Genomic DNA, 55952 nt, shown 5'->3' with positions numbered 1-55952 from the left:
CTTCGCCTGGTCCTCGGTGAGGTTGGCCAGCGGCGTCCACTCGTCGGCGTTGTGCCGGTCGATGATGGTCGCGAAGCGCGAGGCGAACGTGCCACGGCGCGAGTCCTGGCCGGCGAGCCGGACCGGGCGACCTTCCATCAGCAACGAGCCGAACGCGAGTAGCTCGCCGGTGCCCCAGTCGATGCCGCCCTCGGTGATCGAGGTCGCGCGGCGCTGCAGCTGCGGCATCACCTTGGGATGGACGGTGAAGCCCTCGGGTGGGGTGACGTAGGCGTCGGCGATCCGCTTGAGCACCTCGTCGGTGACGGCGGTGGTGGCCTCGCCGACCGGCTTCTCCGGGTAGTCCGGGACGGTGGTCCACGCCTCGGGCTGCTTGTCGGCGTCGCGGACCTCGGTGAAGACGCGCTCCAGCTTGGTCTGGTAGTCGCGCAGCACCTCCTCGGCCTCCTCGAGCGTGATGTCGCCACGGCCGATCAGGGACTCGGTGTAGAGCTTGCGCACCGAGCGCTTCTGCTCGATCAGGTCGTACATCAGCGGCTGGGTGAACGACGGGTCGTCGCCCTCGTTGTGGCCGCGACGGCGGTAGCAGACCAGGTCGATCACGACGTCCTTGTTGAACGCCTGGCGGTAGTCGAAGGCCAGCCGCGCCACGCGCACGCACGCCTCCGGGTCGTCGCCGTTCACGTGGAAGATCGGCGCCTGCACCATCCGCGCCACGTCGGTCGCGTACAGCGACGAGCGAGAGGAGCCGGGCGAGGTGGTGAAGCCGACCTGGTTGTTGATCACCACGTGGACGGTGCCGCCGGTGCGGTAGCCGCGCAGCTGGGAGAGGTTGAGGGTCTCCGCGACCACGCCCTGGCCGGCGAAGGCGGCGTCGCCGTGCACCAGCAGCGGAAGGACCGGGTACGCCGCGCCCTGGTCCAGCACGTCCTGCTTCGCCCGGGCGATGCCCTCCAGGACCGGGTCGACGGTCTCCAGGTGCGAGGGGTTCGCGGCGATCGAGACCTTGATGGTGTCGCCGCTGCCCGCCACGAACTCGCCCTCGGCGCCGAGGTGGTACTTGACGTCGCCGGAGCCCTGCACCGTGCGCGGGTCGATGTTGCCCTCGAACTCGCGGAAGATCTGGTTGTAGGACTTGCCCACGATGTTGGCCAGCATGTTGAGCCGGCCGCGGTGGGCCATCCCGATGGCGACCTCCTCGAGGCCGGCCTGGGCCGCCGCCTCGCAGATCTCGTCGACCACCGGGATGGTGGTCTCGCCGCCCTCGAGCGAGAAGCGCTTCTGGCCGACGAACTTGGTCTGCAGGAACGTCTCGAAGGCCTCGGCCTCGTTGAGCTTCTCCAGGATCCGCAGCTGTTCGTCGCGCGGGGTCTTGTCGAAGGGCCGCTCCACCCGCTCCTGGATCCAGCGGCGCTGCTCCGGGTCCTGGATGTGCATGTACTCGATGCCGGTGGTGCGCACGTAGGCGTCACGCAGCACGCCGAGGATGTCGCGCAGCTTCATGAACGGCCGGTCGGCGCCGCCGAACGAGCCGGTCGGGAACTCGCGCTCGAGGTCCCACAGGGTCAGGCCGTGCGACTCGATCTGCAGGTCGGGGTGACTGCGCTGCTTGTACTCCAGCGGATCGGTGTCGGCCATCATGTGGCCGCGCACCCGGAACGCGTGGATCAGCTCGAGGACCCGGGCCTGCTTGCTGATCTGGTCGTCGTGGCTGGTGGCCACGTCGCGGTTCCAGCGGATCGGCTCGTAGGGGATCCGCAGCGAGCGGAAGATGTCGTCGTAGAAGCCGTCCTTGCCGAGCAGCAGCTCGTGCATCAGCTTGAGGAACTCGCCCGAGCCGGCGCCCTGGATGACGCGGTGGTCGTACGTCGAGGTCAGCGTCATGACCTTGCTGACGCCGTTCTTGGCGATCGTCTCGGCGGAGGCGCCCTGCCATTCGGCGGGGTACTCCATCGCGCCGACGCCGATGATCGCGCCCTGGCCCTTCATCAGCCGCGGAACCGAGTGCACGGTGCCGATGCCGCCGGGGTTGGTGAGGCTGATCGAGGTGCCCTGGAAGTCCTCGACGGTGAGCTTGTTGTCGCGGGCCTTCTTGACCAGGTCCTCGTAGGCGGCCCAGAAGCTGGCGAAGTCCATCGACTCCGCGCCCTTGATGCTCGGCACCAGCAGCTGGCGGCTGCCGTCCGGCTTCGGGATGTCGATCGCCAGGCCGAGGTTGATGTGAGCCGGAGTGATGAGGTTCGGCTTGCCGTCGATCACGTCGTAGCCGACGTTCATGCTGGGCATCGCCTTGACCGCCTGCACCAGCGCGTAGCCGATCAGGTGGGTGAAGCTGACCTTGCCGCCGCGGGCGCGGGCGAGGTGGTTGTTGATGACGGTGCGGTTGTCCCACAGCAGCTTCACCGGGACCGCGCGCACGCTGGTCGCGGTCGGCACGGTCAGGGAGGCGTCCATGTTCGCGGCGGTGCGGGCCGGGGCGCCACGCAGCACCGTGTACGTCGGCTGGTCGTTCGCGGCCGGCGTCTCGGGCTTGGGGGACTCCTTCGGCACCGGGCTGGTGGTGCCCTTGGCCGGCTCGGCCGCCTTGCTGTCGCTTGGTCGCGGCTTGGCGACCGGGGTGACGCCGGTGGTCGGCGTCGAGGGAGCCGCGGACCCAGCGGACCCGGTGGACCCCGCGGGGATCGGCTCGGGCGCGACGCCCTTGCTCGCAGGGGCGGTGCCGTTGGTGCTGTTGGCGGTGGCAGTGGTCGTGGTGCCGCCCGTGGTGCCGTTGGCGGCGCTCGCCGCACTGTCGGTGCCATTCGGCGAGCCGTTGGTCTGGAAGAACTTCACCCACACCGGATCAACGCTGCTCGGGTCCTTGGCGTACTGGTCGTACATCTCCTCGACCAGCCACTCGTTGGCGCCGAACTCCGCGGGGACGTCGGCTGCGTTGGGGGATGTGTTGCCTGAGGACACGGCTTGGTTCGCCTCTTCCGGATGCGCACGCGTGTGGGACTTCTTCCGGGGTTCAAGGCTAGCCCTACGCCGAAGCAAATGCGTGGCCCAGGGGTGTCTTTCGGCCCGGGTGTTGCGGGAACCACACCCTTGCTCTCAAGGAGTGGGATTCCGGCCCTCACCTGGGGTGAGGAGCGAACGGCCGGCCCGGGGGCGGGGCCGGCCGTTCGGGTGAGTCAAGTGCCGCGGTCAGGCGACCGAGCGGTACTGCGGCTCGCGCACCTCGAGGGTGTGAACCACCCGCTCGGTGCTGATCTCGTGCAGGGCCAGAGCCGCACCGGCGATCACGGCCATCGCGATCGCGTCGGCGAAGGCCAGCCAGCCGGCCACGGCGCCGCCGAACACCAGCGCGGCGACGGCGGTCCAGGCAGCCACCAGGCCGAGTACGCCGAAGCCGGTCTCGGTGCGGTGGTCGGTGGCCAGCTTCAGCCCCGCGACGGCCGTGACCGCGACTGCGGCGCCGATGCCGAAGACGACCCACTCGAGGGCCGCGCCGGTGAAGATCCGGCTCCAGACGATGGCCACGATGCTGGCCACGAGCGCGAAGCCGTTGAGGATGAACTGCTTGCCCATGAGAACCTCCATGCTGCTCTCTGGCGCGCTCACCTTGGGCGCGTCAAGCGTTTCATCCCGGGTAACGGCGGAGGGTGTCTCCGTATGCCGGTCCGAGGCCGCGCCCTGATGTGATCTGCGCGACAGCTCACAGGTCGGGTAGACCGAGGTCCAGGTTGGGCTGCTGGATGCCGCCGTCGACCTCGAGCAGCTTGCCGGTGACGAACTTCCCGGCGGCCGAGGCGAGGTAGACCACCGCGGCCGCGACGTCCTCGGCATCGCCGATCCGACACAGCGGCGTCGCCCGCTCCATCGCGACCCGCGTCCCGGGGTCGTCGGCGATGTAGGCCAGGGCGCTGGTCATCACCGAGCCGACGTAGACACCGTTGACCCGGATCCGGGGCGCGAGGTCGGTGGCGGCCAACCGGGACCAGTGCGCCAGTGCCGCCTTGGCGGTGCCGTAGGCGAGGTAGCCGCGGGCGGCGGTGCGGCCGACCATCGAGCTGATGCTGGTCACCGACTTCTGTCCCTCGCCGCGCAGCAGGTGCGGCACCGCCGCCCGGGTGAGCGCGTGCGCGGTGGCGACGTTGAAGTGGAAGGCGTCCTCCAGGTAGGCGACGTCGGTGTCGAGGAACGCGTTCGGGATGGTGCCGCCGACGTTGTTGACCACCACGTCCAGGCGACCGAACTCCTCGACCGCCCGCGCGGGCAGGGTGGCGACGGCGTCCGTGTCGGCCAGGTCGGCGGGTACGACGAGGGCTTGTCGGCCGGCGCCGTGGATCCGCTCGGCGACCAGCTCCAGCTCGGCCCGGGTCCGCGCCGAGATCACCACGTCCGCACCCGCCTCGGCCAGCGCGACCGCCACCGCGGCGCCGATCCCGCGCCCGGCGCCGGTGACGATCGCGACGTGGTCGTCGAGCCGAAAGCGCTCGAGAATGCTCATCGCAGGCCTCGCCCCACGACCAGGGGCAGGTCGAGCGGCGAGACCAGGCCGGGCTCGGCGGCCACCACGGCCGGAACGGCGTTGACCAGTCGCTGGGCGGTGACGATCATCCCGGACACGTTGTGGTCGCCGTGCTCGCCGTGGTGGGCCAGCTCCAGCGTCATCGTCGGCTCGCCGGCGAGCTCGACCCGGTAGCACCCGCCGCCCTGGCGCGGTATGGGCCAGTCCGGGTCGCTGGCGGGGTCGGTTCGGGTGACGTGGTCGAGGGTGATGCGCGGCTCGCCGGCCACCGTGCCGACCACCTGGAAGCGGACCGCGCCCATCGTGCCGGCGGCGATGTCCACCGACGCCGTGCTCAGGTCGCGAGCGGCCGGGCGGCGCTCGACGTGCTCGACCAGCGGCTCGTCGAGCATGACGCCGAGTCCGGCCGCGAGCACCCGGACCACGGGGCCCCACGCCGTACTCAGGATGCCTGGCTCGAAGAGGAACGGGCGGTCCTCCATCGGTCTGCCGAAGCCGAAGATGTCGCGCATCACGACCGGCTGGTCGTAGGTGGCATAGTCGGCGATCTCGCTGACCCGCAGGTGGTCGATGCGCCGAGACAGCGAGGTGAGGGAGAGCGGGAGGAGGTCGTTGGCGAACCCGGGGTCGATGCCGTTGACGTGCAGACTCGCGCCGCCGGCGCGACCGGCCGCCACGATGTCGGCCACCATCTTCTCGGGCAGCGTGCCCCACGGATGGACGAGCACCACCGGGCCGCTGGAGACGACGTTGATCCCGGCGCGAAGCAGGCCGGTCAGATCCTCGATCGCCTCGATGACCCGGTCGTCGGTCATCGCGGCATGGACGACGCAGTCCGGCGCCAGTCCGATCACCGCGGCGCCGTCGGTGCTCGCCGCGACACCGAGCTCGCGACCCAGCCCGGCCAGCTCGCCGGCGTCGACGCCCTCCTTGGCCGGGGTGGAGGTCCATACGCCGACCAGCTCGAGATCGGGGTGGGCGTCCACGCCGGCGATCGCGTGGCGGCCGACGGTGCCGGTCGCCCACACCGCCACTCGCAGCGGGCGGGTCATCCGACCCATGTGTCGTCGACCGGCATCGCGAACGCCAGGATCTCGTCCTCGGAGTAGGCGCGGTCGGGATGCTCCGCGGCCAGGTGGGCCTGGACGGTGGCGACGAAGTCGTCGTCGTACGCCGTGATCCGGGTGCCGCAGGGGCACGACAGCTGGAGGGCCATGGCAGAATTATAGAACGTGTTCTAATTCATGTCAGGTGCCGGAACGCCTCCGCTTCGCGTCGCACCGGTCGATGGGTACCAGGCAGCTGTCTGTCGTCCCACCTCTCGGAGTTGCCCTTGCCGTCACCATCCGAACGCACGGGCGAGCTGCGGTCCTGGTGCTACCACCTCGCGATGCTCGCCATCGGGGTCGCCGTCGCCCTCATGGCGGTCGCCGAGGTGGTGACCCACGGCCCCACCGACTGGCAGTTCATCGTCGCCATCGTGGTCAGCGTGCCGCTGATCGCCGTCGTGGCGCGCTTCCCGATGGTGCTCGACAGCGGCTGGGGCGGCGTGGAGGTGGGCTTCGACTCGAGCATCCTGATGTTCCTGGTGTGCACCGAGGAACGCTACGAGGCGCTCGTCGTGTGGTCGGCCGGGGTCATCGCCACGCAGCTGACGCTCGACCGCCGGGCCTCGGCCCGGGTCTTCAACATCGGCGTCGGCATCCTCGCCGGCGGTCTGGCCACCGGCGTCTACGCCGTGACCGGGGGCCGACAGGTCGGCACGCCGCGGGAGCTGGTCGCGGTCGCGCTGGCGGCGGCGTCGTACTTCGTCCTCGACTACGTGCTCTCGGCGATCTCGGTGGTGATCTCCTCCGGGGCGGCCCTCAAGGGGCAGCTCCTGCAGCGCGGGACGCTGCTCGCCATCGCCTGCTTCGTGCCGCTGGACTCGCTGGGCTACCTCGGCGCGGTGGTGGTGCGCTCGACGCCGTGGTGGACGCTGACCCTCCTCGGGGTGCCGCTGATCACCCTGCTGATCGCCACCCGCGCGGTCACGCGCGGCGGCGAGAACGCGCGCCGGCTGACCGTGCTCCTGGGCGCCGCCGTCCGGGCGCAGACGCTGCTGGACCGGGAGGCGGTGGTCGAGGCGCTGGTCAGCGACGCGCGCGAGCTGCTGCGGTTGCGGTCCGTCACGATCCGCTCCGAGCCGCCGGCCGCCGGAGAGATCGCCGTCGAGGTGCAGCTGGGCGGCAACCGCACGTGGCTGGTGGCGCGCGCGATGAACCGGGCCCGCTCCACGATCGCCGCCGACGAGCAGGGCCTGCGGGCGCTTGCCGCGGTCGCCTCCGACGCGGTCGCCCGGCTCGAGCTCATCGAGGAGAAGGTGCACGTCGCCCGGCACGATCCGCTCACCGACCTGCCCAACCGCGCCATCCTGGTCGACCGGCTGGGGGAGGCGCTGACCCGGGCGCGGGCGGCGGGGTCGGAGCTCGCGCTGCTCTTCATCGACCTGGACGGCTTCAAGCCGGTCAACGACCGCTTCGGCCATGCCGTCGGCGACGCGGTCCTGGTGCAGCTGGCGACGCGGCTGCGCGCCTGTGTGGGGGAGCACGACACACTCGCCCGCCTCGGCGGCGACGAGTTCGCGATCCTGGTGGAGAGCGTCGACCGGGCGGCCGCGGCCGCGATGTGCGAGGAAGTGCTCGCGGCGATCGAGATGCCGGTCAGCGTTCGCGCCGGCCGGCTGCGGCTGAGCGCCAGTGTGGGCATCGCGTACGGCGGCCGTCCGACCGACACCGCCGCCGGACTGCTGCGCAACGCCGATCTGGCGATGTACGAGGCGAAGTCGAGAGGCAAGGGCCGGTGCGTCGAGTACGAGCCGGCCATCGGCCGCCAGCGACTGGACCGGCTCGAGCTGCTCGACGACCTGCGCCGAGCGGTGGCGGCCGACGAGATCGAGGTGGCGTACCAGCCCGTCGTCTCGGTCGCCACCGGCGAGATCGTCGGCGCGGAGGCGCTGGCCCGCTGGAGCCGGGGCGGTGCGCCGGTGTCGCCGGAGGTCTTCATCCGAGCCGCGGAGGAGGGCGGCCTGATCGTGCCGCTGGGTGCCCGGGTGTTCGCCACCGTCGCCGCCGACGCCCCGGCACTGCAGGAGGCCGCCGGGGGCGCCTTGTCGATCGCGGTGAACATCTCGGCCAACCAGCTGCTCGACCCCGGCTTCCTCGACACGGTGTCGCGCGCCGCCGAGGCGATGCCCGGCACGACGCTGATCCTGGAGATCACCGAGCGTCAGGGCGTGGACCTCAACACCGAGACGCTGGCGGTGATGCGCGAGATCGCCGACACCGGGGTGGTCTTCGCCATCGACGACTTCGGGGTCGGCTTCTCCTCGATCAGCTATCTGCACGACCTGCCGGCCGGCATCATCAAGGCCGACGCCGCGCTCTCCCGTGACATCGACACCGACGCGCGGGCCCGCGCCCTGTTGCGGTCGGTGGCGCTGATGGGCCGCACCCTCGGCTTCGAGGTGGTCATCGAGGGGATCGAGCGCGAGAGCCAGCTCGACGTCGTGCGTCAGGACGCGCCCGAGACGATGGCGCAGGGCTACCTGCTGCATCGGCCGATGCCGCGCGAGCGGCTGCTCGAGGTGCTGGCCGAGGCACGGGCGAGCGACTCCGCGGCGCGCTGATCCACTCGCGGCGCGCCGGTGGCGGTGACATCACAGCTCGCGCTCGTACACGTACATCAGCGGGCCGTCGGGGCCACCGGTGCGATGGCTGAAACCCATGCTCTCGTAGAGCCGGCGCGCCGCCAGGTCCGGCTCGTCGACCCCGATGTCCATGGTGTCGGCGCCGCGCGCGCGGGCCTCGTGCAACGCCGCCTGCATCAACGCTCTGCCGATCCCGCGCCCTCGCTGCCGCGGTACGACGTAGAGCTCGGCGAGATAGCACTCCAGGCCCGCGCTCCAGATCGCGGCGCGGAGACGGAGGACGGCGATCCCCACGGGGTCTCGCCCGGCGAGGAGGACGACGGTGTCGCCGGCCGCCACCAACCGACGGAGCCGACCCGCCAGGTCCTCCGGCGAGGGCGTCGGCTCGTCGAACTCGCGGTTGAAGTCGTGCAACAGGTGCGCGGCCGCCGCCAGGTCCCGGTCCGTGGTCGCAGCATGGACGAAGCCGGTCGCGCCCAAGCCCATGGGTGGACACTACCGCTGCCGTCGGGTTGAACGCGGTGACGGGCGTAGAGCGCCAACCCGTCGAACTCGCGCAGTTGCCCCGGACACCGAGTTCGATCATCCTCTTGTCGGCCGCTCGGGACCAGTCAGCGCTGCTCTGGCCTCGTGCCTGCCGCAGGGCATCGGGCCGCTGCTCGGCTCGGGGATCCCGGACGTGGTCCACTCCCGCCGGACCTACGAAGGTTGGTCCGGCTGTCGCCGATGTCCTGAGACATCACAGGGCGCCTCCGGCAGTGTCCTGGTTCAGGACATCGGAATGGGGTGTCTGGGGTCTTCGGCATAGCGTGTCGCAGGTCTTCGGAATGATCGGGCCGCTCAGGCTCGGGAGTGTCGAGACGTGGCCTTGTCATCACCGCTGTCCTGGCCGGTCAGTCCCAGTCCGAGGTCGCCCGCACCTACGGCGTCTCGCAGGGCTGGATCAGCCGGCTCATGGCCCGCTATCGGACAGAGGGCGAGGCCGCGTTCGAGCCGCGCTCACGCGCCCCCAAGACCAGTCCCGGGGCTACCCCGCCACAGACCGCCGAACTGGTCCTCAGGTTGCGCAAACAACTCCAGGAGGCGGGCCTGGACGCCGGCGCTGACACGATCGGCTGGCACCTGGCACGCCACCACAGGACCGAGGTTTCACGGGCCACGATCAACCGGATCCTGGTCCGTGCTGGCCTGATCACCGCAGACCCGTCCAAGCGGCCCAAGAGCTCCTACCTCCGGTTCGAGGCCGCCCAGCCCAACGAGTGTTGCGAGTGTTGGCAGTCCGACTTCACTCACTACCGGCTCACCCGCGTCGACGGAACACCTGGCGCCGACTGCGAGGTCGTCACCTGGCTCGACGACCACTCCCGCTACGCCCTCCACCTCAGCGCCCACATCCGGATCACCGGACCGATCGTGCTGGCCACCTTCCGTGAAGCCGCAGGTCACCACGGCCATCCCGCATCCGTACTCACCGACAACGGCATGGTCTACACCACCCGGTTCGCCGGTGGCAGGGCCAAGGAGCGCGGCCGCAACCACCTCGAGTACGAGTTGCGAGAGCTCAACCGAGAGCTCAACATCGTCCAGAAGAACGGCCAGCCCAACCACCCACAGACCCAAGGCAAGGTGGAGCGCTTCCAGCAGACGATGAAGAAATGGCTACGCAACCAACCCCGCCAGCCCGCCACGATCGTCGAGCTCGACGCCCTGCTGCAGACCTTCGCCAAGGAGTACAACCAGCACCGGCCACACCGATCCCTGCCGCTGCACGCCACCCCCGCGACCATCTACGCGACCATCTACGCGACCATCTACGCGACTCGGCCCAAGGCCACGCCCAGCACCTATGGCACCGACCGCACCGCTGAGAGCCACGACCGGGTCCGCCACGACAAGATCGACAAAGCCGGAAGCGTCACCCTGCGTGTGGCCGGGCAACTGCGCCACATCGGCGTCGGGCGAACCTACGCCCGAACCGACGTCATCCTGCTCGTCCACGACCTGCACGTCACCGTCGTCAACGCCGCCACCGGCGAGATCCTGCGCGACCTGATCATCGACCCACGCCGTGACTACCAGCCCACCGGCCGCCCACCCGGCCCAGCCCCAGCCCCGGCCCCAGCCCCAAAAAGAACTAGCCCGAACCTGCACATCGCAGGTCCGGGCTATTCCGATGTCCTGAGACATCACAGGGCGCCTCCGGCAGGATTCGAACCTGCGGCACCTGGTACCGGAAACCAGTGCTCTATCCCCTGAGCTACGGAGGCATGCGTCCAACAGGGCGCGAAGCGTGAGACTACCGGGCGATATCGGTGCGAGGGAAACCGGGCCCCGCCGATAGGCTGGAGCGGTGACCCCAGAACAGCTCTCCGCCGCGATCGTCGACGTACTGACGACGCTGACGGAGGAGGGTGCCCTCACCCTCCCCGACGGCGTCCCGACCAGCGTGACGGTGGAGCGACCCCGGCAGAAGGGGCACGGCGACTACGCCACCAACGTGGCGATGCAGCTGGCCAAGAAGGCCGGCACCAATCCGCGGGCGCTGGCCGAGCTGATCGCCGCGAGGCTGGCCGAGAACGCCGGCGTGGCCGGCGTCGAGGTCGCCGGGCCGGGCTTCCTCAACGTCACCGTCGACGCCGGGGCGCAGGGAGCCCTGGCGGCGCAGATCGTCGCGGCCGGTCCGTCGTACGGGCGCAGCGACGTGCTCGCCGGCAGCCGGATCAACGTCGAGTTCATCTCGGCCAACCCCACCGGGCCGCTGCACCTGGGCCACACCCGCTGGGCGGTGCTGGGCGACGCGATCGCGCGGGTGCTCGCCGCCGCCGGGGCCGACGTGGTCCGCGAGTTCTACATCAACGACCGCGGCGTGCAGATGAATCACTTCGCCGACTCGATCATCGCCGCGGCTACCGGACAGCCCACGCCCCAGGACGGGTACGCCGGCGCCTACATCGAGGACCTGGCCAAGGCCGTGGAGGCGGCCAGCCCGGGCATCTTCTCGCTGCCGGACGACGAGCGCCGGGCGGCGGTGCGGGCCAAGGGCTACGAGCTGCAGCTCAAGGAGCAGCAGGAGCAGCTCGAGCTGTTCAACACCCACTTCGACGTGTGGTTCTCCGAGCTGTCGCTGCACGACGGCGGGGAGGTGCCCGAGACGCTCAAGCGTCTCGAGTCGCTCGGTCACGTGTACGAGGACGGCGGCGCGCTGTGGATGCGCACCACCGACTTCGGCGACGACAAGGACCGGGTGCTGATCAAGTCCGACGGCGAGCTGACCTACTTCGCCTCCGACACCGCCTACTACCTCAACAAGCGCGCCCGCGGCTTCGACCGCTGCCTCTACCTGCTCGGCGCCGACCACCACGGCTACGTCGGCCGGCTCAAGGCGATGGCCGCCTGCGTGGGCGACGACCCCGCCCAGACCCTCGACGTACTCATCGGGCAGCTGGTCAAGATCCTGCGCGACGGTGCCGAGGTCAGGCTCTCCAAGCGCGCCGGCACGATCGTGACGCTGCACGAGCTGGCCGAGGAGATCGGGGTCGACGCGCTGCGCTACTCGCTGGCGCGCTATCCCGCAGACAGCCCGCTGACGCTCGACATCGCCGAGATCACCAAGGCGTCCAACGACAACCCGGTTTACTACGTGCAGTACGCCCATGCCCGGACCTGCGCCATGGTCCGCAACGCCACCGACCTCGGCATGGAGCTGCCCGACGGCGACGCGTTCGACCCGAGCCTGCTCTCCCACGAACGCGACGGCGAGCTGGTGCGGGCGCTCGCGGAGTTCCCGAGGGTGGTGGCCGCGGCCGCCGAGCTGCGCGAGCCGCACCGGATCGCGCGCTACCTGGAGGACACCGCCTCGGTGTTCAACAAGTGGTACGACACCAAGGAGTGCCGGATGCTGCCGCAGGGCGACGAGCCCGTCTCGGCCGCGAACCTGGCCCGCCTGGTCCTGGTGGTCGCGACCCAGACCGTCCTCCGCAACGGCCTGGGCCTGCTCGGCGTCAGCGCCCCGGAGCGGATGTGAACACCCCCACACGCCGCTCGCTGCGCTCGCGCCGCGCCGGGGGCCCCGAATGAGCGGCCGGGTCCCACCCGGTGACTTCGCGGGCTCCTCGCCGGTCTGGCTGCGCCAGCCGGAGGATGTCAACGCGCTCGTGCCCGCGCTGTGGTCGCGCACCGCATGCAAGGACGCCGACGGCGTGCTGCACGTCGGCGGGCTCTCGGTCGCCGACGTGGTCGCCAACGTCAACACGCCGGCCTACCTGCTGGACGAGGACGACTTCCGCAGCCGGGCCCGCGCCTTCCGCGACGCCTTCGACGGGTACGACGTCTACTACGCCGGCAAGGCGTTCCTCAGCACCGCCGTCGCCCGCTGGGTGGAGGAGGAGGGACTCTGTCTCGACGTGTGCTCCGACGGTGAGCTGAGCGTCGCGCTGCGGGCCGGGGTCGACCCGGGCCGGATCGGCTACCACGGCAACAACAAGACCGCGATGGAGCTGCGTCGCGCCGTGCACGCCGGCGTCGGCCGGATCATTGTCGACTCGTTCGTCGAGATCGAGCGGATCGCCGACGTGGCGGCCCAGCTCGGTGTCGTCCAGCCGGTGATGGTGCGGGTCACCGCCGGTGTGGAGGCGCACACCCACGAGTTCATCGCGACCGCACACGAGGACCAGAAGTTCGGGCTCTCGATCAGCACCGGCGACGCCTTCGAGGCGGCCCGGCAGGTGCTCGCCGCGCCGAGCCTGGAGCTGCGCGGCCTGCACAGCCACATCGGCAGCCAGATCTTCGACACCTCCGGCTGGGAGGTCGCGGCCCGGCGGGTGCTGGCGCTGCACGCCCGGATCGCGGCCGAGCTCGGGCACACCCTCCCCGAGCTCGACCTCGGCGGCGGCTTCGGCATCGCCTACACCACCCAGGACGATCCGGCCGAGCCGGCCGTCCTCGCCGAGCAGATCACCGCGATCGTCACCGCCGAGTGCGCGGCACTGGGCCTCGACGTCCCGCACCTGTCGATCGAGCCGGGACGTGCGATCGTCGGCCCGGCGATGTGCACGGTCTACACGGTCGGCACGGTCAAGCAGGTCGCCCTGGACGGCGGCGCCACCCGCACCTACGTCAGCGTCGACGGCGGCATGAGCGACAACATCCGCCCGGCCCTGTACGACGCCGACTACTCCTGCACGCTCGCCTCGCGGCACAGCGCCGCGGCCCCGGTGCTGGCCCGGGTGGTGGGCAAGCACTGTGAGTCCGGCGACATCGTGGTCAAGGACGAGTTCCTGCCCGGTGACGTCGGCCCCGGCGATCTTCTCGCCGTACCTGCCACGGGGGCCTATGGCCGCTCGATGGCCTCGAACTACAACCACGCGCTGCGGCCGCCGGTGGTGGCGGTCAGGGACGGGCAGTTCCGGGTCATCGTGCGGCGCGAGACGATCGACGACCTGCTCGCCACCGATCTGGGCTGAGACATGGGCTGACCTCGTCCGGGTACTTGCACGTCTCCGACCGAAGGAGGACCCGATGGGTTTCGACGACAAGCTGGAGAACAAGGCCGAGGAGCTCAAGGGCGAGGTCAAGGAGAAGTACGGCGACGCCACCGACGACGAGAGCATGCAGGCCGAGGGCAAGACCGACCAGGCCAAGGCCGATCTCAAGCAGGCCGGCGAGAAGGTGAAGGACGTCTTCGAGTGACGACGGAGCGCTGACTCCAAAGTGTCACCGTGACAGTTTGCGCCGTGGGTGACATTTCAGAGGTGTCACCCACGGCGCGAACTATCACCGTGACAGTTTGGATGGAGGCCGAGGGTGGGGGCCGTCCCACGGGCGCGCCTACGTTCCACCCCGACCCGGGTTCGCCGATACCCTGGTGCGGTGACCGAACCCCTCAAGGTGGCCGTGCTGGGCTGCGGCTCCGTCGGCTCGCAGGTGGTGCGACTGCTGCATGAGCAGTCCGCCGACCTCGCCGCGCGGGTGGGCGCACCCCTGGAGCTGATCGGCGTGGCGGTACGACGCCTGGACGCGCCCCGTGACGCGGACGTGTCGGCCGAGCTGCTCACCACCGACGCCGCGGGTCTGGTCGCCCGGGCGGACGTGGTGGTCGAGGTGATCGGTGGGATCGAGCCGGCCCGCGGCCTGATCCTGGCCGCGCTGGAGAACGGCGCCAGCGTGGTGACCGCGAACAAGGCGCTGCTCGCCGAGGACGGCGCCACCCTGTTCGAGGCCGCCGAGAAGGCCGGCCGCGATCTCTACTACGAGGCCGCCGTCGCCGGCGCCATCCCGATCCTGCGGCCGCTGCGCGAGTCGCTGGCGGGGGACCGCGTCACCAAGGTGATGGGCATCGTCAACGGCACCACCAACTACATCCTCGACAAGATGGACACCTACGGCACCGGATTCGCCGAGGCGTTGGCCGAGGCCCAGGAGCTCGGGTACGCCGAGGCTGATCCGACCGCCGACGTCGAGGGCTTCGACGCCGCCGCCAAGGCCGCCATCCTGGCCAGCCTGGCCTTCCACACCCGGGTCAGCGCCAGCGACGTCCACCGTGAGGGCATCGCCGACGTCACCGCCGCCGACGTGGCCTCCGCCAGGCAGATGGGCTGCGTGGTGAAGCTGCTGGCGATCACCGAGCTGAGGGACGACGCGGTCAGTGCCCGGGTGCACCCGGTGATGATCCCGCGCAGCCATCCGCTGGCCAGCGTGCGCGACGCCTACAACGCGGTCTTCGTGGAGTCCGAGGCGGCCGGCCAGCTGATGTTCTACGGCCGCGGCGCCGGGGGCTCCCCGACGGCGAGCGCCGTGCTGGGCGACCTGGTCACGGTGGCCCGCAACCGGCTCGCCGAGACCAGGGGCGCCGGCGCGTCGACGTACGCCGCACGGGTGATCCTGCCGATGGGCGAGGTCGTGACCCGCTACCACGTGGCGATCGACGTCGACGACCGTGCCGGCGTGCTGGCCGCCGTGGCGCAGGCGTTCGCCGAGCACGGCGTGTCGATCCAGACGGTCCGCCAGGAGGGCCGGGGCGCCGACGCCCAGCTCGTCGTGGTCTCGCACACCGCCACCGACGCGCAGCTGAGCGCGACGGTGGAGAGCCTGCACGGCATGGACATCGTCCGCGACGTCACCTCGGTGATGCGCGTGGAGGGGGAGGAATGAGTAGCACTCAGCAGTGGCGCGGCGTCATCGAGGAGTATCGCGAGCTCCTGGACATCCCGGCCGGAACGCCGTCGATCACCCTGGGCGAGGGCGGTACGCCGCTGGTCCGCTCGGCCTGGCTCTCCGGCGTCACCGACGGTGAGGTCTGGCTCAAGGTCGAGGGCGCCAACCCGACCGGCTCGTTCAAGGACCGCGGCATGACCGCCGCGATCTCGGTCGCCGTCCACGAGGGCGCGCGGGCGTGCGTGTGCGCCAGCACCGGCAACACCTCGGCCTCGATGGCGGCCTACGCCGCGAAGGCCGGCATCACCCCGATCGTGCTCGTGCCCGACGGCAAGATCGCGGCCGGCAAGCTCGCCCAGGCGCTGGTCCACGGCGCCCAGGTGGTGCGGGTACGGGGCAACTTCGACGACTGCCTGAAGATGTCGCGCGGCCTGGCCGAGCACTACCCGGTGGCGCTGGTCAACAGCGTGAACCCGGTGCGGCTCCAGGGCCAGAAGACCGCGTCGTTCGAGGTCGTGGACCGGCTTGGCGACGCACCCGACTACCACCTCATGCCGATCGGCAACGCCGGCAACATGAGCGCCTACTGGCTCGGTTACACCGAGTACGCCGCCGCCGGGAACGCCACCAGGACTCCGGTGATGCGGGCCTTCCAGGCCGAGGGCGCGGCGCCGCTGGTGCTGGGCCACCCGGTCGAGCACCCCGAGACCAAGGCGACCGCCATCCGGATCGGCAACCCGGCCTCCTGGAAGCTCGCCGAGGCGGCGCGGGATGCCTCCGGTGGCCGGTTCAAGGCGCTCTCGGACCAGCAGATCCTCTCCGCGCAGGCCGAGCTGGCCCGCCGCGACGGGGTCTTCGTCGAACCGGCCTCCGCGGCCGGCGTCGCCGGCCTGCTCGACGACGTGGCCGCCGGCGACTCCTACGCCGGCAAAGTCGTGGTCATCACCGTCACCGGACACGGGTTGAAGGACACCGTCACCGCGCTGGAGTTCTTCGGCGAGGTGCCCGAGATCGTGGTCGACGCCGACATCGACGCGGCCGCGGCCGCGGCCGGCCTGGTCTGATGCCGTTCGTCACCGGCCCGGTCACCGTCCAGGTGCCGGCGACCTCGGCCAACCTCGGCCCGGGCTTCGACTCGCTCGGGCTGGCGCTGGCGCTGCACGACGCCCTGACCGGCGAGGTCCTCGCCACCGGCCTGGAGGTCGTGGTCAGCGGAGCCGGCGCCGACGAGGTGCCACGGGACGAGTCGCACCTGGTCGTGCGGGCCATGCGCGCCGCCTTCGCCGCGCTGGGGGAGCAGCCGCCCGGGCTGCGGCTGACCTGCGAGAACGTCATCCCGCACGCGCGTGGGCTGGGCTCCTCCTCGGCCGCGATCGTGGGCGGCATCGTGCTGGCTCGGGCGCTGGTCGCCGACGGCGCCGGGCGGCTCGACGACGACGCGGCGTTCCGACTCGCCGCCGAGATCGAGGGCCATCCCGACAACGTCGCACCGGCGCTGTACGGCGGCTTCACCATCTCCGGCCGTGATGACGCCGGCTTCTACTCCGTCGGATCGCCGGTCGCGGCCGGGATCCGCACGGTCGTCTTCGTGCCGCCGACCGGCGTCGAGACGAAGGTCGCCCGCGGGCTGCTGCCGGAGACGGTGTCCCACCGCGACGCGGCCGCCGACGCGGGCCGAGCCGCGCTGCTGGTGGCCGCGCTCGCCGGCCAGCCGGCGCAGTTGCTGCGGGCCACCGGTGACTACCTGCACCAGGAGCACCGCCGGCCGGCGATGCCGGAGTCGCTGGCGCTGGTGGACACGCTGCGTGCCGACGGCGTACCTGCCGTGGTGTCGGGCGCCGGACCCACGGTGCTCGCGTTCTGCGAGGACGCCGAGCCGCTCCTGGCGCGTACGCCGCCGGGCTGGTTCGCCTGGGGGCTCGACATCGAGCCGTCCGGCGCGCACGTCGTGGAATGAATCCGGCGTGACGGGTGCTACATTGATCACGCGCCGGTGATCTCGGCGTAGCATCCCGCGAGGCATGGCGACCTGTTCATGCGACCGCTGGGTGTGACTCCCCTCCATTTCCCGTGTGGATCTGCTCTGCACAACCGGCGAGACCGTGCCGCCTGCCCGGTCCACCGTCGGGGAGGGGAGAACTGACAAGACAAGCCGTCGGCTCCACCGTCAGGGTGTGCCCGGCTGTGATACGTGGGAAGGACCTCACGTGACGGAAACGATCGAATCCGCCGAGGTTGCGCCGAAGAAGAGGGCGACCGGCGGACTCAACTCCATGCTGCTCGCCGACCTCAAGGCGATGGCCAGCGGCATGGGCATCTCGGGGTCGGGGTCGATGAAGAAGGCCCAGCTGATCGACGCCATCAAGGCGGCGCAGGGCACTCGCGCCGCCGAGCGTCCGGCTGCCCAGGCCGCCCCGGCCGAGGGGGAGAGCAAGCCGCGTCAGCGGCAGCGCAAGCCGAAGGCCGACGCGGCCGCCGAGGGCTCCGCCGGCGGCTCCGCCGCGAGCGAGGCGCCGTCGCCCCAGGCCGAGAGGCCGCAGCGCGCACCCAAGGCCGAGAAGGCCCAGGGCGAGAAGCAGGGCGACAAGCAGGGGGAGATGCCGGTCGAGAGGGGCGAGGCGAAGACCGAGTCCGACCGGGACGCCCAGAAGCAGGATGCCCAGCGCGAGAGCCGCCAGGGCCGCCAGGGCAACCACGGCAACCAGGGCAACCAGGGCCGCCAAGGACATCAGGGCGGCCAAGGACACCAGGGCGGCACCCAGGGTGGCACCGAGGCCAGCCAGAACCAGAACCAGAACCGCAACGCCGCGGCGGCTGACGGCGACGCCGACGGTGGCAGCCGTCGCAACCGCCGCCGTCGTGGCCGGGATCGCGACCGCGGCCGGACCGGTTCGCCGCGCGGCGAGATCGACATCGAGATCCGCGAGGACGACGTCCTGGTGCCGGCTGCCGGCATCCTGGACGTGCTGGACAACTACGCCTTCGTCCGCACCAGCGGCTACCTGCCCGGCCCGGACGACGTGTACGTCTCCCTCTCGATGGTGCGCAAGCTCGGCCTGCGCCGCGGCGACGCCATCGTCGGCCAGGTGCGCCAGCCCCGTGAGGGCGAGCGCAAGGAGAAGTTCAACCCGATGGTGCGCATCGACTCGGTCAACGGGGCGGACCCGGGCCAGGCGGTCAGCCGGGTGGACTTCGCCAAGCTGACTCCGCTCTACGCCAGCGAGCGGCTGCGGATGGAGACCGACGCGACCAACCTGATCGGTCGCGTCATCGACATCGCGGCGCCGATCGGCAAGGGCCAGCGCGGCCTGATCGTCTCGCCCGCCAAGGCCGGCAAGACGATGATCATGCAGTCGATCGCGAACTCGATCACCACCAACAACCCCGAGTGCCACCTGATGGTGGTCCTGGTCGACGAGCGGCCCGAGGAGGTCACCGACTTCCAGCGCTCGGTCAAGGGTGAGGTCATCTCCAGCACGTTCGACCGCCCGGCCAGCGACCACACCATCGTCGCCGAGTTGGCGATCGAGCGCGCGAAGCGCTTGGTCGAGCTCGGCCATGACGTCGTCGTACTCCTCGATGGCATCACCCGGCTGGGGCGGGCCTACAACCTCGCCGCTCCGGCGAGCGGCCGGATCCTGTCCGGCGGTGTCGACTCGGCGGCGCTCTACCCGCCGAAGAAGTTCTTCGGCGCCGCCCGCAACATCGAGAACGGCGGCTCGCTGACTATCCTCGCGACCGCGCTCATCGAGTCCGGCTCGAAGATGGACGAGGTGATCTTCGAGGAGTTCAAGGGCACCGGCAACATGGAGATCCGGCTGCGCCGCGACTTCGCCGAGAAGCGGCTCTTCCCGGCCATCGACGTGGTGCAGTCCGGCACCCGGCGCGAGGAGCTCATCGTCAGCAAGGAAGAGCTCGCCATCATCTGGAAGCTCCGCCGGCTGCTCTCCGCGCTCGAGGGCCAGCAGGCCCTGGAGCTGTTGCTGGAGCGGCTGAAGAAGACGCACAGCAACGTCGAGTTCCTGATGCAGGTGCAGAAGACCACCCCGGGCGCGGACAGCATCTGAGCATCGACGACGGCCGCCGGGGGAATTGGTTCCCGGCGGCCGTTGTTCGTAGGATGGCCCGTCGGCTCCGGTTCACGTCCCGCACACGCGATGACGACCCGGCGCCCCAAGAGATGAGGACACCATGAAGGCTGACATCCACCCGACCTACGTGGAGACCCAGGTCACCTGCACCTGCGGCAACACGTTCACCACCCGCTCGACCAAGGCCGACGGCGTCATCCGCGCCGACGTCTGCAGCGCGTGCCACCCGTTCTACACCGGCAAGCAGAAGATCCTCGACACCGGCGGCCGCGTGGCCCGCTTCGAGGCTCGCTACGGCAAGAAGAAGTAGTCGAATCGGGGATTTCGCACGTCCGAATCCGGATTCAAGGCCCGCCGCTCCTCCGGAGTCGGCGGGCCTTTCCCTTCTGGATGGTGCAAAGTTGCGGATTCGCGGGTGTGAAATCCCCGATTCGACGGGAGCAGGATGTTCGAGGCAGTAGAGGGGCTCGTCGCCGAGCACGCCGGCCTGGAGAAGCGGCTGGCGGAGCCGGAGACACACGCCGACGCCCGCCTGGCCAAGCGGCTCAACCAGCGCTACGCCGAGCTCAACGCCATCATCGGCGCCTGGCGCGAGTGGCGGCAGTTGGGCGACGACATCGAGGCCGCCAGGGAGCTGGCCGGTGACGATCCGGCCTTCGCTGAGGAGGCGGAGGCGCTCGCCCCCCGTCGCGACGAGGCCGAGGAGCGGCTGCGGCGGCTGCTGGTGCCGCGCGACCCGACCGACGACAAGGACGCCATCCTCGAGGTGAAGTCGGGGGAGGGTGGCGAGGAGTCGGCGCTGTTCGCCGGCGACCTGCTGCGGATGTACACCCGCTACGCCGAGCGGCTGGGGTGGAAGGTCGAGATCCTCGACGCCACCGAGTCGGACCTGGGCGGGTACAAGTCGGTCACGGTCGCGGTCAAGGCCAAGGGCACCCCGGAGCCGGGCCAGGCGCCGTACGCGCTGCTGAAGTTCGAGGGCGGCGTGCACCGCGTGCAGCGGGTCCCCGTCACCGAGAGCCAGGGCCGGGTCCACACCAGCGCCGCGGGCGTGCTCGTGATGCCGGAGGCGGAGCAGGTCGACGTAGAGGTCAACGAGAACGACCTGCGCATCGACGTCTTCCGCAGCTCCGGGCCCGGCGGGCAGAGCGTCAACACCACCGACTCCGCGGTCCGGATCACGCATCTGCCCACCGGCATCGTGGTCAGCTGTCAGAACGAGAAGTCCCAGCTGCAGAACAAGGAGCAGGCGCTGCGCATCTTGCGCGCGCGCCTGCTGCAGGCGGCGCAGGAGGCGGCCGACGCCGAGGCCAGCGACGCGCGCCGTAGCCAGGTGCGCACCGTGGACCGTTCGGAGCGGATCCGGACGTACAACTTCCCGGAGAACCGGATCTCCGACCACCGCACCGGCTACAAGTCCTACAACCTCGACCAGGTGCTCGACGGCGACCTCGGCCCGGTCATCGAGTCCTGCGTCGAAGCCGACCTGGCCGCTCGGCTGGAGGCGCTGGAGAAGTGAGCGCCCCCACCCGGCGCGAGCTGGTCGCCGACGCGACGCGACGGTTGCGGGCGGCCGGCGTCTCCAGTCCCGAGTACGACGCCACGACGCTGCTCGCCCACGTCCTGGGCACCACCCGCTCACAGCTCGCCCTCGTCGACGAGGTGGCCCCGGCGCGGGCCGGCGAGTTCGAGGAGCTGGTCGCGCGGCGCAGCGCACGCGAGCCGTTGCAGCACCTGACCGGTGTCGCCTACTTCCGGCACGTCGAGCTCGCGGTGGGCCCGGGCGTGTTCGTGCCGCGGCCGGAGACCGAGCTGCTGGCCGGCTGGGCGGTCGAGGTCTCGACACGCCTCGCTGCGCTCGGCGGCCCGACCATCGAGGGGCGACCCGTGGTGGTCGACCTGTGCACCGGCTCGGGCGCGATCGCGAAGGCCGTCCGAGACGAGGTGCCGAGCGCCGAGGTGCACGCGGTCGAGCTGAGCCCCGAGGCGTTCGCCTGGGCCGAGCGCAACCTCGCCGGGACCGGCGTCGACCTGCGCCTGGGTGATGCGTTCACCGCGTTCGACGACCTGCTGGGCGGTGTCGACGTGGTGGTGTGCAACCCGCCGTACATCCCGCTGGAGGCGTGGGAGTCGGTCGCGGTGGAGGCGCGCGACCACGACCCGCACCTGGCGCTGTTCTCCGGTCAGGACGGCCTGGACGCGATCCGCAGGCTCGAGCGCCGAGCGGCTCAGCTGCTGCGGCCCGGCGGGGCGGTCGGGTTCGAGCACGCCGACGAGCAGGGCGAGGTCGCGCCGGCCGTGTTCAGCGCCGGCGGCCGGTGGTCCGACGTACGCGATCACCGCGACCTGGCAGGGCGTGCGCGGTTCACCACCGCGAGGCTGGCACGATGACCCCCATGAGCATGCGGTACGCGACCGGGACCGACGAGGAGCGCGACCAGGCGGTCGCCGCCGCCACCCGAGCACTGCGCGCGGGAGAGGTCGTCGTCCTGCCCACCGACACGGTCTACGGCATCGCCGCCGACGCGTTCGACCCCGAGGCGGTGCGCAGGCTGCTGGCCGCCAAGGGCCGCGGCCGCGACATGCCGCCGCCGGTGCTGATCAACTCGCCCGGCACCATCGACGCCCTCGCCACCCGGGTCCCGGACTGGGTGCGGGCGCTCCTGGTGGAGTTCTGGCCGGGGGCGCTCACCGTGGTCTGCCACCAGCAGGCGTCGCTGCAGTGGGACCTCGGCGAGACCCGGGGCACCGTCGCCGTCCGGATGCCGGACCATCCGGTCGCGCTGGAGATCCTCGGCCGGACCGGGCCGCTGGCCGTCAGCTCGGCCAACAAGACCGGCAAACCGGCCGCGCTCGACGCCGACGAGGCCGAGCAGATGCTCGGTGAGGACGTCGGCCTGATCATCGACGCCGGCCCCGTCGATGGGGGAGAGGCCTCGACCATCATCGACGCCACCGGTGCCGAGCCGCGGCTGCTGCGGCTGGGGGCGCTCCCGGTCGAGAAGCTGAACACCGTGCTGGCTCCGCACGGAGTGTCGGTCCAGGAGCCCTGATGCGGGCCTACCTGCTGCTCTTCCTGGTCGCCGGCGCCGTCACCTACCTGCTCACCGTCGTCGCCCGCGAGATCGCGCTGCGCACCGGCGCAGTGGCTCGGGTGCGCGACCGCGACGTGCACGACGAGCCGATCCCCTACCTCGGCGGCCTGGCGATGCTCGGCGGTCTGGGAGCGGCGTACCTGGTGGCCCGGCAGCTGCCCTTCCTCACCGACACCCAGCCGTTCGTGCTGCGCGACGCCGGGGTGGTCCTCGTCGCGGGAGCGCTGATCTGCGCGGTCGGCGTCGTCGACGACATCGTGGAGCTGGACGCGCTGACCAAGCTCGGCGGCCAGATCCTCGCGGCGGCGGTGCTGATCTGGTTCGGGATCCAGTACACGTTCATCACCTGGTCCGAGGGCCAGGTCTTCACTCTGGACCCGGCCCAGGGTGCGCTGCTGACCGGCCTGGTGGTGGTCGCCACCGTCAACGCGGTCAACTTCGTCGACGGGCTCGACGGCCTGGCCGCGGGCGTGGTCGGCATCGGCGCCGCGGCGTTCTTCCTGTTCTCCTTCGAGCTGACCCGCGCCAACGGGCTGAGCCACGCCACCACCGCCGCGCTGCTCAGCATCGCGCTGGCCGGTGCCTGCGGTGGGTTCCTGGTGCACAACTGGCACCCGGCCCGGCTCTTCATGGGTGACAGCGGCTCGATGCTCATCGGCCTGGTGCTCTCGGCCAGCGCGGTCAGCCTCTCCGGGCAGTTCTCGCCCGAGCAGATCGCGGAGGGCGCCGGCGGCTCGAAGGCCAGCCTGCTGCCCACGTTGCTGCCGGTGCTGCTGCCGGTCACCATCCTGATCGTGCCGTTCACCGACCTGGTGCTCGCTGTCGTACGACGCACCCGGGCCGGCCGCTCGCCGTTCTCGCCCGACAAGCTCCACCTGCATCACCGCCTGCTCGAGATCGGGCACTCCCAGCGCCGTGCGGTGCTGATCATGTGGCTGTGGGCCGCCCTGATCGGCTTCGGGTCGGTGCTCGCCAGCCTCTACACCGGGCCCTGGATGTGGAGCGCGCTGGGCGCGATGGTCGTGCTCACGCTCGCGCTGACGTTCCTCCTGCCGAAGGTCTCCACGCCCGGACATCCCGCTCAGGGACCGCTCGCGGGCGATGGTCTGGACCGGGGTTGATCGATCCATTTCAGCGTGGCAGAGCGCTCGTGATAGGTTTCACGAGCGCCGGCTGGGAACCCCGCCCCGGTGCCAAAACAGCCCCTTGACACAGAACGGCCGCCAACGATGACGACCGCACACCGCGCCTCATTCACGAGCCAGTCCCTGGCTCCTGTGGGTGCCGTGCGCTGTGTTAGTTTCGGTCGATGGACGATGACCGCACGCCGCAGCCACTCGGTGGCCGCGACCTGCTCGGTCTCGGCGGCCTCCTCGCGGGCTCGGTGGTCGGCTGCACCCTGCTCGGCCTCCTTGTCGACCATCTCGCCGGCTCCTCGCCGATCGGGGTCATCGTGGGGGTCGCGCTCGGCATGGTCTGCGGTGCGGTCGGCTTCGCGGCACGGGTACGGCGCGCCTTGCACGGGTGAGGTGACCCGATGAGCGAGCACGTTCTTCCCCAGCCCGCCGATCACCCGCTGCGCCCCTCGATCGGCCGCGTGCTGCGCGACCAGCGCAAGATCGAACTGGTCGCCCTCGGCCTGATGATCTTCAGCCTGTGGTTCTACCAGCTGGGCTCCTGGGTCCTGCCCGGCTGCCTCGCGGCCGGCATCCTGCTCGGCCTGCTCAACCACCTGGCCACCGAGTACTGGCTGCTCAAGGTGATCTCCGGCGGTCACGCGCCGACCCGCGGCCAGATCACCCGTGCGACCATCATCCGGCTCTGCATCCTCGCCGTGATCGCGATCGCGATCGCCGTGGTGTTCTGGCCCGACGGGATCGGCGTCCTGCTCGGGCTCGCCATCTTCCGCCTCATCGCCCTGGTGATGACCACCCTCCCGCTGCTGAAGGAGCTGAAGAACCAATGAGCGGCATCGTTCTGCCCCTCGCGATCGACATCCACCCCGGCGAGCACCCGGAGTGGCACGCCTTCGGCATGACCTTCAACGCCGACACGATCTGGTGCAGCCTGATCGCGGGCGCGATCGTGCTGGTGATGGGCTTCGTGCTGCGCGGCGCGCTGACCAAGCGGAGCGAGGACCACGTCCCGAGCAAGCTGCAGATCCTCTGGGAGGCCGTCGTCGGTCAGGTCCAGACCCAGGTGGAGGACAACCTCGGCCGGGTGCACCCGTTCGTGGTGCCGCTCGCGGTCGCGCTGTTCTTCTTCATCCTGATCGCGAACTGGCTCGAGATGATCCCCAGCCAGATCAACGAGCACCACCGCGAGGTCCTGGTGGCGCCGACCGCGGACACGAACCTGACCTACGCGATGGCGATCCTTGCCATCGTCGGCGTGTGGATCTACGGCATCCGGGAGAAGGGCGTGAAGGGCTACTTCAGCCACTTCCTCCAGCCCTACCCGGTGCTGCTGCCGCTGAACATCCTCGAGGAGCTCGTCAAGCCGATCACGCTGGCGCTGCGACTCTTCGGCAACATCTTCGCCGGCGGCATCATGCTCGGTCTGATCGCCGGGCTGGTCAGCTGGAAGATCGGCGCCTTCCCCTTCGGCGGGATCCTCGCCGTCCTCGGCGACATCTTGTGGAAGCTCTTCGACATGGCGATCGGCGTGATCCAGGCGTTCATCTTCTCGCTGCTGACCGTGCTCTACTTCGGCATGGCCGGGGCTGGCCACGGCGGCGACGATCACGTCGAGAACGCCGAGCACCAGCACGGCGACCACACCCCGAAGACCCCCGAACTCGCGGCCTGAGCACCGCTCACGCCGTACCAGAGGTAAACCCAATGGCGCCGACCCTCGGCGCGGAACCAAGGAGAGACAGTGGCAACAACCATTGAGTCGGCCATCAAGACCGCCGGTGCCTTCGTCGGTGGTGGGCTCGCCCTCGGCGGCGGTGCGATCGGCGCCGGCGTCGGTGACGGCCTGGCAGGTTCGTCGTACATCCAGGGCGTGGCTCGCCAGCCGGAGGCCCAGGGTCGCCTGCAGACGATCTTCTTCCTGACCGTCGGTCTGGTCGAGGCGATGTTCTTCATCAACCTCGCCTTCATGGCCCTGTTCGTCTTCGTCCTGGGTAAGTGATCCTGCCCCGCTGGGGCAGTACGACCCGCACTAGGCAAAGGATCAAGAGGTAGATGATCACACCAGTGACCGACGTGATTCCGCTCGCGAGCAACTTCCTCGTGCCCAACGGCACGTTCATCGTGGAGTTGATCGCGTTCGTGATCATCGTGTTCCTCCTGTTCAAGTACATCGTCCCGCCGATCGACCGGGCGATGACCGCGCGGCAGGACGCGATCCGTCAGCAGTTCGCCGACCTGGACAAGGCGAAGGAGGAGGCGAACTCGGCCAAGGACGAGTTCGAGGCCCAGATCGCCGACGCCCGCAAGGAGGCTGCTCGCATCCGCGAGGACGCCCGTGAGCAGGGCGCTGCGATCATCGCCGAGATGCGCGAGCAGGCTCAGACGGAGGCCAACCGGATCGTCGAGCACGGCAAGACCCAGATCGAGGCCGAGCGGCAGCAGGCGGTCGCCTCGCTGCGGGCCGAGGTCGGCGCGCTGGCCACCGGTCTGGCCGGCCGCATCGTGGGCGAGAGCCTGGAGGACGACGCCCGGCAGAGCCGGGTCGTGGAGCGCTTCCTCGCCGAGCTCGAGACCGGTGACCCGGTCGCTGCCGTCCAGGCCACGCCCGCCCAGCAGCCGCAGGCGGCGGCCGTGGCGGAGGCGCCCGTGCGCGAGTTCCCGGGCGCGGTCAAGGCACCGGCGGACGGCTCCCAGCCGGACGGCTACATCGTGAAGGGCAACGCCGAGTCGATGCTCTACCACGCTCCCGGCGGCCGCTGGTACGACACGACCCAGGCCGAGTACTGGTTCAGGTCGGAGGAGGACGCGATCGCCGCGGGCTTCACCAAGGCCGGGACCCGGAAGAAGAGCGCCGAGTGATGGATCTGCGTGGTGCGTCGGCCGAGTCCGTCGCCGCCCTCACCGACCAGCTGAAGGCCTCGGTCTCCGGCTCGGTGGCGGCGGCGGCGACGGCGGCCGACTCCCTGTACTCGGTCGCACGGACTCTGCGGACCGAGCCGGCGCTGCGCCGCTTCGCCACCGACGGGTCGATCCCGGCGGAGGCCAAGACCGGTCTGGTCGGCGAGGTCTTCGGGGCCAAGCTCGACGAGGCCGCCCTGGAGATCGTCAAGGCGGCCGTGAGTCGCCGCTGGACACACGCCGGCGACCTCGCCGACGGCGTGGAGCGGCTCGCGGAGGTCGCCGCTGTCCTCTCCGCGGGCACCGAGGGCGGCAAGCTGTCCGACGAGCTCTTCGCTCTCGGTCGCGTCGTGGGGGACAACCCCGAGCTGCGCGACGCGCTCGCCGACCCGGCCCGCAGCACCGAGGACAAGTCCGCGCTGCTCGACCGCCTGCTCGGTGGCAAGGCGCTGCCGGCCACCCTGACGCTGGCCAAGCAGGCGCTCGGCGGTACCTACGGCACCATCACCGGTGCACTCGCGTCGTACCGCCGTCTCGCGGCAGACGTGCACGGTGAGAGCGTCGCGACGGTCCGGGTGGCGCGTCCGCTCAGCGATGAGCAGGCCCGCCGCCTCGACGCCGCCCTGGCCCAGCAGTACGGCCGACCGGTGCACGCCAACGTCGTCGTCGACCCGGCCGTCATCGGCGGCATCCGGGTGGAGATCGGCGACGACATCATCGACGGCACCATCGTCACCCGCCTCGACGAGGCCGGCCGCCGGCTCGCGGGCTGAACCCACCAACGTTGAAGGAACGAGAGAGAAGGCATCTGAGATGACGGAGCTGACCATCCGTCCGGAGGAGATCCGCGACGCGCTGGCGAAGTACGTCGCCGACTACCAGCCGGAGGCCGCCAAGACCGAGGAGGTCGGCACGGTCGCCCAGACCGCCGACGGCATCGCGCGGGTCTCCGGTCTGCCCTCGGCCATGGCCAACGAGCTGCTGCAGTTCGAGGACGGCACGCTGGGCATCGCCCTGAACCTCGACACCCGCGAGATCGGCGTCGTCATCCTCGGTGACTTCGACAAGATCGAGGAGGGCCAGTCGGTCCGCCGTACCGGCGAGATCCTCTCGGTCCCGGTCGGCGACGGCTACCTGGGCCGCGTCGTGGACCCGCTCGGCAACCCGATCGACGGCCTGGGCGACATCGCCACCACCGGCCGCCGCGCGCTCGAGCTGCAGGCCCCCACCGTCATGCAGCGCAAGTCCGTGCACGAGCCGCTCGCCACCGGTATCAAGGCCATCGACGCGATGACCCCGATCGGTCGCGGCCAGCGCCAGCTCATCATCGGTGACCGCGCCACCGGCAAGACCACGATCGCGATCGACACGATCATCAACCAGCGGCAGAACTGGGAGTCGGGCGACCCGGCCAAGCAGGTTCGCTGCATCTACGTCGCCATCGGCCAGAAGGGCTCCACCATCGCCTCCGTGCGCGGTGCCCTGGAGGAGGCCGGCGCGCTGGAGTACACCACCATCGTCGCCGCCCCGGCGTCGGACAGCGCGGGCTTCAAGTACCTGGCGCCCTACACCGGCTCGGCCATCGGCCAGCACTGGATGTACGACGGCAAGCACGTCCTGATCGTCTTCGACGACCTGACCAAGCAGGCCGAGGCCTACCGCGCCGTGTCGCTGCTGCTGCGCCGCCCGCCGGGCCGTGAGGCCTACCCGGGTGACGTGTTCTACCTGCACAGCCGCCTGCTCGAGCGCTGCGCGAAGCTGTCGGACGACATGGGCGCCGGCTCGATGACCGGGCTGCCGATCATCGAGACCAAGGCCAACGACGTCTCGGCGTTCATCCCGACCAACGTCATCTCCATCACCGACGGCCAGATCTTCTTGCAGTCGGACCTGTTCGCGGCCAACCAGCGCCCGGCCATCGACGTCGGCGTCTCGGTCTCCCGCGTGGGTGGTGCGGCCATGACCAAGGCGCTCAAGGCGGTCACCGGCTCGCTCAAGGTCGACCTGGCGCAGTACCGCGCGATGGAGGCGTTCGCGATGTTCGCCTCCGACCTGGACGCGGCCTCGCGTCAGCAGCTCGACCGCGGCTCGCGCCTGATGGCGCTGCTCAAGCAGCCGGCGTACTCCCCGTACCCGGTCGAGGAGATGACCGTCTCCCTGTGGGTCGGCACCACCGGCCGCCTGGACAAGATCCCGACCACCGACGTGCTCAAGTTCGAGCGGGAGTTCCTGGACTACCTGCGCACCTCGCACGCCGGCATCCTGTCGACGATCCGCGAGTCGCTGAAGTTCGAGGACGACACCGAGGCAGCGCTGACCGAGGCGTACGACGCCTTCCTCGGCGAGTTCCAGACTTCGGAGGGCGCGTTCATCAAGGCGGGTCACGAGGAGCACGCTCCGCTGGAGGACGGCGACGTCACGCAGGAGCAGATCGTCAAGCAGAAGCGGGGCTGACGGATGGCCGTATCGCTGCGTGAGTACCGCGCGCGGATCAAGTCGACGGAGTCGATGAAGAAGATCACGCGCGCCATGGAGCTCATCGCTGCGTCCCGCATCATCAAGGCGCAGCAGCGGGCCAACTCGGCCGCGCCGTACGCGCGTGAGCTCACCCGTGCGGTCAGCGCCGTGGCGACGTACTCCAACGTCGACCACGCGCTGACCACCGAGCCGGAGTCCCCCGACCGCGCCGCGGTCCTGGTCGTGACGAGCGACCGTGGCCTGGCCGGGGCCTACTCCTCGAGCGTGCTGCGCGAGGCCGAGAGCCTGGTGGAGAAGCTGCGGGGCGAGGGCAAGACGGTCGACCTGTACATCTCCGGCCGCAAGGGCGATGCGTACTACAAGTTCCGCGGTCGTCCGGTGGTCCAGGCCTGGACCGGTCACAGTGACCAGCCGACCTACGACGTGGCCAAGGAGATCGGCGCCACGCTGATCGAGGCCTTCCTCGCCGGTCAGGGCGAGGGCGCCGAGGGCGTGCACGAGGTCCACCTGGTCTACACCCAGTTCAGGTCGATGCTGGTGCAGGAGCCGCACGCGGTGCGCCTGCTCCCACTGGAGGTCGTCGAGGGCACCGAGGCGCCCGAGCCCGGCGACGTCCTGCCGCTGTACGAGTTCGAGCCCTCGCCGGAGGCGGTCCTGGACGGCCTGCTTCCGCAGTACGTCGAGAGTCGGGTCTTCTTCGCGCTTCTGCAGGCGGCCGCCTCCGAGCTGGCCGCGCGTCAGAAGGCGATGAAGTCGGCGACCGACAACGCCGACGAGCTCATCAAGAAGTTCACCCGGATCGCCAACCAGGCTCGCCAGGCCGGTATCACCCAGGAAATCAGCGAGATCGTCGGTGGCGTGAACGCCCTCGCCGACGCCACCGCCGCGAACGACTGATCACCCGAGAAGAGTGAGAAAGAAATGACTGCAACCATCGACGAACAGCGTCAGACTTCCGGGGCCGGTACCGGTCGCATCGCCCGGGTCATCGGCCCGGTCGTCGACATCGAGTTCCCCGTGGACGCGATGCCGGAGATCTACAACAAGCTCGAGGTCGAGGTCGAGCTCGGCGGCGAGAAGACGGTTCTGCCGCTCGAGGTCGCCCAGCACATCGGCGACGGCGTCGTTCGCGCCATCTCGCTGAAGCCGACCGACGGCGTGGTCCGTGGCGCCCTGGTGACCGACACCGGCGGCCCGATCACGGTCCCGGTCGGCGACGTCACCCTCGGTCACGTGTTCAACGCGACCGGTGACGTGCTCAACCTCGAGGAGGGCGAGAAGCTCGAGATCAACGAGCGCTGGGGCATCCACCGCAAGGCGCCCGCCTTCGACCAGCTCGAGTCGAAGACCACCATGTTCGAGACCGGCATCAAGGTCATCGACCTGCTGACGCCGTACGTGACCGGCGGCAAGATCGGCCTCTTCGGCGGTGCGGGCGTGGGTAAGACCGTGCTCATCCAGGAGATGATCGCGCGGGTGGCCCGCAACCACGGCGGTGTGTCGGTGTTCGCCGGCGTCGGCGAGCGCACCCGTGAGGGCAACGACCTGATCGTCGAGATGCAGGAGGCCGGCGTCTTCGGCCAGACCGCGCTGGTCTTCGGTCAGATGGACGAGCCGCCGGGCACGCGTCTGCGCGTCGCGCTGTCCGCGCTGACGATGGCGGAGTACTTCCGCGACGTGCAGAACCAGGACGTGCTGCTGTTCATCGACAACATCTTCCGGTTCACCCAGGCCGGTTCGGAGGTCTCGACGCTGCTCGGCCGGATGCCGTCCGCGGTGGGCTACCAGCCCAACCTCGCCGACGAGATGGGCACGCTCCAGGAGCGGATCACCTCCACGCGCGGTCACTCCATCACCTCGATGCAGGCGATCTACGTGCCCGCCGACGACTACACCGACCCGGCCCCGGCGACGACGTTCGCACACCTGGACGCCACCACCGAGCTGTCGCGTGAGATCGCCTCGCTCGGCATCTACCCGGCGGTGGACCCGCTGACCTCGACCTCGCGGATTCTCGACCCGCAGTACATCGGTCAGGCGCACTACGACTGCGCGATCCGGATCAAGCAGATCCTGCAGCGCAACAAGGAGCTGCAGGACATCATCGCGATCCTGGGCGTCGACGAGCTGTCCGAGGAGGACAAGATCATCGTCTCCCGCGCGCGTCGTATCCAGCGCTTTCTGTCGCAGAACACGTACGTCGCCAAGCAGTTCACCGGCATCGAGGGCTCCACGGTCTCCATCTCCGAGACCATCGAGGCCTTCAACAAGATCGCCGACGGCGAGTACGACCACGTGGCGGAGCAGGCCTTCTTCATGTGCGGCGGTCTGGACGACGTCGAGCGCAAGTGGGCCGAGATCCAGAAGAGCCTCTGAGCCATGGCCGATCAGTTGCACGTGGAGCTGGTCGCCGCCGACCGGACCGTCTGGTCCGGCGAGGCGACCCAGGTGAGCGCCCGCACCGTCGAGGGTGACCTCGGCGTCCTGCGCGGTCACACACCGCTGCTCTCGCTGCTGAGCCCGAGCCTGGTGGAGATCACTCCGGCCGGCGGCGGCGCCAAGGTGTACGGCGCCGTCGACGGCGGGTTCATCTCGGTGGCGAACGACCGGGTGTCGATCCTGTCCGAGCACGTCGCGCTCGGAGAGGAGATCGACGCCGCACAGGCCCGGCTCGACCTCGAGTCGGCCCAGGCCGAGGCCGGCGCGAGCGCCGACTACGATCCCGCCGTACGGCTGGCCCAGGCGCGGCTCGACGCCGCGGTGAAGGCCTCCTGAGGCGGGCAGAGGTCGGTCCTGGATGGCGTGGTGGGAGTGGCTGCTCGATGTGGCTGGCCTCGCCCTGCTCGTCGTCCTGCTCTACGGCGCCTGTCTGATGGTGCGCCGCCGGGTGATCTCCCGGCACGGCGGAACCTTCGAGTTGAGTCACCGCGTCCGGGCCACCAGGCCCGGGCGCGGTTGGCTCCTCGGGGTGGGCCGCTACTCCGGATCCACGCTCGAGTGGTTCCGGGTCTTCTCGCTCTCGCCGCTGCCGAAGCGGATCTGGGAGCGGACCGAGCTGGTCTATGAGTCCAGCCGGTCGCCCGAGGGGCCCGAGACGCTGGCCCTCTATCCCGACCACGTGGTGGTCGTCTGCCGCGACACCCGTGGCCGCGCCGTCGAGCTGGCCATGTCGGCCGCCTCGCTGATCGGCTTCCAGGCGTGGCTCGAGTCGCGCCATCCCGGAACGGACTGGTCACGCTGAGCATCCCACTCACGCAGAGCAAGGTCGCGGTGTACGCCGCCTTCGCGCTCAACGGGCTGCTGTTCGCCTCCTGGGTCTCCCGGCTACCCGACGTGCGCTCCGCGCTCGAGCTGTCCAACGGTCAGCTCGGGCTGCTGCTCTTCGCCGCCTCCGTCGGCTCGATCGGGGCGCTGCCGTTCTCCGGCCGGCTGGTCGAGCGCTTCGGCGCCGCGGCGGTGGTGCGCGGCGGCGCGGTCAGCGTGGTCGCCGGTCTGGTGGTCGCGGCCCTCGGCGCGACCACGATCGGCTGGGCGCCGCTGTGCGGGCTCGGACTGCTCCTGGAGGGCGGTGGCATGAGCGTGTGGGACGTCGCCATGAACGTCGAGGGCGCCGAGGTCGAGCGCCGGCTGGGCCGCACGATCATGCCGCGCTTCCACGCCTCGTGGAGCATCGGCTCCATCGCGGGCAGCGCGATCGGCATCCCGATGGCAGCGCTGGGCGTCCCGGTGCTGGTGCACATGGTCGTGGCGTGCGTGCCGGCGTACCTCGGCGTGCTCTGGGCCGGCCGACGGTTCCTGCCGGTGGCGACCCACGCCGACCCGACGCCCGCGGGAGAGCGGCGGGCCTCGGCCTGGGCCGAACCGCGCACGCTGCTGATCGGCGTGATGGTGCTGGCCTACGCCGCGGTGGAGGGCTCGGCCAACGACTGGCTCAGCCTGGGCATCGTCGACGGCTACCACCAGCCGCACTGGGTCGGCGTCTCCGGCTTCGCGCTCTTCGTCGTCTGCATGACGCTGGGTCGGCTGGTCGGCCCGCTGGCGCTGGACCGGTTCGGCCGGGCCCCGGTGCTGTGGACCTGCGCCGCCGCCGCGCTCGCGGGCATCCTGACCACCGTGTACGGCGGCCACCTCGCCGTCGCCGGCGCCGGCATCCTGGTCTGGGGCTTGGGGGCCTCGTTGGGCTTCCCGGTCGGGATGAGCGCCGCCGCCGACGAGCCGCGCCGGGCCGCCGCTCGGGTCGGGGTCGTCTCGACGATCGGGTACGGCGCGTTCCTGATCGGCCCACCGCTGCTGGGCACGGTCGGCGACCACGTCGGCACGCTGCGGGCGCTGCTGGTGATCGCGGCGCTGATGGTTCCGGCCGCGTTGAGCGTCTTCGCGGCCCGGCCGCCGGCGCCGCAGCGCGGCTGAGTGCGGCCTCGCGCGGGCCCGGCTACCGTGGCGGTGGCGGGCGATCGACCGGCGATCCGAGGGGGACGAGACGCGATGCTCGACGTACTGGGCCTGCACGAGCACGAGGAGCTGGTCTATCGACAGCTCGTCGGGCTCCCGGCAGGCACTGCTGCCGGTCTGGCCGGAGCCACCGGCCTCGATCGACGTGAGGTGACGGGGATCTTGGCCACGCTGGAGGGCAAGGGCCTGGTCGCGCGGGCCAGTTCCGATCGGGACCGCTACGTCGCCTCGCCGCCGGCGGTCGCACTCGGCGCCCTGCTGGTGCAGCGCCAGGAGGAGTTGCACCGCGCCCAGGTGGAGATGGCCGAGCTGGTCAGCGTCTACCGAGGCGCCGGCTCGCAGCGTGACGTGGCCGACGTGGTGGACGTGGTGCACGGCGTGGAGGCGATCAGCCAGCGCTTCGCGCAGCTGCAGCGCGCGGCCCGTCAGCAGGTGCAGACGCTGGTGCGCGCCGACGTTGCGGTGGTCTCCGCCGAGGCCAACGAAGACGTCGAGAGGGCGGCGCTGGCGCGCGGCGTGCGCTACCAGGTGGTGCTGGAACGCAGTGCGTTCGAGCGGCCCGGGTTCTACGCCGCCGCGGAGGAGGCGCTGGCCGGCGGGGTCGAGCTGCGAGTGGCGAGCGCCGTACCCCTGCGGCTGCTCGCCGTCGACCGCGAGCTCGCGCTGATCCCGCTCGCCTCGGCCGACGCCGGCGAGCCGGTGCGCGACGCGCTGCTGGTCCACCAGAGCGGGCTGCTCGACGGCCTGCTCGCGCTCTTCGACTCGGTCTGGCAGGGTGCGCCGGAGCTGGTCGTGAGCGGTGGCGGGATCGCCGAGGTCGACGCGGACGCCCTCGACCCGGTCGACCGCAAGCTGCTCTCGCTGCTCCTCGCCGGGCTCACCGACCAGTCGATCGGCCTGCAGCTCGGCCTGTCGCTGCGCACCGTGCAGCGCCGGGTGCGCCAGATGATGGACCGCGCCGGGGTGGAGACCCGGCTGCAGTTGGGTCACCAGGCGGCGCGGCGCGGCTGGGCCTAGCGCAACGTCATGCGCTCGGCGCTGGGCAAGCGACCGGAGCGGATGACCTCAGCGCTGCAGCGCTTCGCGCTGCTGCTCCCTCGCTCGGCACGACAGCACGAGCGAGCTCGCCGTCGGCCTCACTCGGTCGCGACGCCGCCCGGCACCCACAGCACGTCGCCGCGCTCGCGGTTGGCGTGCCGGGCCAGGATGAACAGCAGGTCCGAGAGCCGGTTGAGGTACTTGATGGCCAGGTCGTTCATGGTCTCGCCGTGCACCTCGTACGCTGCCCACGCGGCCCGCTCGGCCCGCCGCACGACCGTCCGCGCGACGTGCAGCTGGGCCGCGGCCGGGGTGCCGCCGCTGAGGATGAAGCTGCGCAGCTTGCTCAGGTCGTCGTTGTACCGGTCGCACAGCTGCTCGAGCCGGTCGACGTACTCCTGCTTGACGCGCAGCGGCGGGAACTCCGGGTTCTCGGCGTCGGTCGCTTCGCTCCCCGCCTGCTTCGCAACGACGACCGGCGTGGCGAAGTCGGCGCCGACGTCGAAGAGGTCGTTCTGGATGCGGGTCAGCACCGCCACGACGTCGTCGTCCAGCCCGCCGCCGGCGATCGCGACGCCGATGGTCGCGTTGGCCTCGTCGACGTCCGCGTACGCCGCCAGCCGCAGGTCGGTCTTCGTCGTCTCGCTCATGTCGCCGAGCCGGGTGTGCCCGGCATCGCCGGTGCGGGTGTAGATGCGCGTCAGGTTGACCATGGTCGGAGCCTAGATGGAGCAGACTGGGCTCACCATGACCTCGACCACCCTGCGCGCCCGGGCAGGCACGACGCTGCCGTCGTGGCGGCCCGCGGCCGTGACGATGCTCGCCGTCCTCGGCAGCTGGTTGACCGCTTGGCGGATCGAGGTCGCGGCCGGACTGCATCTGGACGTCGTCGTGCTCGCGGTCGTGCTCACCCTGACGCTGGGCCGGGTGGTCTCGCGGGAGCGGCCCCGGGCGGCCGCGCCGTACCTGTTGCGGATGGTCGCGCTGCCCGTGATCGCGCTCGCCGCCACGGCGGTCGGCTGGCTGCTGGCCCACCACCAGGTCCTCGGCGGCGCGGTCTTCGTGGCCGTGCTCTCCGGCGCCATCTGGATCAGGCGGTACGGCGCCACGTGGAGCCGGATCGGCACCATCGCCAGCCTGCCGTTCATCGCGCTGCTGGTGGTGCCGGTCCCGGTGTCGGCCGCCACGGCCCGGACGCTGTGGCCGGCGCTGTTCGCGCTGGTCGCGTTCGCATGGGCGCTGGCGGCCCATGTGCTGGCCTGGGTGACGGGCTTCCTGGAGCCACCGCTCGTGGCACCGACGCCTACCGACCCGGCCCGCGCGCGGCCGGGTCGACCGGGTCGGTTGTCGGCGAGCACCCGGATGGCGGCCCAGCTCGCCGTCGGACTGGCGACGGCCTACGCGGTTGGGCGGTGGCTGTTCCCCGAGCACTGGCCATGGCTGGTGCTGAGCTGCTACGTCGTGTGCAGCGGCAACCGCGGCCGCGGCGACGTCCTGCACAAGGGCGTGCTGCGGCTCGGCGGTGCACTGGTCGGCACCGCGGTGGCGACGCTGGTGGCCGACCTGTTCCCGGCCGGTGACCGCTGGGCGATCGTGCTGCTGTTCGCGGTCATGGGGGTCGCGCTGTGGGCCCGGCAGGTCAGCTATGCCTACTGGGCCGGTGCCGCCACCGCGATGCTGGCGCTGCTGCACGGCTACTTCGGGATCGGCGGCGTCGGCCAGCTGGGCGACCGGCTCCTCGGGGTGGCCCTGGGCGCACTGGTCGGGGTGGCCGCGTCCTGGCTGGTGCTCCCGGTGCGCAGCCGGGACGCCTTCCGACGCCGCTGGGCCGACGGGCTCGCCGCGGTGAGCGAGCTGCTCGGGGCGCTGCGCACCGGCGAGGGCGTCGAAGCGGCCGGCCACGGGCTGCGCTTCGCGGTGGCCCAGCTCGAGCTGCTCGAGCCGGCCTACCTGCTCCATCGCCGGACGCTGCACCGCGGGCCGGCCGCGCATCCGGCGGACCTCGTCGCGCTGCTGCGGGCGCTGGGCCGTGCGCTGGGTGAGGTGGCGGAGCTGCCCGGCGACGTACTCCTGGCGCATCGCCGGGTGCTCGGCTCCTGGGCCCGCCAGGTCGGGGCGGTACGACGCCGGATGCGCGGCGACCTGCCCGTCGAGCCCGCCGCCGATCCGGACGTGCCCACGAACTCCCGGGCGGCCACCGGGCTGGACGTGCTCGACCGCGCCGACGAGCTGCTCGCGGAGCTGGACGCCGCCTTCACCCGCGACGTCTGGCGGCGGCTCGGCGGCGGCTGAGGCGACATCTGTTGCGAAAGTGGCGAGTGTGGTGCAACCCATCGGGCTCTCGTCGCGTCATAGTGAGTGGTGTCCCTCGTCACTTTGGGGTACCGAGGGATCGGCTCACTTCTCGGGAGACGGGAGCAACGCACGTGGAGATCTACACCGACGGACCCACGCTGGTGCTCAGCGGCGACTTCGACGTTCGCAGCACGTGGGAGGTGCGCAGCGCGATCTATGAGCACCTCGACGGTCACGACCAGGACGTCGTGCTCGACCTGAGTCAGGTCACGACCATCGACATGACGGCGCTGCGGGTGCTCGCCGTCGCCACCCGCTATGCCACCGGGCGCGGGCAGCATCTGATGCTGCGCGGCTGCTGCCCCGCCGTACGCCGGATGCTGCACCTGTCCCGGCTGATCCGCGTGCTCGAGGTGGAGCGGTCCGCCGCCACGGCGTGAGTCGGCGCCGAGTGGGATATTCCACACGGGAGACGGGTTACCAGCGGGTAAACGAGGGCCTAGTCTCCGTCCCATGAGCGAGCCCACCAGCAGCGAGCAGAGCCGTCCGGCCAAGGACCGCCCCTGGGTCATGCGTACCTACGCCGGCCACTCCACGGCCGAGGCGTCGAACGCGCTCTACCGGACCAACCTCGCCAAGGGCCAGACCGGGCTGAGCGTCGCCTTCGACCTGCCCACCCAGACCGGCTACGACCCCGACAGCCCGCTCGCCAAGGGCGAGGTCGGCAAGGTCGGCGTGCCGGTGCCGCACCTGGGGGAGATGCGCAAGCTGTTCGAGGGCATCCCGCTCACCGAGATGAACACCTCGATGACGATCAATGCGACCGCGATGTGGCTGCTGGCGATGTACCAGGTCGTGGCCGAGGAGCAGAACCCCGACCTGTCGCCGGAGGAGGTCGCCGCCAAGCTCGCCGGCACCACCCAGAACGACATCATCAAGGAGTACCTCTCGCGGGGCACCTATGTCTTCGGTCCGGAGCACTCGCTGCGGCTGATCAGCGACATGATCGCCTACACGGTCCACCAGATCCCGAAGTGGAACCCGATCAACATCTGCAGCTATCACCTGCAGGAGGCCGGCGCCACGCCGGTGCAGGAGATCGCCTACGCGATGTGCACCGCGATCGCCGTGCTCGACCAGGTGAAGAACTCCGGTCAGGTCTCCGACGGCGACTTCGAGAAGGTCGTCGGCCGGATCTCGTTCTTCGTCAACGCCGGGGTCCGTTTCATCGAGGAGATGTGCAAGATGCGCGCCTTCGTCGAGCTGTGGGACCAGATCACCCGTGAGCGCTACGGCGTCACCGACGAGAAGATGCGCCGCTTCCGCTACGGCGTCCAGGTGAACAGCCTCGGTCTGACCGAGGCACAGCCGGAGAACAACGTCCAGCGGATCGTGCTGGAGATGCTGGCCGTCACGCTGTCGAAGAAGGCCCGCGCTCGCGCCGTCCAGCTGCCGGCCTGGAACGAGGCGTTGGGTCTGCCGCGGCCGTGGGACCAGCAGTGGTCGCTACGCCTGCAGCAGGTGCTCGCCTACGAGTCCGACCTGCTGGAGTACGACGACCTCTTCGACGGCTCGCCCGTCGTCGAGGCCAAGGTCCGCGAGCTGGTCGAGGGCGCCAAGGCCGAGATCGACCGGGTCCAGGCGATGGGCGGCGCGATCGCCGCCGTCGACTCGGGCTACATGAAGTCCGAGTTGGTCTCCTCGCACGCTCGCCGTCGGGCCGCGATCGAGGAGGGCTCGGAGATCATCGTCGGCGTCAACAAGTTCGACACCACCGAGCCCTCCCCGCTGACCGCTGACCTCGACGCCGCGATCCAGACCGCCGACCCGAAGGCCGAGGCGGCCGCGCTGGAGTCGCTGCGTGCCTGGAAAGCGCAGCGCGACCAGGCCGAGGTGGACGAGGCGCTGGCCGCGCTGGCCGCGGCCGCCAAGGGCAGCGAGAACCTGATGCCCTATACCCTCGCCGCCGCGCGCGCCGGCGCGACCACGGGGGAGTGGGCCGCCACCCTGCGCGAGGTGTTCGGCGAGTTCCGCGCCCCGACCGGCGTCTCCGGCGCGGTCGGTGTGGCGGAGGCGGGCGCCGAGCTGACCGCCGTACGCGAGCGGGTGGCGAGGACCGGCGAGGAGCTGGGTGGCCGGCTGCGCGTGCTCATCGGCAAGCCCGGCCTCGACGGCCACTCCAACGGTGCCGAGCAGATCGCGGTGCGCGCTCGCGACGCCGGCTTCGAGGTGATCTACCAGGGCATCCGGCTCACGCCCGAGCAGATCGTCGCCGCGGCCGTGGCCGAGGACGTCCACCTCGTCGGGCTCTCCATCCTTTCCGGCTCGCACATGGAGCTGGTGCCCGACGTGCTGGACAAGCTCACGGAGGCCGGTCTCGGCGATGTGCCGGTGGTCGTCGGCGGGATCATCCCGGACTCCGACGGCAGGGCGCTCAAGGAGCTGGGTGTCGCGGCCGTGTACACCCCCAAGGACTTCGGCCTGACCGAGATCATGGGTGGCTTCGTCGACGTCATCCGGAAGGCCAACGGACTCGATTGAGTCGCCGTGGCGATGTGAGACATCCTCACGAGGCCTCGGGCAACCGCAGGATCTCGACCAGGGCGCCATCGGCATGCTGGCTCCTGGGTGTCCGAGAGGGTGAGCCCAGCCTAGGTAGGCCGACGAGGCGGTGTCAGTCGGAGGTGAGATGGCTGTGGAAACGCGTTCGCGGTCGCTCGGCGACTGCTGCGCGAGGCCGTCGCAAAGTAAAGTTAGCCTGGCCTAACTTCGTGCTAGGCTGCCGCCGTGGCCAAGCCCCGGAAGCTGCCGAAGACGGAGTGCTGCGAGTCGAAGAAGCGGTGCGACCGCTGTCCGCTGCGCATGCTCAAGGAGGGCACCTTGCCCGTCGGCTACACCGTCAAGAGGCGCAAGCTCGTCCGCGTCGATGGCCGTAAGGTGACCAAGAAGCAGCTGCGCAAGGCAGCCTGAGCCCTCACGTCCGCAGCACCCCACCCGAGGAGTCCCGTGGTAGCCGCCCGCTTCGCCGCCCAGCTCAACGTCCAGATCGGGAACGAGCTGGCGGCACACAACCAGTACCTCGCCTGCGCGGTGTACTACGACGCGCTCACGCTGCCCCAGATGGCGGCGTTCTTCTACCGCCAGGCGGCCGAGGAGCGCGAGCACGCGCTGATGATGGTGCAGTACCTGCTCGACACCGGTGCGCCGGTGGAGTTCCCCGCCGTACCGGCCGTGCTCAACTCCTTCGAGGACGTCGTCGCCCCGGTGGCGCTCGCACTGGAGCAGGAGAAGCGCGTCACCGAGCAGATCAACGAGCTCTACCGGATCGCGCGCGAGGAGGTCGACTTCGCCTCCGAGCAGTTCATCAGCTGGTTCATCAAGGAGCAGGTCGAGGAGGTCGCGACCATGTCCGACCTGCTCGCGGTGGTCACCCGCAATCAGCACGACGTGGAGCAGATCGAGGAGTACGTCGCCCGCAACGCCGACTCCGACGGCACGGATCCGACCGCTCCGAGGGTCGCCGGAGCCTGACCTGGCCGCCCGGCACCGCCTCAGTGCTTGTGGTGGTGCTTCTTGTGGTGGTGGTGCTTCTTGTGATGCCCCGGCCGGGTGACCTGGACGGTGGCGCTGCCGCCTGCCTGGGCGACGGTGGTGATCTTGATGCCCTCCGGGGTGGTCAGGGTGTGGCCGGGCAGGAGCTCGGACTGGTCGGCGTCGGTCAGGCCGTAGACGTGGTTGTCCAGATCCCAGGCGCGGCTGCTGCCGGGCATCGCGTCGACCAGCCAGGTCGCCCTCGAGCCGGGCTTGGTGTAGCGGACCAGCACACCCAGCTGAGCGGGGTCGAACGGGGCGTCCACGCCCTGGTTGGTGCGGAACTCCACCCAGTACGTCCGCTTGTGCCCCTTGATCTCCAGCGTCTTGACGCCGCCCGCGCCCTCCAGCGGTGAGAGGGTGAACGTGCCCTTGTGCTTCTTGACCTTCTTGGCCGTGCCGTCGAGCCAGTGCAGCTTGAGTAGGCGGTAGGCGCTGAAGCTGCCGGCCACCACCGTGCTCGACATGGTGTCGTAGGGGTCGCCGTACTCGATGGTCTTGCAGTGGCCGCCGAAGGAGACCGCGACGCCGTTCTTGGTGCACTTCAGCAGGTGGGCGTGGTCCAGCCCGAGGTTGTGGCCCATCTCATGCACCGGTCGGCCGATCGGGTTCACGTTGAGGGTGCCGGCGGTGTGCCACTCGTAGGAGCCGTCGGGCCAGGTGAAGGTCCACTTGTAGAACGTCGCCGGGCCGACGTTGGTGACGCTGGTGGTCTCCTTCGTGCCGGCCGGCTTCGTCGGCGGGACCACCGGCTGCGCGGGCGGCACGTTGAACAGCCACACGGTGTGGCCCGGCTCCTGGCCCCAACCGTCGTACTTCTTCATCGAGCACGGCACGACCACGACCAGGCGGCCGTAGTGCTTCGGCTTGTAGCCGGCGTGGGCGGCGGCCTTGGTCGCCTCGTGAGCCATCTTCGAGGTCCACTTGTTCTTCACGCTGCACTTGAGTCGCTTGACGGCCAGGGGCGGGGTGACGGCACCGGTAATGCCGTACTTGCCGTGCGAGACGGTGCGATACCACGCGTTGGGCCCGGTGATGACCTGCTGCATGTAGTCGGTGGTGTCGGTGGGGGTGGTGCCCTTCCAGTACAGCTGGACCACCAGGACGTTCGTGGTGCCCTTCGCCTTCGGCGCGTGCGCGCTCGCCGGCGAGCTGGTGCCGGGGGCTGCCGCGACGAGCCCGATGCTGAGGATCGCGGCGGCCAGCAGCCGCAGCAGGGTCGGTCGGGGCATCGAGGTCTCCTCACGGGGATGGACGGTGACCAGAGCATGCCCTCGCGCCGCCGGTTGAAACCGACCGATCGTCGGCCGGCCCGGGACCCTGGTCTCGGCACGGGGCGGGCGCGCCAGGGCGGCTAGCCTTCGACCGCCCGGCCGCTTCCTGGAGTACGTCATCGCCGCCGCGTCACCCTGACGCTGCTCGCCGGCGTGATCGCCACCGTCGACGGTCCCGCCGTGGCGCTGCTGGGCAACGCACTCGTGCCCGCCGAGGACCTGCCCGGTGCCGTCGCGCTCGGCTCGCTGGCCACCAGTGCCGGTCGCGTCATCGGTACGGCGCTGGCCGGAGGCCGTCCCCGCGCCGGCCGGGTCCAGGAACCTCGACGATCAAGACGATCAAGGAGCGGGGTCGAGGAGCGCCCAGCCCGAGTATCACCACGAGGTCGTCAGAAGAGCCGGTCCTCGGCGTTGTCCAGCCCACGCAGCGCGTCGTAGTCGACCACCGCGCAGGCGATGCCGCGATCCTCGGCCAGCACCCGGGCCTGCGGCTTGATGGCCTGGGCGGCGAAGATGCCGCGCACCGGGCCGCCGGAGGTGAGGAGCGGGTCGCGGTTGAGCAGCTCCAGGTAGCGAGTGAGCTGTTCGACGCCGTCGATCTCGCCGCGGCGCTTGATCTCCACCGCCACCGACAGTCCGGCGGCGTCGCGGCACATCAGGTCGACGGGGCCGATCGCGGTCGGGAACTCGCGGCGCACCAGCGTGAGGCCGGGCGCGAGCGTGGCCGGGTGCTCGGCGAGCAGCTCCTGCAGGTGCTTCTCCACGCCGTCCTTCTGCAGGCCGGGGTCCACGCCCAGGTCGTGCGAGGAGTCGTGCAGGACCTCCTCGATCAGGATCCGCAGCTGGTCGTCCGTCTTCGAGGTCACCGTCCACTCCACCCGGCCGTCCTCGGCGGTGCCCTCGCGCAGCGAGCACGGCGGGGACATCCAGTTGAGCGGCTTGTAGGAGCCGCCGTCGGAGTGCACGAGCACCGAGCCGTCGGCCTTGATCATGAGCACCCGCGTCGCCATCGGCAGGTGGGCGGTCAGCCGACCCGCGTAGTCGACCTGGCACCGGGCAACGACGAGTCTCACGGCCGAGGAATCTACAGTGGCCCCCATGGAGATCAGGAAGGCGACCCGCGCGGACCTCGACGCGCTCGAGGCCATCGAGGATGCCGCGGACAGCCTCTACGTCGAGTACTTCGGCGCGACCGAGTGGCATGAGCCCACCGCCGGCAGGCAGCGGGCGGCGGCGCCGGGCTTCGTGTTGGTGGCCGGGCCTGCCGAGGAGGGCGAGCCGCCGTACGGCTTCGCCCACGTGCTGGAGTGGGACGGCTGCTCCCACCTGGACCAGCTCTCGGTGCGGCCGGAGTGGCAGCGTCAGGGCATCGGCACCGCCCTGATCCAGGCAGCGGCGCGCGAGACCGCCGGCAACGGCTATCGGGAGATGACCCTGATGACCTTCCGCGAAGTGCCGTGGAACGCGCCGTTCTACTCCCGGCTCGGCTTCACCTCGATCCAGCCTCGGTGCGCCTTCGAGGATGCCGCGGTCAAGCTCGAATACGGCCTGGGGCTGCATCGCTACGGCACCCGGACCCTGATGGTGGCGGGCGTCACATCGCAAGGGGTTACCCGCGAGTAGTGAGATCGGGCAGGCTTCGCCTATGGCCGAGCAGACGAATGAGCAGATCGCCCAGACCCTGGTCTTCCCGTACCTGAACCAGGCGGTGAAGTTCCTCCAGGACGAGTACGCCACCGCCACGGACATCGACAACGGCATGCGCTTCGGCTGCGGCTATCCGGCCGGCCCGCTGGCCTACCTCGACTCGGTGGGTCCGGCCGTCGTACGGGACGCGCTGGCCGCCCGCTTCGCCGAGACCGGCGACAACCTGCACAAGCCGGTCGCGCTGCTGGAGAAGGTCGCCGACGAGGGCGGTTCGTTCACCGGTGGCGGCGGCGCCGCGAACGCCCCCGTCCCGGCGTTCAAGCACGACATCACGACCATCGGCGTGGTCGGTACCGGCACCATGGCCAGTGGCATCGTCCAGGTCTTCGCCCAGGCCGGCTACGACGTGGTCTTCGTCGGCCGCAGCCAGGACAAGCTCGACGGCGTCGTCGGCTACATCACCAAGAACCTGGACCGCGCCATCGCCAAGGGCAAGGGCACTGAGGAGGACAAGGCCGCGGTGCTGGGTCGCCTCACCGGCTCCTCCGACCGCGCCGCGCTGGCCGGCGTCGACCTCGTGATCGAGGCCATCGCCGAGGACCTGGCGATCAAGACCGAGCTGTTCAAGGACCTCGACGCGATCCTTGAGCCGGGCGCGATCCTGGCGACCACCACCAGCAGCCTGCCGATCACCCAGCTCGCGGAGACGACCTCGCGGCCCAGCGACGTCATCGGCATGCACTTCTTCAACCCGGCGCCGGTGATGAAACTCGTCGAGATCGTCACGACGGTGCACACCAGTGCCGAGGTGGACGAGACCGTCAAGGCATTGACCGCCAAGGTCGGCAAGGTCGGCGTCAGCTGCGGCGACCGCTCCGGGTTCATCGTCAACGCGCTGCTGTTCCCCTACCTCAACGACGCCATCAAGCTCGCCGAGAGCGGCGCGGAGCTGGGCACCATCGACGCGGCCATCAAGGAGCAGGTCGGCTTCCCGATGGGGCCCTTCGAGCTGCTCGACGTGGTCGGCAATGACGTCTCGCTGGCGATCGAGAAGGAGCTGTACGCCGAGTTCAAGGAGCCCGGCCTGGCTCCGGCGGCAACCCTCGAGCGGAAGGTCGCCGAGGGCAAGCTGGGCCGCAAGACCGGCGAGGGCTTCCACACCTACTGATCGACCTCCTGATCGACCTCCTGATCCAGCTACCGACCCACCCGCCCGACGAGCTCGGCGGGCGGCATCGGTCGGCTGATCAGATAGCCCTGTGCGACGTCACAGCCGAGCGCGCGCAGCCGGGTCAGCTGCGCGTCCCGCTCCACCCCCTCGGCGACGACCGTCAGCCCGAGGGTGTGGGCGGCGCCGATCACGCCGGAGAGCAGCTGGGCGTCGGCCTCGTCGGAGTCGATCCGCCCGACGATGCTCTGGTCGATCTTCAGGGTGCTGACCGGGAGCCGGCGCAGCATCGCCAGCGACGAGTAGCCGGTGCCGAAGTCGTCAAGGTGGACCACCACCCCCGCGGCCTGCAGATCGGCCAGTTGCTCCACCGCCAGCGCCATGTCGATCACTGCGCTGCTCTCGGTCACCTCGATCTGGAGCAGGCGCGGTGGGATGCCGGCCTCGTCGAGCGCCTCGAGCACACTGTGGACCAGGCCGGTGGCGGCGAGCTGCACGGGCGAGACGTTGATCGCGACGGCCCAGTCGCGGCCCTCGTCGTACCAGATTCGTGCCTGGGCACACGCCTCACGCAGCACCCACGCACCGAGTGCGGTGATCTGGCCGGTGTGTTCCGCGACCGGGATCAGCTCGTCCGGTGGGACGGGGCCCAACTCGTCGTCGGTCCAGCGCAGCAGCGCCTCCACCGACTCGATGCGGCCGCTGCGGAGGTCGAGCTTGGGCTGGTAGTGCAGCTGCAGGCCGCCATGCTCCAGGACGTGATGCAGGCGGCCGCGGATCAGGGCCTGCCGGGAGCGGGCGTCGGTGGCCGCCGCGCTGGGCAGTCGGCCGGTGCGCGCCTTGCCGGCCCGCTTCGCCCGCAGCATGGCGGCGTCGGCCTGCTGCAGCAGGGCATCCAGTGGGCTCCGCCCGGGCGCCACCGGCAGGTCGCGGCCGACCGCGATTCCCACGCTGGCCGACAGGTAGAGCTGGCGATCCTGGATGGAGAACGGCTGCAGCGCGGCCTGGACGACCCGGTCTGCGACGGCGGTGGCGGTGGCCTCGTCGACCTCGTGGAGGAGTACGGCGAACTCGTCACCGCCGAGCCGTCCCACGACATCGACCGGGCGCACGGCACGGGCGATGCGGCGTGAGAACGCCAGGAGCAGCAGGTCGCCGGCCTGATGGCCGAGGGTGTCATTGACGCCCTTGAAGCCGTCCAGGTCGACATAGAGCACGGCCAGCCGGCTCGGATCGCCGCCCGCGGCGAGCAGCTCATTGCCCCACTCGTCGAGCATGCGGCGGTTGGGCAGGCCGGTCAGCGGATCGCGCAGCGCGATCTCGCGAAACACGATGCCGACCTCCCGGAAGATCCGCGCGACGGGTGCGACCGCGGTGCGGCCGTCGGCGTACAGGACCAGCGCGTCCTCCTCGCGCAGGCTCTCCGGCCCGGCCAGGAGTGTGGAAGCGGCGTCGCGCAGGGACTGGTCGGCGTCGAGGTAGACGCCACCGAACTCCACGACGTCCCCGACGCGCGCGCGGGACAGCAGCGCGCGGCCGTAGCCGAGGCGGCCGCTGAGCAGCGACTCCAGCCGCAACCGGGTGAGCAGCGCATGGCCGCGATGCGACGTGACCGCGACGGCGCGCAGGTCGGGGTCCTCGCGGAAGCGCTGCTCCACCTCGCGCAGGGACGTGTCGGCGGTCAGAGCCGGGATGAGCAGGCTGAGCTCGCGCAGGGTCGGTACCCGCACGGTGGTCAGGTCGGAGACGGGCAGGGGCACCTCGGTCACATCTGCTGCATCGGTGCCCAGCGCTCCGGGGTGAGCCCGCCCGGATGAACATCGGGCCAACTCCAGGAGGAACCGCTCAAGTCCCGGGCGATCATGTCGGGAGCCGCGCACGGGTACCAGCCGGGGCATGAGCAGCGTCGAGACGGGCCGGATCACCACCGACATCCCGGCCCGCCTGGACCGGCTGCCCTGGGCGCGCTGGCACTGGCTGGTGGTGATCGGACTCGGCACCGTCTGGATCCTCGACGGGCTCGAGGTCACCATCGTCGGCTCGATGTCCGACGCGCTCAAGCCACACAGCACCGGGCTGGGCATGTCCGGCTGGGACATCGGCTTCGCTGGGGCCTCCTACGTCGCCGGCGCCTGCGTCGGGGCACTCTTCTTCGGTCAGCTCACCGACCGGTTCGGCCGCAAGCGGCTGTTCCTGGTCACGCTCGGGGTCTACACCTGCGCCACCGTGCTCACCGCGTTCTCGCTCAACCCGCTGTGGTACTTCATCGCCCGGTTCTTCACCGGCACCGGGATCGGCGGCGAGTACGCCGCCATCAACTCCGCGATCGACGAGCTCATCCCCGCGCGGTTCCGGGGCCGGGTGGACGTCGCCATCAACGGCTCGTTCTGGGTGGGTGCCGCGGGTGGGTCGCTGCTGACCATCCCGCTGCTGGACCCCAGCGTGATCGATGCCCGCTACGGCTGGCGGCTGGCCTTCGGCCTCGGCGCGGTGCTCGCGGTCGGGATCCTGCTGGTGCGCCGCAACGTGCCGGAGTCGCCGCGCTGGCTGTTCATCCACGGCGGCGACGAGGAGGCCGAGCGGATCGTCCGCGAGGTCGAGGACACCGTCGCCGAGGAGACCGGCGAGCAGTTGGAGGACGTCGACGAGACGATCACGATCCGGCAGCGGCGATCGATCGGATTCGGCACCATCGCCCGCACGGTCGTCAGCCGCTACCCGCGCCGTACCGTGCTGTGCTTCAGCCTCTTCGTGGGGCAGGCGTTCCTCTACAACGCGTTCTTCTTCACCTACGGCGACACCCTGTCCACCTTCCTGAGCGTGAAGCAGACCGGTTGGTATCTCGCCGTGTTCGCAGCCAGCAACTTCGCCGGTGCGCTGCTGCTCAGCCCGCTCTTCGACCGGGTCGGCCGGGTCCGGATGATCACCGGGACGTACGTCGTCTCCGGGGTGCTGCTCGCGGTCACCGGGCTGATGCTCGGCGGCCTGTCGGCGGTGACGCTGACGCTGATGGGCGCCATCGTCTTCTTCATCGCCTCGGCGGGGGCGAGCTCGGCGTACCTCACCGCCAGCGAGGTCTTCCCGATGGAGACCCGGGCGCTGTGCATCGCGTTCTTCTACGCCATCGGCACCGCCGCGGGCGGCATCAGCGGTCCGCTGTTCTTCGGCTGGCTGATCGACCGCGCCTCGGCTCAGAAGGACATCACCCCGGTCGCGGTCGGCTACTTCGTCGGTGCGGCCCTGATGGTCGGCGGCGGGCTGGTCGAGGCGTTCCTCGGCGTCAAGGCCGAGGGCCAGGCGCTGGAGAGCATCGCCCAGCCGCTGACGGCGGAGGACGAACCGGGGGAGAATGACACCCATGCGCAGCAGCCGCCTGGAGGCGTTCAGCGACGGGGTCCTCGCGATCATCATCACCATCATGGTGCTGGAGCTGCACCTGCCTGACGAGAAGACGTTCGGCGCCTTCTTCCACCAGACCGGGCTGAACCTGCTCAGCTACCTGCTCAGCTTCGTCTACGTCGGCATCTACTGGAGCAACCACCACCACCTGTTCCACGTCGTCGATGAGGTCGACGGCGTGGTGCTGTGGGCCAACCTGCACCTGCTGTTCTGGCTCTCGCTGCTGCCGCTGACCACCGACTGGATGGACGAGACCCACGTCGCCACCGACCCGACCGCGGCGTACGGGATCAACCTGCTCGGCGCCGCCGTCGCCTATTTCCTGCTCACCGTGACGATCGGCCGGCTGCCGGGCGGCCGCAACCTGCAGGAGGCGCTGGGCGGCAGCGTGAAGGAGAAGATCAGTCCACCGCTCTACGTCCTCGGGATCGCACTGTCGTTCGTGCAGCCCTGGCTGGGCCAGATCCCGTACGTCGCGGTGGCGCTGATGTGGCTGGTGCCCGACCGGCGAGTGGAGCGCTGGCTGGCCCAGCGCTCGGAGACGCCGTAGCCCCACCCGCCGATCGCGGCTCGCTCACGCAGGCACCGGCGGCTGCCACGGCGTGAGCCACGGCGTCGCCGGCCAGCCCTCGCGACCCGCGACGAGCTCGTACATGGTGGCGCCGTCCAGGGCCTCGCGCAGGATGTCGGCGTGGCCGGCGTGACGGGCCAGTTCCTCGATGAGGTGGAACCACACCCAGCGCACCGACCACGCCGCCACGTCCTTCGGGAACCACGGCGCCTCCGGAACGGGGACCGCCGTGTCGAGGTCGAGGGTGGCGACCGCGTCGAGTACGGCGGCGCTGACCTCGTCGTACGCCGCCAGGACCTCGGCGAGCGTGTCGGTCTCGTGCCAGGTGAAGCCGTCCTGGTGCTCGGCGAACCGCTCGGCCTCGGAGCGGTCGTCGCGGCGCCGCTCCGGGGCGCTCAGGGCGGTGGTGAGCCAGTTCTGCTGTGCCTGGGTCGCGTGCTTGACCAGCGTCCCGACTGTCAGCTCGGAGCTCGGCACGGAGCGGGTGCCGGCCTGGTCGTCGGTGAGCCCGTAGGCGACGCTGCGGAAGGCGTCCTGCTGTTGGCCGAGGAAGGCGATGATGGCGGAGCGCTCGTCGGCGACGGGCACGGCGTGGGTGGGCATGTCAGTTCTCCTCGGTGGTCGGGTGGGCGTGGGTGTAGAGGTCGCGCAGCAGGCTGACCTCGGCCAGGTGGTGGATCAGCTCGCGGTGGATATGCAGGACGAGGGCCGCCCGCGGTGCGTCGGCGAAGGGCCCCTCGGCCGGCCCACACGGCTGCCGGAGCGCGTCGTCGTCCCAGCCGCGGACGCCGTCACGCCAGCGGGCCAGCTCCTCCTCGAGCTGGGCCAGCGCCTCGGCCGCGGTGCCGGCGTACCGGAAGCTGTCGTAGTCGACCGGCGGCCGGCCGAAGTGGGAGGCGGTGCGCATCGCCAGGCAGCCGACGAGCACGTGGCCCAGTCGCCAGGCGATGGTCGTGACGGGAGCCGGCACCGGCTCGGGCCAGGCCCAGTCGATGGTGAACGGCCCCGTGCCGGCGCTCATGGGTGCGGTGGAGGTGCCGCGCGGCCGGACGTTCCAGGCGCCCGGCACCGGTTCCCAGAGGTACTCGTCATCGCTCAGCCCCGCCAGCCGCGGTCGGAGCTGGTGCTGCCAGTGGAAGTCGAACTGGTCTAGGAGCTGCTCGTTCCAGAAGGTCATGCACTCACTCTGCCGTCCTATGAGGACAGAATCGGTCCGCTATCTCATGAGAGCATGTCCCCATGCCCGAGACCGGCACGACGCAACGCGTCCTTCGCCTGCTGGCGCTGCTGCAACAGCGCCCGGTGTGGACGGGGCCTGAGCTCGCCGGCCGACTCGGCGTGACCGTCCGGAGCGTGCGCCGTGACGTCGACCGGCTGCGCGACCTGGGCTATCCGGTCAACGCGGCGCCGGGCCGAGGCGGCGGCTACCGGCTCGGCGCCGGCAAGGCGCTCCCGCCGCTGTTGCTGGACGACGAGGAGGCGATCGCCACGGCCGTCTCGCTGCGGCTCGCGGCCGGCGGAACCGTCACCGGGGCCAGCGAGGCGGCGGTGCGCACCCTCGCCAAGCTTGACCAGGTCCTGCCCGGGCGGCTGCGCGCGGAGGTGCGCGCCCTGCAGGGCGCCATCGCCACCCTCGACGGCGGCCGTGTCGAGGTGGACGCCGACGCGCTGCTCGTGCTGGCGCGGGCGTGCCGCGACCGGCTCCGGGTCGAGTTCGGGTACGCCGACCGGACCGGCTCCGCCAGCGTCCGCCGCGCGGAGCCGTACCGTCTCGTCGCGACCGGGCGGCGTTGGTACCTCGTCGCCTACGACCTCGACCGCGCGGACTGGCGGACGTTCCGCCTGGACCGGTTGCACGATGCCCGGGCGACGACGTTCCGCTACCGCCCGCGCGACCATCCCGACCCGGTGGCGCTGGTGCAGCGGTCGATCAGCGTGGCGCCGTACCCCCATCGGGTGCGGATCCTGCTGCACGCGGACGCCGCCACGGTGCGCGGCCGGGTGCCGGCGACGGTCGCCGTGGTCGAGCCGGCGGAGGAGGGTCGCTGCGTGCTGTCGGCGGGTGGTGCCGACCCCGCGTTCGTGCTGCTCCACGTCGCCCTGCTCGGGTTCGCCTTCGAGGTGCTCGAGCCGGAGGAGGTGCGCGGTCTCGCGGCCGAGCTCGGGCGGCGGCTGGTGGCGGCTGGCGCCGTCGCCGAGTCGTCGGCCTGACTCTAGAGTTACCGCCATGGGTGGAGTGGTCCTGCTGCGCGACGGCCTCGATCGGTGAGCTCCGACCTCACCACGCTCCGGTACGGCGAGAGTGGCAGCCGGGTGGTGTTCCTGCACGGCCTCTTCGGCCAGGGCCGCAACTGGACCCAGATCGCCAAGGCGCTCGCTCCCGCGCACCGCACCGTGCTCGTCGACCTGCCCCACCATGGCCGCTCGCCGTGGCGGGAGCGGTTCGACTACGCCGCGATGGCCGACGACGTCGCCGCGCTGCTGGCCGAGGAGGGGCCGGCGGCCGTGGTCGGGCACTCCATGGGCGGCAAGGTGGCGATGCTGCTCGCGCTGCGCCGCCCCGAGCTCGTCGAGCGGTTGTGCGTGGTGGACATCTCGCCGGTGGACTACCGACGCACCGCCGTCTTCGAGGGCTTCGTGGCCGCGATGCGCGGCCTGGACCTGGCCGCCATCCACACCCGGCAACAGGCCGACGACGCGCTCGCCTCGGCCGTGCCCGACCCTGCGGTGCGCGGCTTCCTGCTGCAGAACCTGCGCCGCGACAAAGACGGCTGGCGCTGGCAGATGAACCTCGACGTGCTCGGCGCCAGCCTGGGCCTCCTCGCCGGCTGGCCCGAGTCGGCGGTGGTGCGGCCCTACGACGGCCCGGTGCTGTGGGTCGCCGGCGCCGAGTCGGACTACGTCAGGCCGGAGTACGACGCGGCCATGGGCCGGTTGTTCCCGCGCAAGCGGCTGGTCACGATCAAGGGCGCCGGGCACTGGGTGCACTCGGAGCAGCCCGAGGTGTTCCTCGACGTACTGCGCCGCTTCGTCGACTAGAAATCCGCCTCCCGGCTGCAACGAACGCTCGCGCCGGAGCGTGAGTCGTGCGTGGATGTGCAGGTGAGCGATCGACCGACCCGTGCCGCGGGGTCGTTCGACGCCTGGGTGGCGGTGCGGTCCCCGGCGCTGCTGCGCTTCGCCTACCTGCTCACCGGCGGTCAGAGCGAGGCGGAGGACGCGGTGCAGAGCGCGCTGGAACGCGCCCTGGCCCGCTGGTCGCGGATCGCCCGCGCCGGCGACCCGGAGGCGTACGTGCGTCGGATGATCGTGCACGAGCACATCTCCGCCTGGCGGCGCTGGCGCCGACGGGTGAGCGTGGTGGGGGAGGTGCGCGTCACCGCGTCCGGCGACCCGGCCGAGGAGGTGGCCCGCGCCGACGTCGTACGGCGACTGTGCGCCGCGCTGCCGCCGGTCCAGCGGGCCGCCGTGGTGCTGCGCTTCTACGAGGACCTGGACTATCGCGAGATCGCGGCGCTGCTCGGCTGCGCCGAGGCGACCGCGCGCTCGCACGTGCACCGCGCGCTGACGGCGCTGCGGGGCGAGCTGGGCAAGGAGGACGACGATGAGTGACCCGACGACCGACCCCGCGCGGATCCTGCGCGAAGGCCTGGAGCGGATCTCCCAGGAGGCGGAGACGGCGGTCCCGCTCGGGCCGCGGGTGCGGGTGGCGCACCGGCGCCGTATCCGCAGGATGATGGGGGCCACCGCGCTGGCGGTCCTGGTCGTGGCCGGCGGCGGCACCCTGCTGCTGCGCCAACACGGGGCCGCCCCAGTCGCCACGGTGCCGCCGGTCGCGCCCCCGTCCCAGCAGGCGCCCACGGTCGCCGGCGGCTACCGGCTCGAGGTGTGGCAGAACGTCGGCGTCTACGTGCCGACGACCTGGGGCTGGGGCGGTGCCCCGAAGGCGTGCGGCGTCGGGCCGCACGTCGACGCCGACGGCCACCGGCTGACCGGCACCGAGCCGCTGCCGGGCTACGTCGGCAGGCCGATCGACCAGGCCTCGTCCTGCCCGACGCCGACGCTGTCCGAGTCGGGCATCCCCTACCTCTGGCTGGGTGCCGACGTACCGGTCGGCACCGTCGACCTCGGCGGGGGCTGGGTGCAGGAGACCCGGAAGGTCGCCGGCACCACCGTGACCGTGGCCAGCGACGACGCGAATCTGCGGGTGGGCATCCTGTCCTCGGCGCACCGCATCAAGCAGGCCGCATGCCCCGCGAGTCTGGCACTGCCGCCGACACCGTCGGCCCGGGGCAACGGGCGGTTCGTGCCGTCCTCGCTGACGGTCTGTGCCTACGCGTCCGCTGACGGCGCCGCCACCACGACCGGCTACCGCCTGCTGTACGCCGAGGACCTGCCGCTCGGTCCGGCCAAGCAGCTGGTCGACGCGGTCGCGGCGGCGAAGCCGATGGGCGAGTACAGCTGTTACGGCGCCAGTGGCGGGGAGTGGGTGCTGCTGCACCTCACCGGCTCCGGCTCGCAGAGTCGTGACTACGTGGTCGACATGTCCTGCCCGAGCATCGCCGACGCATCGGGGGAGCAGCACCGGCTGACCTCGGCCGACGTCCTGCCCTGGGCCGTCGACGGCGTCAACGCGGTGCTGCATGCCAGCCCGCTGATCGACGTACCGGGGCGGTTCATCGCGCGGTGAGAATCAGGACCGGGCCTGTCGTGCCCGGTAGGCCGCCACCGCGTTGCGGTTGCCGCAGGCGACCGAGCAGAACCGCTTCGACCGGTTGCGGGACAGGTCCAGGACCAGCCCGTCGCACTCGGCGTCGGCGCACACCCCCAACCGGGAGTGCTCGTCGGCGCGGATCACGTCGATCATCGCCATCGCAGTCTCGACCGCGATCCGGGTGGCGAGCGGAGCCTCGGGCGGCACCGCGTGGATGTGCCAGTCCAGCGGGGGATGACGCACCAGCCGGGGTACGGCGTCGGCCTCGCGCAGGATCGCGTTCACCTCGCCGGCCGCCTCGTCCCGGCCGGCGACGAGCAGCCCGCGCAGCCGCGGCCGCAGGGCGCGGACCTGGTCCAGCTCGGCACGGGTGCGCTCGTGTCGCCCGGTGTAGTCGAAGCGCTCGAAGAACGCGTCGAGCTCGGCCACCGTCGTCATCGTGTCGGGCGACCCGGCCGTGTTGACCAGCGCGACAGCGGCCAGCAGCGCGACCTGGGTGTCATGGGCGAAAACCACGTTGACAGGTTACCTGACGCGGCCGTAGTCATGCTCCATGAGCACTGTCACCCATGACGAGGCGGTGTCGGCGCGGGCCGAGCGGCTCGGCGTCGGCCTGCTGCTGGCGGCGGTGTCGGCGGTGAGCTTCAGCATGTCCGGCTCGATCGCGACCAGCCTGTTCGCGATCGGCTGGACGCCGGGGGCGGTGGTGTTGGTCCGGGTCGGCGTGGCGGCGGCGGTGCTCGCGCCGTTCGGGCTGCGCGCGATGCGTGGCCGGGTGAGCGTCGTGGTGCTGCGCAGGGAGCTGCCCGCGATCGCCGGCTATGGTCTCTTGGCGGTGGCGGCGACCCAGTTCTGCTACTTCTCCGCCGTCCAGCACATGGAGGTCGCCCCGGCGATTCTGGTCGAGTACACCTCACCGGCCGCCGTCGTGCTGTGGCTGTGGCTGCGGCACGGGCAGCGTCCGTCGATGACCACGGTGACCGGTGCCGTGGTGGCCGCGCTCGGGCTGGTGCTGGTGCTCGACCTGGTCGGTGGGGGAGCCGGGCTGAGCCTGGTCGGCGTGCTGTGGGCGCTGGGTGCGATGGTGGGCGCGGTCGCGTACTTCCTGCTCAACGCCGAGGGCGGCATCGACCTGCCGCCGCTGGCGCTGGCCTGGCTTGGCCTGGTGGCCGGCGCCGTCGTGCTCGCGGTCCTCGGGGCGGCACACCTGATGCCGCTGCAGGCGGCGACCGGGACGGTCACGCTGGCCCACGCCGAGGTGCCGTGGTGGTGCGCGGTCCTGGTGCTCGGCGCGGTGACCGCGGCGCTGGCCTACGCCACCGGCATCGCCGCCGGGCGCGTGCTCGGGCCGCGGCTGGCCAGCTTCGTCGCGCTCTTCGAGGTGGTCGCCAGCGTGCTGTTCGCCTGGGCGCTGCTCGGCGAGTTGCCGCGGGTCGTGCAGCTCGTCGGCGGCCTGCTCATCCTGGCCGGAGTGATCGCGGTCAAGGCGGGCGAGCCGACGCTCGGCGCGTCCGATCCCGTGGACGGCGTGCCGCTGCCCGCGGGTGAGTCGCGCTAGCGCTCGTCCTGGGCCCGCACGAAGACCTCGCGGATCAGCATCAGGATCGCCGCGGCGGTCGGGATGGCCAGGAGCGCGCCGACCACGCCGAGCAGCGAGGCGCCGACCAAGGCGGCGATCACCGTCACCACGCCGGGGATGTCGACCGAGCGGGACATGATCCGCGGATAGATCACGTAGTTCTCGAACTGCTGGTAGGCGATGTAGAAGATCGCCGCGATGACGCCGGTCTCGACCGAGTTGGTGAAGCAGATCGCTGTCACGATCACGGCGCCGATGGTCGCGCCGATCATCGGGATCACGTCGGTGACCATGACCACGAAGGCGAGCGCGACGGCGTACTGGCTCACCCCGACGACGAGCAGGAACACCAGCGAGGAGACGCCGGCGCACAGTGCCACCAGGAAGGCGCCCGACACGTAGCCGCCGATGCCCTCGAAGATCCGATCGCCCAGCCGGGTCACCCGGTCACGGCGTGACGCCGGGGCCAGCCGGTAGACGGCTGCCTTGGTGCTCTGGAACGACGCCAGGAAGTAGAGCGTGAGGACGGTGATGACGAACGCGTTGAGCAGTGCGCCGAGCACGGCCAGGCCGATGCCGAGCACGCCGCCGAAGACCTTGCTGACGAAGTCGCCGCCGGTGACGAACGACTTCAGCTTCTCGATCACGTGGTACTGGTCGTCCAGCGACTGGACCCGGTGGTTGTGCTGGAGGTCGTCCAGCCAGCCGGGCGCATTGCGGCCGATCGCGGTCACCTGGTCGGCGATCACCGGAACGAAGGCGACCAGGAACAGCGCCAGCACCGCCAGTACGCCCACGATGACCACCACGACCGCCGCGGAACGGCGCAGTCCGCGCCGCTCCAGGACGCGGACCAGCGGGTCCAGTCCGGCCGCGATGAACAGCGAGACCACGATCTCCACCAGCACGCCGCTGATGGTCAGCAGCACCTTGCCAGCCGCCACAGCGGTCAGTAGGCCGAGTCCGGCGAGGAGCCCGGCGACGTACGGCGCCTTGCGGTCGAAGGCCGGTCCGGGCCGGCCGAGAGCGGGCTCGTCCTCCTGACCGGCGCCGAGGGCAGGCTCCTCCTCCGGCTCGGGGCCGACCTCCGCCGCCTGCGTCACTCGCCGTCCCGCTCGTCCGGCTCCTCGTCCTTGCCGAACCCGGCGACGAGCTCGCTGAGGGAGGCCAGCT

55 protein-coding genes, 1 tRNA gene and 1 pseudogene (1 of these 57 running past the window's edge) are annotated in these 55952 nt (G+C 70.9%); 41 read left to right on the top strand and 16 right to left on the bottom strand.

The window, feature by feature from the left end:
- The 5 genes from VHA72_RS13065 to VHA72_RS13045 form a co-directional block, all read right to left on the bottom strand.
- Positions 1 to 2958, bottom strand: the 5' portion of a protein-coding gene (locus tag VHA72_RS13065; protein ID WP_325575895.1) for a multifunctional oxoglutarate decarboxylase/oxoglutarate dehydrogenase thiamine pyrophosphate-binding subunit/dihydrolipoyllysine-residue succinyltransferase subunit. The gene continues 837 nt to the left of window position 1, outside the view; the window shows 2958 of its 3795 coding nt (coding positions 1-2958); it begins with the start codon at positions 2956 to 2958; its stop codon lies off the left edge, out of view.
- 228 nt (positions 2959 to 3186) lie between these two features.
- A complete protein-coding gene (locus VHA72_RS13060; RefSeq protein WP_325575894.1) occupies positions 3187 to 3570 on the bottom strand; it encodes a hypothetical protein in 384 nt (127 codons plus the stop codon).
- Between the two features lie 127 nt (positions 3571 to 3697).
- Positions 3698 to 4492 (bottom strand): SDR family oxidoreductase, encoded by a 795-nt coding sequence (locus VHA72_RS13055; protein ID WP_325575892.1) that lies wholly within the window; start codon positions 4490 to 4492, stop codon positions 3698 to 3700.
- Entirely contained in the window at positions 4489 to 5565 is a 1077-nt protein-coding gene (locus VHA72_RS13050) for an NAD(P)H-dependent amine dehydrogenase family protein (protein WP_325575890.1), read from the bottom strand. The genes VHA72_RS13055 and VHA72_RS13050 overlap by 4 nt, the downstream gene beginning before the upstream one ends.
- A complete protein-coding gene (locus VHA72_RS13045; RefSeq protein WP_325575888.1) occupies positions 5562 to 5729 on the bottom strand; it encodes a hypothetical protein in 168 nt (55 codons plus the stop codon). The genes VHA72_RS13050 and VHA72_RS13045 overlap by 4 nt, the downstream gene beginning before the upstream one ends.
- Before the next feature lie 174 nt (positions 5730 to 5903).
- On the opposite strand from VHA72_RS13045, the gene VHA72_RS13040 reads away from it, so the two are divergent.
- Positions 5904 to 8180, top strand: a complete 2277-nt coding sequence (locus VHA72_RS13040) for a putative bifunctional diguanylate cyclase/phosphodiesterase (protein WP_325575887.1) — start codon at positions 5904 to 5906, stop codon at positions 8178 to 8180.
- Positions 8181 to 8210: 30 nt separating this feature from the next.
- On the opposite strand, the gene VHA72_RS13035 is transcribed toward VHA72_RS13040, so the two are convergent.
- The gene (locus VHA72_RS13035; RefSeq protein ID WP_325575885.1) at positions 8211 to 8687 is read right to left on the bottom strand and encodes a GNAT family N-acetyltransferase; all 477 of its coding nucleotides are present in this window, start codon (positions 8685 to 8687) and stop codon (positions 8211 to 8213) included.
- Between the two features lie 366 nt (positions 8688 to 9053).
- Between VHA72_RS13035 and VHA72_RS13030 the strand changes: the two are divergent.
- Positions 9054 to 9902 (top strand): annotated as a pseudogene (locus VHA72_RS13030) (DDE-type integrase/transposase/recombinase); the annotation flags it as partial.
- On the opposite strand, the gene VHA72_RS13025 reads toward VHA72_RS13030, so the two are convergent.
- On the bottom strand, positions 9861 to 10388 hold the full coding sequence (locus tag VHA72_RS13025; protein ID WP_325575883.1) for a hypothetical protein: 528 nt from the start codon (positions 10386 to 10388) through the stop codon (positions 9861 to 9863). The pseudogene VHA72_RS13030 and the gene VHA72_RS13025 overlap by 42 nt on opposite strands.
- A gap of 7 nt (positions 10389 to 10395) precedes the next feature.
- Positions 10396 to 10468, bottom strand: a tRNA-Arg gene (locus VHA72_RS13020).
- A gap of 83 nt (positions 10469 to 10551) precedes the next feature.
- On the opposite strand from VHA72_RS13020, the gene argS reads away from it, so the two are divergent.
- The 25 genes from argS to VHA72_RS12895 all read left to right on the top strand — a co-directional run bounded on the left by argS (position 10552) and on the right by VHA72_RS12895 (position 34520).
- Positions 10552 to 12225 carry an arginine--tRNA ligase gene (gene argS / locus VHA72_RS13015; RefSeq protein ID WP_325575881.1) on the top strand — a complete coding sequence of 558 codons (1674 nt, stop codon included), beginning with the start codon at positions 10552 to 10554 and terminating at the stop codon, positions 12223 to 12225.
- Between the two features lie 49 nt (positions 12226 to 12274).
- A complete protein-coding gene (lysA, locus tag VHA72_RS13010) occupies positions 12275 to 13663 on the top strand; it encodes a diaminopimelate decarboxylase (protein WP_325575879.1) in 1389 nt (462 codons plus the stop codon).
- 55 nt (positions 13664 to 13718) lie between these two features.
- Complete coding sequence (locus VHA72_RS13005) at positions 13719 to 13889, top strand: CsbD family protein (protein WP_325575877.1); 171 nt, start codon at positions 13719 to 13721, stop codon at positions 13887 to 13889.
- Between the two features lie 180 nt (positions 13890 to 14069).
- Entirely contained in the window at positions 14070 to 15350 is a 1281-nt protein-coding gene (locus VHA72_RS13000; protein ID WP_325575875.1) for a homoserine dehydrogenase, read from the top strand.
- The gene (thrC, locus tag VHA72_RS12995; RefSeq protein ID WP_325575873.1) at positions 15347 to 16417 is read left to right on the top strand and encodes a threonine synthase; all 1071 of its coding nucleotides are present in this window, start codon (positions 15347 to 15349) and stop codon (positions 16415 to 16417) included. The genes VHA72_RS13000 and thrC overlap by 4 nt, the downstream gene beginning before the upstream one ends.
- On the top strand, positions 16417 to 17310 hold the full coding sequence (thrB, locus tag VHA72_RS12990; protein WP_325575871.1) for a homoserine kinase: 894 nt from the start codon (positions 16417 to 16419) through the stop codon (positions 17308 to 17310). Before thrC ends, thrB begins: the two co-directional genes overlap by 1 nt.
- A 250-nt stretch (positions 17311 to 17560) precedes the next feature.
- Positions 17561 to 19420 (top strand): transcription termination factor Rho, encoded by a 1860-nt coding sequence (gene rho / locus VHA72_RS12985; protein ID WP_325575869.1) that lies wholly within the window; start codon positions 17561 to 17563, stop codon positions 19418 to 19420.
- Positions 19421 to 19544: 124 nt separating this feature from the next.
- Positions 19545 to 19754 carry a 50S ribosomal protein L31 gene (gene rpmE, locus VHA72_RS12980; RefSeq protein ID WP_325575867.1) on the top strand — a complete coding sequence of 70 codons (210 nt, stop codon included), beginning with the start codon at positions 19545 to 19547 and terminating at the stop codon, positions 19752 to 19754.
- A gap of 135 nt (positions 19755 to 19889) precedes the next feature.
- Positions 19890 to 20963, top strand: a complete 1074-nt coding sequence (prfA, locus tag VHA72_RS12975) for a peptide chain release factor 1 (RefSeq protein ID WP_325575865.1) — start codon at positions 19890 to 19892, stop codon at positions 20961 to 20963.
- Positions 20960 to 21835 carry a peptide chain release factor N(5)-glutamine methyltransferase gene (gene prmC, locus VHA72_RS12970; RefSeq protein WP_325575863.1) on the top strand — a complete coding sequence of 292 codons (876 nt, stop codon included), beginning with the start codon at positions 20960 to 20962 and terminating at the stop codon, positions 21833 to 21835. The genes prfA and prmC overlap by 4 nt, the downstream gene beginning before the upstream one ends.
- A gap of 5 nt (positions 21836 to 21840) precedes the next feature.
- Positions 21841 to 22497: an L-threonylcarbamoyladenylate synthase gene (locus tag VHA72_RS12965; RefSeq protein WP_325575861.1), complete on the top strand. Its 657-nt coding sequence runs from the start codon at positions 21841 to 21843 to the stop codon at positions 22495 to 22497.
- Complete coding sequence (locus tag VHA72_RS12960; protein WP_325575859.1) at positions 22497 to 23660, top strand: glycosyltransferase family 4 protein; 1164 nt, start codon at positions 22497 to 22499, stop codon at positions 23658 to 23660. Before VHA72_RS12965 ends, VHA72_RS12960 begins: the two co-directional genes overlap by 1 nt.
- 188 nt (positions 23661 to 23848) lie before the next feature.
- Positions 23849 to 24067, top strand: coding sequence for a hypothetical protein (locus VHA72_RS12955; RefSeq protein ID WP_325575857.1), 219 nt, complete (start codon positions 23849 to 23851; stop codon positions 24065 to 24067).
- A 9-nt stretch (positions 24068 to 24076) separates the two neighbouring features.
- The gene (locus VHA72_RS12950; protein WP_325575855.1) at positions 24077 to 24505 is read left to right on the top strand and encodes an ATP synthase subunit I; all 429 of its coding nucleotides are present in this window, start codon (positions 24077 to 24079) and stop codon (positions 24503 to 24505) included.
- On the top strand, positions 24502 to 25347 hold the full coding sequence (atpB, locus tag VHA72_RS12945; protein ID WP_325575853.1) for a F0F1 ATP synthase subunit A: 846 nt from the start codon (positions 24502 to 24504) through the stop codon (positions 25345 to 25347). Before VHA72_RS12950 ends, atpB begins: the two co-directional genes overlap by 4 nt.
- A 69-nt stretch (positions 25348 to 25416) precedes the next feature.
- Positions 25417 to 25674, top strand: a complete 258-nt coding sequence (locus VHA72_RS12940; RefSeq protein ID WP_017935507.1) for a F0F1 ATP synthase subunit C — start codon at positions 25417 to 25419, stop codon at positions 25672 to 25674.
- A gap of 53 nt (positions 25675 to 25727) precedes the next feature.
- Entirely contained in the window at positions 25728 to 26534 is an 807-nt protein-coding gene (locus VHA72_RS12935) for a F0F1 ATP synthase subunit B (RefSeq protein WP_325575850.1), read from the top strand.
- Positions 26534 to 27346: a F0F1 ATP synthase subunit delta gene (locus VHA72_RS12930; RefSeq protein WP_325575848.1), complete on the top strand. Its 813-nt coding sequence runs from the start codon at positions 26534 to 26536 to the stop codon at positions 27344 to 27346. Before VHA72_RS12935 ends, VHA72_RS12930 begins: the two co-directional genes overlap by 1 nt.
- A 40-nt stretch (positions 27347 to 27386) precedes the next feature.
- Positions 27387 to 29027 carry a F0F1 ATP synthase subunit alpha gene (atpA, locus tag VHA72_RS12925; RefSeq protein WP_325575846.1) on the top strand — a complete coding sequence of 547 codons (1641 nt, stop codon included), beginning with the start codon at positions 27387 to 27389 and terminating at the stop codon, positions 29025 to 29027.
- Between the two features lie 3 nt (positions 29028 to 29030).
- A complete protein-coding gene (locus VHA72_RS12920; RefSeq protein ID WP_325575844.1) occupies positions 29031 to 29948 on the top strand; it encodes a F0F1 ATP synthase subunit gamma in 918 nt (305 codons plus the stop codon).
- A 24-nt stretch (positions 29949 to 29972) separates the two neighbouring features.
- Positions 29973 to 31427: a F0F1 ATP synthase subunit beta gene (gene atpD, locus VHA72_RS12915; protein WP_325575842.1), complete on the top strand. Its 1455-nt coding sequence runs from the start codon at positions 29973 to 29975 to the stop codon at positions 31425 to 31427.
- A 3-nt stretch (positions 31428 to 31430) separates the two neighbouring features.
- Positions 31431 to 31826 (top strand): F0F1 ATP synthase subunit epsilon, encoded by a 396-nt coding sequence (locus VHA72_RS12910; RefSeq protein WP_325575840.1) that lies wholly within the window; start codon positions 31431 to 31433, stop codon positions 31824 to 31826.
- Positions 31827 to 31848: 22 nt separating this feature from the next.
- Positions 31849 to 32292: a DUF2550 domain-containing protein gene (locus tag VHA72_RS12905; protein ID WP_325575838.1), complete on the top strand. Its 444-nt coding sequence runs from the start codon at positions 31849 to 31851 to the stop codon at positions 32290 to 32292.
- Complete coding sequence (locus tag VHA72_RS12900; RefSeq protein ID WP_325575836.1) at positions 32250 to 33461, top strand: MFS transporter; 1212 nt, start codon at positions 32250 to 32252, stop codon at positions 33459 to 33461. Before VHA72_RS12905 ends, VHA72_RS12900 begins: the two co-directional genes overlap by 43 nt.
- A 75-nt stretch (positions 33462 to 33536) precedes the next feature.
- Positions 33537 to 34520: a helix-turn-helix domain-containing protein gene (locus VHA72_RS12895; protein WP_325575834.1), complete on the top strand. Its 984-nt coding sequence runs from the start codon at positions 33537 to 33539 to the stop codon at positions 34518 to 34520.
- 119 nt (positions 34521 to 34639) lie between these two features.
- Here the strand turns inward: VHA72_RS12895 and VHA72_RS12890 are convergent, their stop codons facing one another.
- Entirely contained in the window at positions 34640 to 35254 is a 615-nt protein-coding gene (locus VHA72_RS12890) for a cob(I)yrinic acid a,c-diamide adenosyltransferase (RefSeq protein ID WP_325575832.1), read from the bottom strand.
- Between the two features lie 34 nt (positions 35255 to 35288).
- Between VHA72_RS12890 and VHA72_RS12885 the strand changes: the two genes are divergently transcribed.
- The 5 genes from VHA72_RS12885 to VHA72_RS12865 all read left to right on the top strand — a co-directional run bounded on the left by VHA72_RS12885 (position 35289) and on the right by VHA72_RS12865 (position 40367).
- Positions 35289 to 36833, top strand: a complete 1545-nt coding sequence (locus VHA72_RS12885) for an FUSC family protein (protein WP_325575830.1) — start codon at positions 35289 to 35291, stop codon at positions 36831 to 36833.
- 134 nt (positions 36834 to 36967) lie between these two features.
- Entirely contained in the window at positions 36968 to 37276 is a 309-nt protein-coding gene (locus tag VHA72_RS12880; protein WP_325575829.1) for an STAS domain-containing protein, read from the top strand.
- 73 nt (positions 37277 to 37349) lie between these two features.
- The gene (locus tag VHA72_RS12875; RefSeq protein WP_325575827.1) at positions 37350 to 39377 is read left to right on the top strand and encodes an ethylmalonyl-CoA mutase; all 2028 of its coding nucleotides are present in this window, start codon (positions 37350 to 37352) and stop codon (positions 39375 to 39377) included.
- 246 nt (positions 39378 to 39623) lie between these two features.
- A complete protein-coding gene (locus VHA72_RS12870; protein ID WP_325575825.1) occupies positions 39624 to 39806 on the top strand; it encodes a hypothetical protein in 183 nt (60 codons plus the stop codon).
- 36 nt (positions 39807 to 39842) lie between these two features.
- The gene (locus VHA72_RS12865) at positions 39843 to 40367 is read left to right on the top strand and encodes a ferritin (protein WP_325575823.1); all 525 of its coding nucleotides are present in this window, start codon (positions 39843 to 39845) and stop codon (positions 40365 to 40367) included.
- Between the two features lie 20 nt (positions 40368 to 40387).
- On the opposite strand, the gene VHA72_RS12860 is transcribed toward VHA72_RS12865, so the two are convergent.
- The gene (locus tag VHA72_RS12860; RefSeq protein WP_325575821.1) at positions 40388 to 41659 is read right to left on the bottom strand and encodes a hypothetical protein; all 1272 of its coding nucleotides are present in this window, start codon (positions 41657 to 41659) and stop codon (positions 40388 to 40390) included.
- Between the two features lie 431 nt (positions 41660 to 42090).
- Entirely contained in the window at positions 42091 to 42774 is a 684-nt protein-coding gene (gene nucS / locus VHA72_RS12855) for an endonuclease NucS (RefSeq protein WP_325575819.1), read from the bottom strand.
- Between the two features lie 25 nt (positions 42775 to 42799).
- On the opposite strand from nucS, the gene VHA72_RS12850 reads away from it, so the two are divergent.
- Together VHA72_RS12850 and VHA72_RS12845 are read left to right on the top strand one after the other, a co-directional pair.
- Entirely contained in the window at positions 42800 to 43324 is a 525-nt protein-coding gene (locus VHA72_RS12850) for a GNAT family N-acetyltransferase (protein WP_325575817.1), read from the top strand.
- A 22-nt stretch (positions 43325 to 43346) separates the two neighbouring features.
- Positions 43347 to 44516, top strand: coding sequence for a 3-hydroxyacyl-CoA dehydrogenase family protein (locus VHA72_RS12845; RefSeq protein WP_325575815.1), 1170 nt, complete (start codon positions 43347 to 43349; stop codon positions 44514 to 44516).
- A 29-nt stretch (positions 44517 to 44545) separates the two neighbouring features.
- Here VHA72_RS12845 and VHA72_RS12840 read toward each other — a convergent pair whose 3' ends face one another.
- Complete coding sequence (locus tag VHA72_RS12840) at positions 44546 to 46285, bottom strand: putative bifunctional diguanylate cyclase/phosphodiesterase (RefSeq protein ID WP_325575813.1); 1740 nt, start codon at positions 46283 to 46285, stop codon at positions 44546 to 44548.
- Positions 46286 to 46412: 127 nt separating this feature from the next.
- Between VHA72_RS12840 and VHA72_RS12835 the strand changes: the two genes are divergently transcribed.
- On the top strand, positions 46413 to 47960 hold the full coding sequence (locus VHA72_RS12835) for an MFS transporter (RefSeq protein WP_325575811.1): 1548 nt from the start codon (positions 46413 to 46415) through the stop codon (positions 47958 to 47960).
- Positions 47875 to 48465, top strand: a complete 591-nt coding sequence (locus VHA72_RS12830) for a TMEM175 family protein (protein WP_325575809.1) — start codon at positions 47875 to 47877, stop codon at positions 48463 to 48465. The genes VHA72_RS12835 and VHA72_RS12830 overlap by 86 nt, the downstream gene beginning before the upstream one ends.
- A gap of 24 nt (positions 48466 to 48489) precedes the next feature.
- Here VHA72_RS12830 and VHA72_RS12825 read toward each other — a convergent pair whose 3' ends face one another.
- Together VHA72_RS12825 and VHA72_RS12820 are read right to left on the bottom strand one after the other, a co-directional pair.
- Entirely contained in the window at positions 48490 to 49089 is a 600-nt protein-coding gene (locus VHA72_RS12825) for a DinB family protein (RefSeq protein ID WP_325575807.1), read from the bottom strand.
- Position 49090: 1 nt separating this feature from the next.
- Positions 49091 to 49663 carry a DinB family protein gene (locus VHA72_RS12820; protein WP_325575805.1) on the bottom strand — a complete coding sequence of 191 codons (573 nt, stop codon included), beginning with the start codon at positions 49661 to 49663 and terminating at the stop codon, positions 49091 to 49093.
- A gap of 62 nt (positions 49664 to 49725) precedes the next feature.
- Here VHA72_RS12820 and VHA72_RS12815 point away from each other — a divergent pair, with 62 nt between their 5' ends.
- The 4 genes from VHA72_RS12815 to VHA72_RS12800 all read left to right on the top strand — a co-directional run bounded on the left by VHA72_RS12815 (position 49726) and on the right by VHA72_RS12800 (position 53176).
- Positions 49726 to 50697: a helix-turn-helix transcriptional regulator gene (locus tag VHA72_RS12815; protein WP_325575803.1), complete on the top strand. Its 972-nt coding sequence runs from the start codon at positions 49726 to 49728 to the stop codon at positions 50695 to 50697.
- A 54-nt stretch (positions 50698 to 50751) separates the two neighbouring features.
- The gene (locus VHA72_RS12810; RefSeq protein ID WP_325575801.1) at positions 50752 to 51525 is read left to right on the top strand and encodes an alpha/beta fold hydrolase; all 774 of its coding nucleotides are present in this window, start codon (positions 50752 to 50754) and stop codon (positions 51523 to 51525) included.
- A gap of 63 nt (positions 51526 to 51588) precedes the next feature.
- Positions 51589 to 52098: a SigE family RNA polymerase sigma factor gene (locus tag VHA72_RS12805; protein WP_325575799.1), complete on the top strand. Its 510-nt coding sequence runs from the start codon at positions 51589 to 51591 to the stop codon at positions 52096 to 52098.
- Positions 52091 to 53176 carry a hypothetical protein gene (locus tag VHA72_RS12800; protein WP_325575797.1) on the top strand — a complete coding sequence of 362 codons (1086 nt, stop codon included), beginning with the start codon at positions 52091 to 52093 and terminating at the stop codon, positions 53174 to 53176. The genes VHA72_RS12805 and VHA72_RS12800 overlap by 8 nt, the downstream gene beginning before the upstream one ends.
- A gap of 3 nt (positions 53177 to 53179) precedes the next feature.
- On the opposite strand, the gene VHA72_RS12795 is transcribed toward VHA72_RS12800, so the two are convergent.
- Positions 53180 to 53716: a CGNR zinc finger domain-containing protein gene (locus tag VHA72_RS12795; protein WP_325575796.1), complete on the bottom strand. Its 537-nt coding sequence runs from the start codon at positions 53714 to 53716 to the stop codon at positions 53180 to 53182.
- 37 nt (positions 53717 to 53753) lie between these two features.
- Here VHA72_RS12795 and VHA72_RS12790 point away from each other — a divergent pair, with 37 nt between their 5' ends.
- Positions 53754 to 54758, top strand: a complete 1005-nt coding sequence (locus tag VHA72_RS12790) for an EamA family transporter (protein WP_325575794.1) — start codon at positions 53754 to 53756, stop codon at positions 54756 to 54758.
- Here the strand turns inward: VHA72_RS12790 and VHA72_RS12785 are convergent.
- The gene (locus VHA72_RS12785) at positions 54755 to 55882 is read right to left on the bottom strand and encodes an AI-2E family transporter (RefSeq protein WP_325575792.1); all 1128 of its coding nucleotides are present in this window, start codon (positions 55880 to 55882) and stop codon (positions 54755 to 54757) included. The two genes, VHA72_RS12790 and VHA72_RS12785, sit on opposite strands and share 4 nt — an antisense overlap.
- Positions 55883 to 55952 lie beyond the last annotated feature (70 nt).

This window comes from Nocardioides sp., assembly GCF_035547795.1.
GTDB lineage: Bacteria > Actinomycetota > Actinomycetes > Propionibacteriales > Nocardioidaceae > Nocardioides.
Note: the sequence above shows the minus strand (reverse complement) of the source record. Positions and strands in the feature narration are given on the sequence as shown.

Coding starts and splice junctions, on each gene's coding strand:
- VHA72_RS13005 (WP_325575877.1), top strand. CDS start 13,719: ATGGGTTTCGACGACAAGCTGGAGAACAAGGCCGAGGAGCTCAAGGGC.
- VHA72_RS12790 (WP_325575794.1), top strand. CDS start 53,754: ATGAGCACTGTCACCCATGACGAGGCGGTGTCGGCGCGGGCCGAGCGG.
- VHA72_RS13050 (WP_325575890.1), bottom strand. CDS start 5,565: ATGACCCGCCCGCTGCGAGTGGCGGTGTGGGCGACCGGCACCGTCGGC.
- atpB (WP_325575853.1), top strand. CDS start 24,502: ATGAGCGGCATCGTTCTGCCCCTCGCGATCGACATCCACCCCGGCGAG.
- VHA72_RS13055 (WP_325575892.1), bottom strand. CDS start 4,492: ATGAGCATTCTCGAGCGCTTTCGGCTCGACGACCACGTCGCGATCGTC.
- prfA (WP_325575865.1), top strand. CDS start 19,890: ATGTTCGAGGCAGTAGAGGGGCTCGTCGCCGAGCACGCCGGCCTGGAG.
- VHA72_RS12935 (WP_325575850.1), top strand. CDS start 25,728: ATGATCACACCAGTGACCGACGTGATTCCGCTCGCGAGCAACTTCCTC.
- lysA (WP_325575879.1), top strand. CDS start 12,275: ATGAGCGGCCGGGTCCCACCCGGTGACTTCGCGGGCTCCTCGCCGGTC.
- VHA72_RS12920 (WP_325575844.1), top strand. CDS start 29,031: ATGGCCGTATCGCTGCGTGAGTACCGCGCGCGGATCAAGTCGACGGAG.
- VHA72_RS12820 (WP_325575805.1), bottom strand. CDS start 49,663: ATGACCTTCTGGAACGAGCAGCTCCTAGACCAGTTCGACTTCCACTGG.
- VHA72_RS12895 (WP_325575834.1), top strand. CDS start 33,537: ATGCTCGACGTACTGGGCCTGCACGAGCACGAGGAGCTGGTCTATCGA.
- VHA72_RS13025 (WP_325575883.1), bottom strand. CDS start 10,388: ATGTCTCAGGACATCGGAATAGCCCGGACCTGCGATGTGCAGGTTCGG.
- atpA (WP_325575846.1), top strand. CDS start 27,387: ATGACGGAGCTGACCATCCGTCCGGAGGAGATCCGCGACGCGCTGGCG.
- VHA72_RS12800 (WP_325575797.1), top strand. CDS start 52,091: ATGAGTGACCCGACGACCGACCCCGCGCGGATCCTGCGCGAAGGCCTG.
- VHA72_RS12845 (WP_325575815.1), top strand. CDS start 43,347: ATGGCCGAGCAGACGAATGAGCAGATCGCCCAGACCCTGGTCTTCCCG.
- VHA72_RS12930 (WP_325575848.1), top strand. CDS start 26,534: ATGGATCTGCGTGGTGCGTCGGCCGAGTCCGTCGCCGCCCTCACCGAC.
- VHA72_RS13045 (WP_325575888.1), bottom strand. CDS start 5,729: ATGGCCCTCCAGCTGTCGTGCCCCTGCGGCACCCGGATCACGGCGTAC.
- VHA72_RS12960 (WP_325575859.1), top strand. CDS start 22,497: ATGCGGGCCTACCTGCTGCTCTTCCTGGTCGCCGGCGCCGTCACCTAC.
- thrB (WP_325575871.1), top strand. CDS start 16,417: ATGCCGTTCGTCACCGGCCCGGTCACCGTCCAGGTGCCGGCGACCTCG.
- VHA72_RS12825 (WP_325575807.1), bottom strand. CDS start 49,089: ATGCCCACCCACGCCGTGCCCGTCGCCGACGAGCGCTCCGCCATCATC.
- VHA72_RS12885 (WP_325575830.1), top strand. CDS start 35,289: ATGACCTCGACCACCCTGCGCGCCCGGGCAGGCACGACGCTGCCGTCG.
- atpD (WP_325575842.1), top strand. CDS start 29,973: ATGACTGCAACCATCGACGAACAGCGTCAGACTTCCGGGGCCGGTACC.
- VHA72_RS12910 (WP_325575840.1), top strand. CDS start 31,431: ATGGCCGATCAGTTGCACGTGGAGCTGGTCGCCGCCGACCGGACCGTC.
- VHA72_RS12890 (WP_325575832.1), bottom strand. CDS start 35,254: ATGGTCAACCTGACGCGCATCTACACCCGCACCGGCGATGCCGGGCAC.
- VHA72_RS12830 (WP_325575809.1), top strand. CDS start 47,875: ATGCGCAGCAGCCGCCTGGAGGCGTTCAGCGACGGGGTCCTCGCGATC.
- VHA72_RS13060 (WP_325575894.1), bottom strand. CDS start 3,570: ATGGGCAAGCAGTTCATCCTCAACGGCTTCGCGCTCGTGGCCAGCATC.
- VHA72_RS12815 (WP_325575803.1), top strand. CDS start 49,726: ATGCCCGAGACCGGCACGACGCAACGCGTCCTTCGCCTGCTGGCGCTG.
- VHA72_RS12835 (WP_325575811.1), top strand. CDS start 46,413: ATGAGCAGCGTCGAGACGGGCCGGATCACCACCGACATCCCGGCCCGC.
- VHA72_RS13035 (WP_325575885.1), bottom strand. CDS start 8,687: ATGGGCTTGGGCGCGACCGGCTTCGTCCATGCTGCGACCACGGACCGG.
- VHA72_RS12905 (WP_325575838.1), top strand. CDS start 31,849: ATGGCGTGGTGGGAGTGGCTGCTCGATGTGGCTGGCCTCGCCCTGCTC.
- rpmE (WP_325575867.1), top strand. CDS start 19,545: ATGAAGGCTGACATCCACCCGACCTACGTGGAGACCCAGGTCACCTGC.
- VHA72_RS12850 (WP_325575817.1), top strand. CDS start 42,800: ATGGAGATCAGGAAGGCGACCCGCGCGGACCTCGACGCGCTCGAGGCC.
- VHA72_RS12875 (WP_325575827.1), top strand. CDS start 37,350: ATGAGCGAGCCCACCAGCAGCGAGCAGAGCCGTCCGGCCAAGGACCGC.
- VHA72_RS13040 (WP_325575887.1), top strand. CDS start 5,904: ATGCTCGCCATCGGGGTCGCCGTCGCCCTCATGGCGGTCGCCGAGGTG.
- VHA72_RS12860 (WP_325575821.1), bottom strand. CDS start 41,659: ATGCCCCGACCGACCCTGCTGCGGCTGCTGGCCGCCGCGATCCTCAGC.
- VHA72_RS12950 (WP_325575855.1), top strand. CDS start 24,077: ATGAGCGAGCACGTTCTTCCCCAGCCCGCCGATCACCCGCTGCGCCCC.
- thrC (WP_325575873.1), top strand. CDS start 15,347: ATGAGTAGCACTCAGCAGTGGCGCGGCGTCATCGAGGAGTATCGCGAG.
- VHA72_RS12955 (WP_325575857.1), top strand. CDS start 23,849: ATGGACGATGACCGCACGCCGCAGCCACTCGGTGGCCGCGACCTGCTC.
- VHA72_RS12965 (WP_325575861.1), top strand. CDS start 21,841: ATGAGCATGCGGTACGCGACCGGGACCGACGAGGAGCGCGACCAGGCG.